This is a genomic window from Micromonospora sp. WMMA1949, from assembly GCF_027460145.1.
Lineage (GTDB): Bacteria > Actinomycetota > Actinomycetes > Mycobacteriales > Micromonosporaceae > Micromonospora.
In genome coordinates, this window is sequence record NZ_JAPZBG010000001.1 from 516,700 (window position 1) to 574,027 (window position 57,328).

51 protein-coding genes (2 of these 51 running past the window's edge) are annotated in these 57,328 nt (G+C 73.0%); 28 read left to right on the forward strand and 23 right to left on the reverse strand.

Features of this window, described 5'->3' with window-relative positions; all coding sequences use genetic code 11:
• A protein-coding gene (locus O7607_RS02240; RefSeq protein ID WP_269700643.1) for a GDSL-type esterase/lipase family protein crosses the window boundary here: on the forward strand, nt 1-554 show its 3' portion. It extends 301 nt beyond the left edge of the window; the window shows 554 of its 855 coding nt (coding positions 302-855); the start codon falls outside the window, past its left edge; its stop codon occupies nt 552-554.
• Here O7607_RS02240 and O7607_RS02245 read toward each other — a convergent pair.
• The 3 genes from O7607_RS02245 to O7607_RS02255 form a co-directional block, all read right to left on the reverse strand.
• Complete coding sequence (locus O7607_RS02245) at nt 531-1,274, reverse strand: EcsC family protein (protein WP_269700644.1); 744 nt, start codon at nt 1,272-1,274, stop codon at nt 531-533. The two genes, O7607_RS02240 and O7607_RS02245, sit on opposite strands and share 24 nt — an antisense overlap.
• 40 nt (nt 1,275-1,314) lie before the next feature.
• Nucleotides 1,315-1,461, reverse strand: coding sequence for a hypothetical protein (locus O7607_RS02250; RefSeq protein ID WP_166456378.1), 147 nt, complete (start codon nt 1,459-1,461; stop codon nt 1,315-1,317).
• Nucleotides 1,462-1,556: 95 nt separating this feature from the next.
• Complete coding sequence (locus O7607_RS02255) at nt 1,557-2,402, reverse strand: peptidase M23 (RefSeq protein ID WP_269700645.1); 846 nt, start codon at nt 2,400-2,402, stop codon at nt 1,557-1,559.
• 392 nt (nt 2,403-2,794) lie between these two features.
• Here O7607_RS02255 and O7607_RS02260 point away from each other — a divergent pair, with 392 nt between their 5' ends.
• From O7607_RS02260 to O7607_RS02270, 3 genes are read left to right on the forward strand one after another with little or no spacing between them, the layout of a single operon-like run.
• On the forward strand, nt 2,795-3,715 hold the full coding sequence (locus tag O7607_RS02260; protein ID WP_120570641.1) for a proteasome assembly chaperone family protein: 921 nt from the start codon (nt 2,795-2,797) through the stop codon (nt 3,713-3,715).
• Between the two features lie 37 nt (nt 3,716-3,752).
• On the forward strand, nt 3,753-4,550 hold the full coding sequence (locus O7607_RS02265) for an exodeoxyribonuclease III (protein WP_269700646.1): 798 nt from the start codon (nt 3,753-3,755) through the stop codon (nt 4,548-4,550).
• A gap of 25 nt (nt 4,551-4,575) precedes the next feature.
• Nucleotides 4,576-4,890, forward strand: coding sequence for an antibiotic biosynthesis monooxygenase family protein (locus tag O7607_RS02270; RefSeq protein ID WP_269700648.1), 315 nt, complete (start codon nt 4,576-4,578; stop codon nt 4,888-4,890).
• Nucleotides 4,891-5,183: 293 nt separating this feature from the next.
• Here O7607_RS02270 and O7607_RS02275 read toward each other — a convergent pair whose 3' ends face one another.
• The gene (locus tag O7607_RS02275; protein ID WP_442929514.1) at nt 5,184-5,948 is read right to left on the reverse strand and encodes a class F sortase; all 765 of its coding nucleotides are present in this window, start codon (nt 5,946-5,948) and stop codon (nt 5,184-5,186) included.
• Nucleotides 5,949-6,145: 197 nt separating this feature from the next.
• Complete coding sequence (locus O7607_RS02280; protein WP_269700651.1) at nt 6,146-6,727, reverse strand: hypothetical protein; 582 nt, start codon at nt 6,725-6,727, stop codon at nt 6,146-6,148.
• Nucleotides 6,728-6,806: 79 nt separating this feature from the next.
• Here O7607_RS02280 and trmB point away from each other — a divergent pair, with 79 nt between their 5' ends.
• The 4 genes from trmB to O7607_RS02300 all read left to right on the forward strand — a co-directional run bounded on the left by trmB (nt 6,807) and on the right by O7607_RS02300 (nt 12,408).
• Nucleotides 6,807-7,493: a tRNA (guanosine(46)-N7)-methyltransferase TrmB gene (trmB, locus tag O7607_RS02285; protein ID WP_269700652.1), complete on the forward strand. Its 687-nt coding sequence runs from the start codon at nt 6,807-6,809 to the stop codon at nt 7,491-7,493.
• Between the two features lie 117 nt (nt 7,494-7,610).
• Nucleotides 7,611-10,115: a DEAD/DEAH box helicase gene (locus O7607_RS02290; RefSeq protein ID WP_269700654.1), complete on the forward strand. Its 2,505-nt coding sequence runs from the start codon at nt 7,611-7,613 to the stop codon at nt 10,113-10,115.
• 119 nt (nt 10,116-10,234) lie between these two features.
• Nucleotides 10,235-10,882 (forward strand): hypothetical protein, encoded by a 648-nt coding sequence (locus tag O7607_RS02295; RefSeq protein ID WP_262012281.1) that lies wholly within the window; start codon nt 10,235-10,237, stop codon nt 10,880-10,882.
• A gap of 266 nt (nt 10,883-11,148) precedes the next feature.
• On the forward strand, nt 11,149-12,408 hold the full coding sequence (locus tag O7607_RS02300; RefSeq protein WP_269700656.1) for an Nramp family divalent metal transporter: 1,260 nt from the start codon (nt 11,149-11,151) through the stop codon (nt 12,406-12,408).
• Nucleotides 12,409-12,463: 55 nt separating this feature from the next.
• On the opposite strand, the gene O7607_RS02305 is transcribed toward O7607_RS02300, so the two are convergent.
• From O7607_RS02305 to O7607_RS02320, 4 genes are all read right to left on the reverse strand, one after another.
• Entirely contained in the window at nt 12,464-13,408 is a 945-nt protein-coding gene (locus tag O7607_RS02305; RefSeq protein ID WP_043325074.1) for an ABC transporter substrate-binding protein, read from the reverse strand.
• A gap of 32 nt (nt 13,409-13,440) precedes the next feature.
• Nucleotides 13,441-14,328 (reverse strand): ABC transporter ATP-binding protein, encoded by an 888-nt coding sequence (locus O7607_RS02310; protein WP_269700658.1) that lies wholly within the window; start codon nt 14,326-14,328, stop codon nt 13,441-13,443.
• Nucleotides 14,325-15,335, reverse strand: a complete 1,011-nt coding sequence (locus O7607_RS02315; RefSeq protein WP_269700660.1) for a FecCD family ABC transporter permease — start codon at nt 15,333-15,335, stop codon at nt 14,325-14,327. Before O7607_RS02315 ends, O7607_RS02310 begins: the two co-directional genes overlap by 4 nt.
• A gap of 125 nt (nt 15,336-15,460) precedes the next feature.
• Nucleotides 15,461-16,507: a FecCD family ABC transporter permease gene (locus tag O7607_RS02320; protein WP_269700662.1), complete on the reverse strand. Its 1,047-nt coding sequence runs from the start codon at nt 16,505-16,507 to the stop codon at nt 15,461-15,463.
• Between the two features lie 105 nt (nt 16,508-16,612).
• Here O7607_RS02320 and O7607_RS02325 point away from each other — a divergent pair, with 105 nt between their 5' ends.
• Together O7607_RS02325 and O7607_RS02330 are read left to right on the forward strand one after the other, a co-directional pair.
• Entirely contained in the window at nt 16,613-17,545 is a 933-nt protein-coding gene (locus O7607_RS02325; RefSeq protein WP_269700663.1) for a helix-turn-helix domain-containing protein, read from the forward strand.
• A gap of 4 nt (nt 17,546-17,549) precedes the next feature.
• Nucleotides 17,550-17,909 (forward strand): YciI family protein, encoded by a 360-nt coding sequence (locus O7607_RS02330; protein ID WP_269700664.1) that lies wholly within the window; start codon nt 17,550-17,552, stop codon nt 17,907-17,909.
• A gap of 26 nt (nt 17,910-17,935) precedes the next feature.
• On the opposite strand, the gene O7607_RS02335 is transcribed toward O7607_RS02330, so the two are convergent.
• Nucleotides 17,936-18,409: a cytidine deaminase family protein gene (locus tag O7607_RS02335; protein WP_269700665.1), complete on the reverse strand. Its 474-nt coding sequence runs from the start codon at nt 18,407-18,409 to the stop codon at nt 17,936-17,938.
• Nucleotides 18,410-18,550: 141 nt separating this feature from the next.
• Between O7607_RS02335 and hrpA the strand changes: the two genes are divergently transcribed.
• On the forward strand, nt 18,551-22,540 hold the full coding sequence (gene hrpA, locus O7607_RS02340) for an ATP-dependent RNA helicase HrpA (RefSeq protein WP_269700666.1): 3,990 nt from the start codon (nt 18,551-18,553) through the stop codon (nt 22,538-22,540).
• 142 nt (nt 22,541-22,682) lie between these two features.
• Here the strand turns inward: hrpA and O7607_RS02345 are convergent, their stop codons facing one another.
• On the reverse strand, nt 22,683-23,612 hold the full coding sequence (locus O7607_RS02345) for a LysR family transcriptional regulator (protein WP_269700667.1): 930 nt from the start codon (nt 23,610-23,612) through the stop codon (nt 22,683-22,685).
• Nucleotides 23,613-23,647: 35 nt separating this feature from the next.
• Here O7607_RS02345 and O7607_RS02350 point away from each other — a divergent pair, with 35 nt between their 5' ends.
• From O7607_RS02350 to O7607_RS02365, 4 genes are all read left to right on the forward strand, one after another.
• The gene (locus O7607_RS02350) at nt 23,648-24,379 is read left to right on the forward strand and encodes a succinate dehydrogenase cytochrome b subunit (protein ID WP_269700668.1); all 732 of its coding nucleotides are present in this window, start codon (nt 23,648-23,650) and stop codon (nt 24,377-24,379) included.
• Between the two features lies 1 nt (nt 24,380).
• Nucleotides 24,381-26,318 (forward strand): fumarate reductase/succinate dehydrogenase flavoprotein subunit, encoded by a 1,938-nt coding sequence (locus O7607_RS02355; RefSeq protein WP_269700669.1) that lies wholly within the window; start codon nt 24,381-24,383, stop codon nt 26,316-26,318.
• On the forward strand, nt 26,315-27,067 hold the full coding sequence (locus tag O7607_RS02360; RefSeq protein WP_013285329.1) for a succinate dehydrogenase/fumarate reductase iron-sulfur subunit: 753 nt from the start codon (nt 26,315-26,317) through the stop codon (nt 27,065-27,067). Before O7607_RS02355 ends, O7607_RS02360 begins: the two co-directional genes overlap by 4 nt.
• Nucleotides 27,068-27,201: 134 nt before the next feature.
• Nucleotides 27,202-27,909, forward strand: a complete 708-nt coding sequence (locus O7607_RS02365) for a TetR/AcrR family transcriptional regulator (protein ID WP_269700670.1) — start codon at nt 27,202-27,204, stop codon at nt 27,907-27,909.
• Here the strand turns inward: O7607_RS02365 and O7607_RS02370 are convergent.
• The 4 genes from O7607_RS02370 to O7607_RS02385 are packed head-to-tail and all read right to left on the reverse strand — an operon-like array spanning nt 27,895 to nt 32,011.
• Nucleotides 27,895-29,028, reverse strand: coding sequence for an acyl-CoA dehydrogenase family protein (locus tag O7607_RS02370; RefSeq protein ID WP_269700672.1), 1,134 nt, complete (start codon nt 29,026-29,028; stop codon nt 27,895-27,897). The two genes, O7607_RS02365 and O7607_RS02370, sit on opposite strands and share 15 nt — an antisense overlap.
• Nucleotides 29,029-29,046: 18 nt before the next feature.
• Nucleotides 29,047-30,075, reverse strand: a complete 1,029-nt coding sequence (locus O7607_RS02375; protein WP_269700673.1) for an LLM class F420-dependent oxidoreductase — start codon at nt 30,073-30,075, stop codon at nt 29,047-29,049.
• Entirely contained in the window at nt 30,075-31,235 is a 1,161-nt protein-coding gene (locus O7607_RS02380; RefSeq protein ID WP_269700674.1) for a CaiB/BaiF CoA transferase family protein, read from the reverse strand. The genes O7607_RS02375 and O7607_RS02380 overlap by 1 nt, the downstream gene beginning before the upstream one ends.
• Nucleotides 31,232-32,011: an enoyl-CoA hydratase-related protein gene (locus tag O7607_RS02385; RefSeq protein ID WP_269700675.1), complete on the reverse strand. Its 780-nt coding sequence runs from the start codon at nt 32,009-32,011 to the stop codon at nt 31,232-31,234. The genes O7607_RS02380 and O7607_RS02385 overlap by 4 nt, the downstream gene beginning before the upstream one ends.
• Nucleotides 32,012-32,054: 43 nt before the next feature.
• On the opposite strand from O7607_RS02385, the gene O7607_RS02390 reads away from it, so the two are divergent.
• A complete protein-coding gene (locus O7607_RS02390; protein WP_269700676.1) occupies nt 32,055-32,735 on the forward strand; it encodes a GntR family transcriptional regulator in 681 nt (226 codons plus the stop codon).
• 1 nt (nt 32,736) lies between these two features.
• On the opposite strand, the gene O7607_RS02395 is transcribed toward O7607_RS02390, so the two are convergent.
• Entirely contained in the window at nt 32,737-34,227 is a 1,491-nt protein-coding gene (locus tag O7607_RS02395) for an aldehyde dehydrogenase family protein (RefSeq protein WP_269700677.1), read from the reverse strand.
• A 76-nt stretch (nt 34,228-34,303) separates the two neighbouring features.
• Between O7607_RS02395 and O7607_RS02400 the strand changes: the two genes are divergently transcribed.
• A complete protein-coding gene (locus tag O7607_RS02400) occupies nt 34,304-35,455 on the forward strand; it encodes an acyl-CoA dehydrogenase family protein (RefSeq protein WP_269700678.1) in 1,152 nt (383 codons plus the stop codon).
• A gap of 55 nt (nt 35,456-35,510) precedes the next feature.
• On the opposite strand, the gene O7607_RS02405 is transcribed toward O7607_RS02400, so the two are convergent.
• Nucleotides 35,511-37,658, reverse strand: coding sequence for a 3-hydroxyacyl-CoA dehydrogenase NAD-binding domain-containing protein (locus O7607_RS02405; protein WP_269700679.1), 2,148 nt, complete (start codon nt 37,656-37,658; stop codon nt 35,511-35,513).
• Between the two features lie 9 nt (nt 37,659-37,667).
• Nucleotides 37,668-38,882 carry an acetyl-CoA C-acetyltransferase gene (locus O7607_RS02410; RefSeq protein WP_269700680.1) on the reverse strand — a complete coding sequence of 405 codons (1,215 nt, stop codon included), beginning with the start codon at nt 38,880-38,882 and terminating at the stop codon, nt 37,668-37,670.
• 163 nt (nt 38,883-39,045) lie between these two features.
• Between O7607_RS02410 and O7607_RS02415 the strand changes: the two genes are divergently transcribed.
• Both O7607_RS02415 and O7607_RS02420 read left to right on the forward strand, forming a co-directional pair.
• Complete coding sequence (locus O7607_RS02415) at nt 39,046-40,248, forward strand: TetR/AcrR family transcriptional regulator (protein ID WP_269700681.1); 1,203 nt, start codon at nt 39,046-39,048, stop codon at nt 40,246-40,248.
• 63 nt (nt 40,249-40,311) lie between these two features.
• Nucleotides 40,312-41,505: a TetR/AcrR family transcriptional regulator gene (locus O7607_RS02420; protein ID WP_269700682.1), complete on the forward strand. Its 1,194-nt coding sequence runs from the start codon at nt 40,312-40,314 to the stop codon at nt 41,503-41,505.
• A gap of 9 nt (nt 41,506-41,514) precedes the next feature.
• Here O7607_RS02420 and O7607_RS02425 read toward each other — a convergent pair whose 3' ends face one another.
• Nucleotides 41,515-42,732, reverse strand: coding sequence for an oxygenase MpaB family protein (locus O7607_RS02425; protein WP_269700683.1), 1,218 nt, complete (start codon nt 42,730-42,732; stop codon nt 41,515-41,517).
• A gap of 138 nt (nt 42,733-42,870) precedes the next feature.
• Here O7607_RS02425 and O7607_RS02430 point away from each other — a divergent pair, with 138 nt between their 5' ends.
• Entirely contained in the window at nt 42,871-43,857 is a 987-nt protein-coding gene (locus O7607_RS02430; RefSeq protein ID WP_269700684.1) for an oxygenase MpaB family protein, read from the forward strand.
• Here the strand turns inward: O7607_RS02430 and O7607_RS02435 are convergent.
• Together O7607_RS02435 and O7607_RS02440 are read right to left on the reverse strand one after the other, a co-directional pair.
• The gene (locus O7607_RS02435; RefSeq protein WP_269700685.1) at nt 43,765-45,627 is read right to left on the reverse strand and encodes an AMP-dependent synthetase/ligase; all 1,863 of its coding nucleotides are present in this window, start codon (nt 45,625-45,627) and stop codon (nt 43,765-43,767) included. The genes O7607_RS02430 and O7607_RS02435 overlap by 93 nt on opposite strands.
• Before the next feature lie 204 nt (nt 45,628-45,831).
• Nucleotides 45,832-46,599 carry an SDR family NAD(P)-dependent oxidoreductase gene (locus O7607_RS02440; protein WP_269700686.1) on the reverse strand — a complete coding sequence of 256 codons (768 nt, stop codon included), beginning with the start codon at nt 46,597-46,599 and terminating at the stop codon, nt 45,832-45,834.
• Nucleotides 46,600-46,736: 137 nt separating this feature from the next.
• On the opposite strand from O7607_RS02440, the gene O7607_RS02445 reads away from it, so the two are divergent.
• The 7 genes from O7607_RS02445 (at nt 46,737) to O7607_RS02475 (ending at nt 53,409) form a co-directional block, all read left to right on the forward strand.
• Complete coding sequence (locus O7607_RS02445) at nt 46,737-47,960, forward strand: oxygenase MpaB family protein (protein ID WP_269700687.1); 1,224 nt, start codon at nt 46,737-46,739, stop codon at nt 47,958-47,960.
• A 22-nt stretch (nt 47,961-47,982) separates the two neighbouring features.
• Complete coding sequence (locus O7607_RS02450) at nt 47,983-48,564, forward strand: isoquinoline 1-oxidoreductase (RefSeq protein ID WP_269700688.1); 582 nt, start codon at nt 47,983-47,985, stop codon at nt 48,562-48,564.
• Between the two features lie 74 nt (nt 48,565-48,638).
• The gene (locus O7607_RS02455; protein WP_269700689.1) at nt 48,639-49,823 is read left to right on the forward strand and encodes a zinc-dependent alcohol dehydrogenase; all 1,185 of its coding nucleotides are present in this window, start codon (nt 48,639-48,641) and stop codon (nt 49,821-49,823) included.
• The gene (locus O7607_RS02460) at nt 49,820-50,764 is read left to right on the forward strand and encodes an SDR family NAD(P)-dependent oxidoreductase (protein ID WP_269700690.1); all 945 of its coding nucleotides are present in this window, start codon (nt 49,820-49,822) and stop codon (nt 50,762-50,764) included. The genes O7607_RS02455 and O7607_RS02460 overlap by 4 nt, the downstream gene beginning before the upstream one ends.
• 68 nt (nt 50,765-50,832) lie before the next feature.
• Nucleotides 50,833-51,981 (forward strand): MBL fold metallo-hydrolase, encoded by a 1,149-nt coding sequence (locus tag O7607_RS02465; protein ID WP_269700691.1) that lies wholly within the window; start codon nt 50,833-50,835, stop codon nt 51,979-51,981.
• A 109-nt stretch (nt 51,982-52,090) separates the two neighbouring features.
• Entirely contained in the window at nt 52,091-52,768 is a 678-nt protein-coding gene (locus O7607_RS02470) for a sugar transferase (protein WP_269700692.1), read from the forward strand.
• A complete protein-coding gene (locus O7607_RS02475) occupies nt 52,765-53,409 on the forward strand; it encodes a NeuD/PglB/VioB family sugar acetyltransferase (RefSeq protein ID WP_269700693.1) in 645 nt (214 codons plus the stop codon). Before O7607_RS02470 ends, O7607_RS02475 begins: the two co-directional genes overlap by 4 nt.
• 7 nt (nt 53,410-53,416) lie before the next feature.
• Here the strand turns inward: O7607_RS02475 and O7607_RS02480 are convergent, their stop codons facing one another.
• Complete coding sequence (locus O7607_RS02480; protein ID WP_269700694.1) at nt 53,417-54,928, reverse strand: deoxyguanosinetriphosphate triphosphohydrolase family protein; 1,512 nt, start codon at nt 54,926-54,928, stop codon at nt 53,417-53,419.
• 49 nt (nt 54,929-54,977) lie between these two features.
• The gene (locus O7607_RS02485) at nt 54,978-56,438 is read right to left on the reverse strand and encodes a D-glucuronyl C5-epimerase family protein (protein WP_269700695.1); all 1,461 of its coding nucleotides are present in this window, start codon (nt 56,436-56,438) and stop codon (nt 54,978-54,980) included.
• A gap of 208 nt (nt 56,439-56,646) precedes the next feature.
• Here O7607_RS02485 and O7607_RS02490 point away from each other — a divergent pair, with 208 nt between their 5' ends.
• Nucleotides 56,647-57,328, forward strand: partial view of a Tex family protein gene (locus O7607_RS02490; protein ID WP_269700696.1) — the 5' end (the start) only. It continues 1,751 nt past the right edge of the window; the window shows 682 of its 2,433 coding nt (coding positions 1-682); the start codon lies at nt 56,647-56,649; its stop codon lies beyond the right edge, outside the window.

Sequence of the window (57,328 nt, forward strand, 5' to 3'; positions counted from 1 at the left end):
CCGCGCTGACCGGCCAGGCCCGGTCGGCGGTACGCGACAAGGCCGACCTGGTCACCGTGCTGATCGGAGCGAACGACGCCTGCCGGGGCGACGTCGACGACATGACACCCGTCGCCACCTTCCGCGACCAGGTCGACGCGGCGCTGGGCGTGCTGCGCGAGGGCCGCCCCAAGGCCCGGGTGCTGGTGGTCAGCATCCCGGACCTGTACCGGCTCTGGCAGATCGGGCACACCGAGCCCCGCGCCGTGCGGGCCTGGTCGCGGGGCGTCTGCCCGTCGCTGCTCGCAGGCGCCACGTCGAGAGCGCCCGCCGCGGAGGCCCGCCGGGCCCGTTTGAAGGACCGGATCGAGGCGTACGACGGGCAACTGCGCGCCGCCTGCCGGGCCTACGGGTCACGCTGCCGGTGGGACGGCGGCGCGGTGCACCGCCACCGCTTCACGCTGGACCAGGTCAACGCGCTGGACTGGTTCCACCCGAACGCGGCCGGGCAGAGCCGGCTGGCGGAGGTGGCCTGGAACGCCTCCGGCTGGTCAGGGCTGACGCGGGCCCGGTAGCTGCTGCGGGCCGGCGGCGCGGTAGAGGGCGCGCGTACGGTCGGCCAGTTCCTTCGTGGCCGACGAGTTGGCCCAGGTGCCGAGCACGATCGCGGCACCCGGTACGACCTTGGCGAACATCCGCTTGGCGGCGCGCACCCCGGCCATCCTCGCCAGCCGGACGCCGAGCTGGAGCATCACCCGGCCCAGCGCGCGGTCACCGGCGGCGCCGAACAACGCCCCGGCCCGCTCCCGGCCGGCGGCGACCCCCAGCGCGAGGCGGGCGGTCGTGGCGGCCTTGTGCACCCGCTGGAGCACCAGCAGGTCGGTGGCCCGGTCGGGGTGCGCCGGGTCGGCGCCGTAGGCGGCCGCGACGTGCAGCACCAGCCGGGCCTGGGTCCAGGCCAGCACGCCCACGTCGATCACCGCGCCGGGCAGCCCGGCCGCGCCGGACACCGCACCGGAGAGCCGGGCGTGGTTGACGAACTTGCGGACCGCCTGGTCGGCGAGCTGCTCCGGTGGCACGCCCGGCCGCAGCGCGCGCTCCCGGGCGGCCCACTGGGCGGCTTCCGGGCCGAGCCGGCGTACCGCCTCCAGGGCCAGGTGCTCCGGCGCGTACTGCGGGTCCTCCCGCATCCGGTCCCACAGCTTGGCCGGTGGCGCCTCGGGCACCTCCACCGGCGGGACGGGGGCGGTGGGGACGGCGTTGGGCTCCCCGTCGACGGGGGCGGGGTCGGTCACGAAGGGCTCCGGAGGGCTCGTGCGGCGGGGGTGACGCGGGTCAGCGCCGGCGCGACTGCAGCCGGGTCGCGATCTGCCGCAGCCGGGCCTGGTTCTCCGGCTTCGACATCTCACGCCGGCCGCGATCGACCAGCTGCTGGCCCCGCGGCGATCGCAGGAAGGCGGTGATCCGTTGCATCAGCGACATGAGGGTCCTCCCGTCCCGCGGTCCCCTTCATGTGTACCTGGGACCGGCAAGCCCTCTGATACCCGAATCGGTCCTTCGGCAACCACCCGTCCGGGTCAGCCCAGGATCTCGGCCACCACTTCGCCGGCCCGCCACTCGTGCTGGGCGTACGCGTCCGGGAACGCCGAGATCTGCACCGCCTGGGCGGCCACCGAGAGCGGCAGGTCCTGCCAGCCGGGGATCTCGGCCAGCGCGGACAGGAACGCCTTCGTCGCGTACTCGGGGTCCATGAGCTGCTCGACGGTGCCCCAGCCGCTGCTCGGACGCTGCTGGAACAACCCGACCGAGTCGTGGTCCCAGCCGATGGCCTGGTGCGGGTAGCTCTGCGACTCGGGCAGCACGCCGCTGGCGTAGTTGAGCAGGGTGCTCTCCTGCATGGCGGTCGCCACCGCGATGACCAGGGCGCGGCGCGGCATGCCCATCTCCTTGCCGGCCTGCACGATCTTCTTGGCGTTGTTCATCTGGGTACGGTCCAGGCCGGCGACCGGGACGATCTGCCGGACGGTCTTCTTCGGCTTGGGCTTCGTGGTCGCCTTCGGGCTCGCCGTCGCGGACGGGGTGGCGCTGGGGGTGGCGGGGGCGGTGCTCGGCCGGGCCATGGCCCGGGAGGCCGGGTCGACCGCCGCGCGCTCGGCGACCTCCGCCGAGGGCGCCGGGTCGGCGGCGCGGTCCGGGGCGCCGAAGCCGGCCTGGCTGACGCCGACCAGGCCCAGGCAGCAGGCGGCGCCGGTGGCGACCGCCAGCTTCGTCCGGCCGGGCCGGGGGTTCGTGGGTGCCCAGAAACGGGTACGCCGGACCAGTCCCCGGAGTGTGGTCAACCGGTTGGTGGAGGGGGTATCGTCCGAACGGTCAGCCGGGCGGCCGGAGCCGAACGGGTCGTCGAGGTTGCCGTCGTTACGCATCCGACGAGGCTAGGCAGGGCAAACCGGGATCACCCAGGCCCAAAGGGTGGCCCTCGCCACACTCTGGCTGTCGCAATCCGGGCATCGCACCACAGCCCGTCGCAGTGCGCGGCAGACCTCGGGAACCGGGCCAATCACCCGTGCGCCCGGGTCGACCACGAGGCGGGCACGAACCTCGCAGAGCTCCCGGTCCCGCCCGATGATCGACTAACTCGTCCGTTCGGACGATCCGGATATGGGTCGCCGGACCGGGGCGTAGCCGAATCGTGATCATCATCCGGGCATCGGATGTGCCGTAACGGAATGGACCACCCGCCCCGGTACGTTGGCCGAATCGGGGAGGCCGCACGCTCGGCGCTCCCCCGTACGCGTCGACAGGGAGGACCCCACCGGTGCTCGATCCACACGAGCTCTACGAACTCACCGACGAGCTGCCCGAGCTCGGCCAGCCGGTGCTGATCCAGGCGCTCACCGGCTTCGTCGACGCCGGAAACGCCACCCGGCTGGCCCGGGAACAGCTGCTCACCTCGCTCGACGCCCGGGTGATCGCCCGCTTCGACGTGGACCAGGTCTTCGACTACCGCTCCCGCCGCCCGGTGATGACGTTCGTCGAGGACCACTGGGAGTCCTACGACGCCCCGGCGCTGGAGCTGCACCTGCTGCGCGACGACGACGAGACCCCGTTCCTGCTGCTCACCGGCCCCGAGCCGGACCTGCAGTGGGAGCGTTTCGTGGCCGCCGTCGCCGGGCTCTGCGCCCGACTCGACGTCCGGCTCACCGTCGGGCTCAACTCGATCCCGATGGCGGTGCCGCACACCCGGCCCAGCGGCGTCACCGCGCACGCCACCCGCAAGGAACTGATCGCCGGACACGAGCCGTGGTTGCAGAAGGTGCAGGTGCCGGCCGGCGTCGGCCACCTGCTGGAGTACCGCCTCGGCGAGCAGGGGCGCGACGCCCTCGGCTTCGCCGCGCACGTGCCGCACTACGTGGCCCAGGCCGAGTACCCGGCCGCCGCCGAGGCGCTGCTGTCCGCCGTGTCCCGCAGCACCGGCCTGCTGCTGCCCGTCGAGACGCTGCGCACCGCCGCCGAGGCGGTCCGGGTGGAGATCGACCGCCAGGTCACCCAGACCGAGGAGGCGGCGACGCTGGTCCAGGCGCTGGAGGAGCAGTACGACGCGTTCGCCCGTGGCCGGGGCGAGAAGAACCTGCTCGCCGGCGAGACCGGGCCGCTGCCCACCGCCGACGAACTCGGCGCCGAGCTGGAACGCTTCCTCGCCGAGCAGACGCGCCCCGGCGACACCCCGGAGCGCTGACCGGGCGGGGCGGGCGGGGATGCGGCAGGCTGGGGGCATGCGCCTGGCGACCTGGAACGTCAACTCGGTGAAGGCCCGCCTGCCCCGGCTGCTCGACTGGCTGGCCACCACGAAGCCCGACGTCGTGTGCCTGCAGGAGACCAAGTGCCCCGACGGGGCGTTCCCGGTCGCCGAGGTGGGCGAGCTGGGCTACGAGGTGGCCAGCCACAGCGACGGGCGGTGGAACGGCGTGGCAGTGCTGTCCCGGGTCGGGCTGGCCGACGTGGCGGTCGGCTTCCCGGGCGAGCCCGGGTTCCCCGAGCCCGAGGCCCGCGCCATCTCGGCCACCTGCGACGGGCTGCGGGTCTGGTCGGTGTACGTGCCGAACGGCCGCGCGCCGGACGACCCGCACTACGCGTACAAGCTGGCCTGGTTCGCGGCGCTGCGCGACGCCCTGGAAGCCGAGGTGGCCGGTCCCCTGCCGGTGGCCGTCTGCGGTGACTTCAACGTCGCGCCCACCGACGCCGACGTCTGGGATCCCGCGCTGTTCGTCACCTCCACGCACGTCACCCCGGCCGAACGGGCCGCCCTGGCCGCGCTGCGCGACCTGGGACTGGAGGACGTGGTGCCGACGCCGATGAAGGGACCGCACCCGTTCACGTACTGGGACTACCGGGCCGGGATGTTCCACCAGAACAAGGGCATGCGGATCGACCTGGTGTACGCGAGCGCGACGTTCGCCCGTGCGGTCCGCTCCGCGTACGTGGACCGGGAGGCCCGCAAGGGCAAGGGCCCCTCCGACCACGCCCCGATCGTGGTGGACGCGGACCTGGTACCGGCCGTCGAGACGTTCTGAGTCCGGGGCTCGTTAGGGTGGACCCATGGCTGTCGTGAAGATCAACGCGATCGACGTCCCGGCCGGTGCCGGCGAGGAACTGGAGAAGCGGTTCGCGGCCCGGGCCGGCGCGGTGGAGAACTCCCCCGGCTTCCTCGGCTTCGAGCTGCTGCGCCCGGTCGCCGGGGACACCCGCTACTTCGTGTACACGCGCTGGGAGAGCGAGGAGGCGTACCAGGCGTGGGCGCAGGGTCCGTCCCGGGCCGCGCACGCCGAGGGCGGCGAACCCCGCAAGCCCGTCGCCACCGGCGCCACCCTGCTGGAGTTCGAGGTGGTCCAGCAGGTCCCCGCCACCCCCTGACAGTGCTCCCCCACCCCGCCGCCCCGCCGGGTCGATCATGAAGTTGGCGGTACAGATTGCCCGCTTCGTCCCCGCCAACCTCATGATCGACGTGGTCAGGGCCGGGGCGCGCGCAGATCTTGGAAGATTTGGGCCCCCATAGGGGCCGTTTCCTACCAAGATCTCCCGCGGTCCCGGCGCTCCGCGTCTCCGCTCGGCGATCATGAAGTTGGCGGGGACGAAGCGGGCAACCTGCGCCGCTAACCTCATGATCGACGTGGTCAGGGCGGGTCGGGCGGGCCGGGTGGGAGCGGTCAGCGAGCGAGGGACGCGAAGACGATCACGTTGTCCTGGTAGCCGGTCCGGCCGCCTACCCACTCGCCGCCGCAGGTGATCAGGCGCAGCTCGGCCGGGCCCGAGTCGCCGTAGACCCGCGCGGCCGGCAGGTTCGCCTTGTCGAAGTACTCGACGCTGTCCACCGTGAACGTCACGACGCTGCGGTCCGCGCGGGTCACCTGGATCTTGGCGCCGGGCTTGAGCGAGCGCAGCCGGTAGAAGACGGCCGGGCCGCTCTTGGTGTCGACGTGGCCCACGATGATCGCCCGGCCCGGGTCGCCGGGCACCGCTCCCCTGTCGTACCAGCCGGTCTGGTCGTGCTCGGTCAACGGCGGTACGTCCACCGAGCCGTCCTTGGCCTGCCCGACCGGGGTGACGGGCGCGTTGACCTTGATGGCCGGCACCGACAGGCGTACCGGCCGGCTCGCGGGCTTCCGGACCGGCGCGGCCGCACTCGCCGGTGCCGCCCCGGCGCCCGACCCGCTCGACCGGCTCGACTCGGTCGACGCGTCGGCGAAGTCGAACGGCCCGGCCGTGCGGCCGAGCCCGGCGCCGGTGGCGAACACACCGACCAGCACCAGCACCACTGCCAGCGGCTTCGACCAGGAGCCCCGGCCCCGATCCCCCCTGCCCGGCGACGCCGGTGGCGGCTCGACCGGCGGCGGCCCGGCAGGCCGTGGGCGCAGGGCCGGCGGATCAGCCGACGGCGGGTACCACGGCCGCGACGCGGCGGGCGGCGGCATCCACGGCCGCGCCCCGGAGACCGGCACGGCCGGCGAGCCGGCGGTCGGCCCGCTCCGGCCGGCGGCGGCCGGGTCAGCCCTGGAGGGCCGGGCGGCGTCGGTGGGGGGCGCGGCGGGTGGCGGCAGGGCCAGGAACGACCGGCCGGAGCGCCGGGATCCGGCGGGCGGCGGAACGATGTGCTCGGCCATGGCGGGCCTCAGCGTCCGGCGGCGCCGCGGGCCTGCCGGCGGGACGCGGCCACGCCGAGCCCGGCGCCGACCACTGTGACCGCCAGCCCCACCGGCACCAGCAGGCCACCGAGGTCGGGACCGGCGGTGCCGCCGAAGCCGGTCGCCGGGCCGCGGCTGGGCAGATGACTGGGCCCGTGGCTCGGCTGCCGGGTGGGCTGTCCCTGCTTCACCACCTGGAGCATGGTGGAGGCGGTCTCCCCGCCCGGGCACTCCAGCTTGACCCGGTAGTTGCCCGGCCGGGTGCGCTCGTGGACCATCGGCGAGGCGGTGAGCAGGCCGCGCTGCGGCTGCACCTGGATCTTGCCGAACGCGTCCGAGGTGACGATCGCCGGCACTGTGTTGTTCCGGCAGCTCGCCCGGATGCCGACGAGGTAGCCGGGCGAGACGGTGCCCGGGGTAACCTCCACGAAGATCACGTCGGCCGGGGGCTGTTCCGGCACCGGTTCGGCGGCGCGCGGCGCGGCCTGGACGGACAGCGCGCCGACCAGCGGGGCGGCGCACGCGGCGACCGCGACCAGCAGCGCCTCACGTACCCTGAACGACCCCATGACCCCTCCCGGCGTACGGGATGAATCCTCTCACCCCCGGCCGCACATCACATCCGATCCGGGCTAGGCTCGGCTCGTTGTGACCCTCACCGACCTTCCCGCCACCCGCATCCGCACCTTCCATCCGCGTCGCGGACGGATGAGCGAGCGGCAGCGCGACGCGCTGGACCGGCTCTGGCCCGCGTACGGCCTGGAGATCGCCGCCCTCGACGGGCCGTGCGATCCGACGGCGCTGTTCGGACGACGGGCGCCGCTGGTGCTGGAGATCGGCTCCGGCATGGGCGACGCCACCGCCGCCATGGCGGCGGCCGACCGGGACCGACACTATCTGGCGGTCGAGGTCCATACGCCGGGAATCGCCAACCTGCTCGAGCTGGTCGAACGCCACGGTCTGGACAACGTGCGGGTGGCCGAGGGGGACGCGCTGGACCTGGTCCGGGCCATGCCCGAGGGCTGCCTGGACGCGGTGCACGTCTTCTTCCCCGACCCGTGGCCGAAGACCCGGCACCACAAGCGGCGGATCATCGCGCCGGCGCACGTGGCGCTGCTGCGGTCCCGGCTGGCGCCGGGCGGCACGCTGCACTGCGCGACGGACTGGGCGCAGTACGCCGAGTCGATGCGCGAGACGCTCACCGCCGACCCGGAGCTGGTCGACGTGTACGGCGGCTACGCGCCGCGTCCGGCGCACCGGCCGGTGACGAAGTTCGAACGCCGGGCGCTGACCGCCGGCCGGGAGGTCTTCGACCTGATCCACCGGCGGCGCTGAACCCGGTGCGCTGAGCCCGGCGCGCTGAGCCCGATGCGCTGAAGCCGATGCAGCGAACCCGATGCGTCGAACCCGGTTGGCGCGGCGCGGTCTGATCCAGGCACGATGGGAGCCGCCATGACTCTCACCGCCGCGCTGCCGAAGACCGCCGACCCCGACACCCTCTACGACGCGTTCGCCTCCTGGGCGTCCGAGCGCGGCCTGGACCTCTATCCCCACCAGGAGGAGGCGGTCATCGAGATCGTCTCCGGCGCGAACGTGATCATGAATACGCCGACCGGCTCGGGCAAGAGCCTGGTGGCGATCGCGGCGCACTTCGCCGCGCTGGCCGACGACCGGACGACCTTCTACACCGCGCCGATCAAGGCGTTGGTCTCGGAGAAGTTCTTCGCGCTCTGCGAGGTCTTCGGCGCGGAGAACGTCGGCATGCTCACCGGCGACGCCAGCGTCAACGCGGACGCGCCGATCATCTGCTGCACCGCGGAGATCCTGGCCAACCTGGCGCTGCGCGAGGGCCGCCGCGCCGATGTCGGCCAGGTGATCATGGACGAGTTCCACTTCTACGCCGAGCCGGACCGGGGCTGGGCGTGGCAGGTGCCGCTGATCGAGCTGCCGCAGGCCCAGTTCGTGCTGATGTCGGCCACGCTCGGCGACACCACCCGCTTCGTCGACGACCTGACCCGGCGTACCGGGCGGCCGACCGCCGTCGTCCGCTCGGCCGAGCGGCCGGTCCCGCTCCTCTTCTCGTACGCGACCACGCCGTTGCACGAGACCCTGGAGGAGCTGCTGGAGACCAAGCAGGCCCCGGTGTACGTCGTGCACTTCACCCAGGCCGCCGCGCTGGAACGCGCCCAGGCGCTGATGAGCGTGAACGTCTGCACGCGCGCCGAGAAGGACATGATCGCGCAGGCGATCGGCAACTTCCGGTTCACCTCGGGCTTCGGCAAGACGCTGTCCCGGCTGGTCCGGCACGGCATCGGTGTGCACCACGCGGGCATGCTGCCCAAGTACCGCCGCCTGGTCGAGACGCTCGCCCAGGCCGGCCTGCTCAAGGTCATCTGCGGTACGGACACGCTCGGCGTCGGCATCAACGTGCCGATCCGTACCGTGCTGTTCACCGGCCTGAGCAAGTACGACGGCACCCGCACCCGGCTGCTCAAGGCCCGCGAGTTCCACCAGATCGCCGGCCGCGCCGGACGGGCCGGGTTCGACACGCTGGGCCGGGTCGTGGTGCAGGCCCCCGAGCACGTGATCGAGAACGAGAAGGCGCTCGCGAAGGCCGGCGACGATCCGAAGAAGCGCCGCAAGGTGGTGAAGAAGAAGCCGCCGGAGGGGTCGATCGGCTGGGGCGAGCCGACGTTCCAGCGCCTGGTCGAGGCCGAGCCGGAGCCGCTCACCTCCAGCTTCCAGGTCAGCCACTCGATGCTGCTCAACGTGATCGGCCGCCCCGGCGACGCGTTCGCCTCGATGCGGCACCTGCTCACCGACAACCACGAGGACCCGGCCGCGCAGCGCCGGCACATCCGCCGGGCCATCGCCATCTACCGGGCGCTGCGCGCCGGCGGCGTGGTCGAGGAGCTGCCCGAGCCGGACGAGACGGGCCGCCGGGTACGCCTCACCGTCGACCTCCAGCTCGACTTCGCGCTCAACCAGCCGCTGTCGCCGCTGGCGCTGGCCACCGTCGAGCTGCTCGACCGGGAGTCCCCGTCGTACGCGCTCGACGTGCTCAGCGTGATCGAGTCGATCCTGGACGACCCGCGCCAGGTGCTGTCCGCGCAACAGTTCAAGGCCCGCGGCGAGGCGGTCGCCGCGATGAAGGCCGAGGGCATCGAGTACGAGGCACGCCTCGAACTGCTCGACGACGTGACCTGGCCCAAGCCGCTCGCCGAGCTGCTGGAGTCCGCGTACGAGATGTACCGGCAGGGGCACCCGTGGGTCGCCGACCACCAGCTCTCCCCCAAGTCCGTGGTGCGGGACATGTACGAGCGGGCCATGACGTTCCCGGAGTACGTCCAGTTCTACGGGCTGTCCCGGTCCGAGGGGCTGGTGCTGCGCTACCTCGCCGACGCGTACAAGACGCTGCGCCAGACCGTGCCGGAGGACGCGAAGACCGAGGAGCTGGTCGACCTCATCGAGTGGCTGGGCGAGCTGGTCCGCCAGGTCGACTCCAGCCTGATCGACGAGTGGGAGCGGCTGCGCAACCCGTCGGACGTGGCCGAGGTCGCGGCCTCGCTGGACGACCGGCCGCCGGCGGTCACGCGCAACGCGCGGGCGTTCCGGGTGCTGGTGCGCAACGCGATGTTCCGCCGGGTCGAGCTGGCCGCGCTGCGCCGCTGGGACCTGCTCGGTGAGCTGGACGCCGGTGACGGCTGGAACGCCGACGCCTGGGCCGACGCGCTGGAGCCGTACTTCGAGGCGTACGACTCCATCGGGGTGGGACCGGACGCGCGCGGGCCCGCGCTGCTGATGATCGAGCAGGGCCGCGAGAGGTGGACCGTCCGGCAGATCCTGGACGACCCGGACGGCGACCACGACTGGGGCATCAGCGCCGAGATCGACCTCGCGGCCTCGGACGAGATCGGCGCGGCGGCGGTCCGGATCACCGACGTCGGCCAGCTCTAGGACTACGCGAAAAAGGGCCGCCCGGGATGTCCGGGCGGCCCTTTTCGTACCCTGGGCGATGTCAGGCCTGTCGATTAGAATGTATGTACTAATCGAGCTGCTGACCTGGGAGGATGCTCGTGACTGCGCCCACCTCCGCGACCCCTGTCACCCCCTACGCCACCCTCCTCGGATTCACCCGGTACGTCGACCGCACCGGCCCCACCAAGGCCACCTTCGTCGGCGGTCTGCGCCGGCAACGGGCCAGCCGGCACGGCTTCAACCCGCACGGCCAGTTCGTCAAGGCGCTCAAGGCCGACGTCGCCTTCCACACCGGTGGCACGCACCTGGCGCAGGTCGCCGACCTGGTCAAGCCGCGCTGGCGCCCGCTCTACGAGACGCTCGTGCCGGGCGCGACCCGCTGGCTGCACTCGCTCGGCGAGCCGGCCGGCGTCGACCTGGCGCAGACCCGCGACGCGCTGGCGATGCTGGGTGACCTGCCCGTGAAGATCAACCCGCAATTCGGTGTGCGGTACGCCGACGGCCGGGCCGAGGCGATCCGGCTGCACTTCGACGAGGCGCCGCCGAGCGAGGAGGCGACCCTGGCCACGCTGCACCTGATGGCCCGGCACATGGACGCGGTGCTGCCGCACGCCGAGCCGGTCCTGGTCGACGTGCGGCGAGGCGAGGCGCACCGGATGCCCGCCGACGTCAAGCCCGAGCAGATCGAGCAGTGGCTGGCCGGTGAGGCAGCCGCGTTCCGCGCCATCTGGTCCACCGCCGCCTGACCGACCGATCCGATCCGGCTCACCGCCGCCCCACCGAACGGCCGTCCCGCACCCGGGACGGCCGTTCGGCGTGCTGCGCCCGGGGCGATCGACCGGGCCGGAGCAGCCGCCGCGGCGGGGCGACACCGTCCCTCGTGTGCGCTTTCCCCTCTGGGCTCAGGTTAGTGGCATATGTGAGTAATAGTCGGGAACAACCCGCCTGACTCCGCCTCGCCCCCGCCGGTCGTCGTCTCGTCCCGCCGCCCGTCGTCCGTCGAGGAGCACCAGTGGTAACAAACGACTCGCCTGTCGTACCCCCACTGCGGACCGCCCCCACCCCGCGCCCGGTCCGCGGCCGCCTCATCCTGCTCGGACCGGCGTTCGTGGCGGCGGTCGCCTACGTCGACCCCGGCAACTTCGCCACCAACTCCACCGCCGGGGCGCAGTACGGGTACCTGCTGGTCTGGGTGGTGGTGGCGGCGAACCTGGCCGCCATGCTGGTGCAGACGCTCACCGCCAAGCTCGGCCTGGCCACCGGGCGCAGCCTGCCCGAACTGTGCCGGGAGCACCTGCCCCGGCCGCTCAACCGGGTCATGTGGGCGCAGGCCGAACTGGTCGCCATGGCCACCGACCTGGCCGAGGTGATCGGCGGGGCGGTCGCGCTGTACCTGCTGTTCGGCGTCCCGTTGCTGCCCGGCGGCCTGATCATCGGCGCCGCCTCGTTCGCCGTCCTGGCGCTGCGCGCCAGGGGTTTCCGGTCGTTCGAGATCGCCATCGCCGTGCTGCTCAGCGTGATCGTGCTGGCGTTCGCGGTCAACCTGGTCAGCGCGCAACCGGACGTGTCCGACGCCGCGGCCGGCCTGCTGCCCCGGATGCAGGGCACCGACAGCATGCTGCTCGCCGCCGGCATCCTCGGCGCGACGGTGATGCCGCACGTCATCTACGTGCACTCGGCGCTGACCCCGAACCGCCTGCCCGCCGAGGGCGAGACGCAGCGGCGGGTGATCGCCAAGGGCCTGCGGATCGACGTGCTGATCGCGCTGGGCGTCGCCGGCGCGGTCAACCTGGCCATGCTGCTGGTCGCCGCGAGCAGCTTCCACGGCACCTCGATCCCCGGCACCGACACCCTGGAAGGTGTGCACGCCGGGCTCGCCACCACGCTCGGCACGGCCGCGGCGGTCGGCTTCGCCATCGCCCTGCTTCTGTCCGGTCTCGCCTCCACGAGCGTCGGCACGTACGCCGGCGAGATCATCATGCAGGGCTTCCTGCGCCGCCGGATCCCGCTGCTGATCCGCCGGATGATCACGCTGCTGCCCGCGCTGGTGGTGCTCGCGATCGGCGTGGACCCGACCCGCGCGCTGGTGCTGTCCCAGGTGGTGCTGAGCTTCGGCATCCCGTTCGCGCTGATCCCGGTGGTGCTGTTCACGCGCCGCCGGGACCTGATGGGCAGCCTGGTCAACCGCCGGGCCACCACCGCCGCCGCGGTGGCGATCACCGCGTTCGTGGTGGCGCTCAACGCGTTCCTGCTCTGGCAACTGGCGGGCTGAGACACACCCGCGCCCGTCCGGCCTGTGCGGCGGGACGGGCGCGGGTGATCGGGGCTCAGGCGGCCAGGTACTTCTCCAGGTCGTCCAGGATCTTGTTGGCGGCGCCCACGCCGATGCCGGTCATCCAGATCTCGTCGGAGACCACGTGCGCCTTGCCGGCCTTGACCGCGGACAGGCCCTTCCACAGCGTGCCCCCGGTGACCTTGGCCTGCTCGGCGGCGGCCTTCTCGCCGTACGCGGTCACGAACACCACGTCGCCGTCGGCCTCGGCGATGCGCTCCGGGCTGACCCGGTCCATCCGCTTGTCCTCCTTGCCGGCGAGCATCTGCCGCTCGGGGCGGCCCAGGCCGGTGTCGCCGACGACGATGCCGGAGAACGAGTCCGGCCCGTACAGGCGGATCTCGGTCGGCATGAAGCGCACGATGGAGACCTTGCGGGACGCGGCGTCGCCGAGCTTCGCGCCGAAGTCCTTCGCCCGCTTCTCGTACTCGGCCAGCAGGTCCTTGGCCTGCTGCTCCTTGCCCAGCGCCGCGCCGTCGAGGAGGAAGTTCTCCTTCCAGGTGATGCCGACCTTCTCGGTGAAGACGGTCGGGGCGATCTTGGACAGCTCGTCGTAGAACTTCTCCTGGCGGAACTTGCTGCCCAGGATGAGATCCGGGTTGAGCGCGTTGATCGCCTCCAGGTCCGGCTCGGTGAGCACGCCGACCTCGGTGATGCCGGCGAGCTTGTCCGCGCCGAAGTAGGTGGGCCAGCTCTTCGCCTCACCGGCGGTGGCCGCGCCGACCGGGGTGACGCCGAGCGACAGCGCGGTGTCGATCTTGTCGGTGTCGAGCACGACCACGCGCTTCGGCTCGGCCGGCACCTTCGTGGTGCCCATGGCGTGGGTGATCTCCCGGGTCTCCCCGGTGCCGGCGCCGCCGACGGGATCGCTCTCCCCGCAGGCGGTGAGACCGACGCCGAGGGCGAGCGCGGCGGTGAGTGCGACGGCGAGACGACGCATGGTGTTCCTTTCGGTGGTGCGGGTCGGCGCGCTCAGGCGTCGCCGACAGGGGCGCCGGCCGTGGCCGGCGTGACGGCCGGAGCGGCCGAGGTCTGAGTGGGGCCGGCCTGGGCGGGCGCGGTCCGGGTGGACCCGGTCTGGGTGAGGGCCGGCACCACGAGCGGGGCGCCGCTGACCGGGCAGGGCACGACCACGCAGTCCAGCCCGAACACGTCGCGGACCAGGTCCGCGGTGAGGATCTCGCGCGGCTTGCCGGCGGCCACCACCGCGCCGTCGCGCATGGCGATCAGGTGGTCGGCGTACCGGGCCGCCTGGTTGAGGTCGTGCAGCACGGCCACCACGGTGCGGCCGCGTTCGGCGCGCAGCCGGTGCAGCAGGTCCAGCACCTCCACCTGGTGGGCCAGGTCGAGGAACGTGGTCGGCTCGTCCAGCAGCAGCGCGTCGGTGTCCTGGGCCAGCGTCATCGCGATCCACACCCGCTGGCGCTGCCCGCCGGAGAGCGTGTCCACGGGACGGTCGGCGAGCGCGCTGACGTCGGCCAGCCGCATGGCCTCCTCGACCGCCCGCCCGTCCTCGGCCGACCACTGCCGCCACCACCGCTGGTAGGGCTGGCGTCCGCGCCCGACCAGGTCGGCCACGGTGATCCCCTCGGGCACCAGCGGGCTCTGCGGCAGCACGCCGAGCCGCCGGGCCACGTCCCGGGTCGGCAGGTCGCGGATCGCCGCGCCGTCGAGCAGCACCGCGCCGCGCCGGGGCGTGAGCAACCGGGCCATCGTGCGCAGTAGCGTCGACTTGCCGCAGGCGTTCGGTCCGACGATCACGGTGAACGTGTCGGCCGGCAGGTCGAGGTCGAGTCCGTCCAGCACGGTGCGGCCCTCGTAGCCGACGACCAGGTCGCGGGTGGACAGCAGCGCGGTCACGACCGCCTCCCTCGGGTGCGGAGCAGCACGAAGATCAGGTACGGCCCGCCGATCGCCGCGGTGAGCACGCCGGCCGGCAGTTGGGTCGGCGCCAGCAGCCGGCGGGCGCCCAGGTCCGCGAGGACGAGCAGCAACGCGCCCAGCAGCGCGGCGCAGAGCAGCGGCGGACGCTCGGCGCGGACCAGCCGGCGGGCCACCTGCGGGGCCACCAGCGCGACGAAGTCGACGGCGCCGACCTGGGCGGTGACCATCGCGGCGGCCAGCACACCGGTGCCGGCCAGGCCGATCCGCCGGGCCACCGGCCGCAGGCCGATCCCCCGCGCGGTGTCGTCGTCGAGTGCGCTGCTGCGCAGCGCCCACCCGGCCCAGAGCAGCACCGGCAGCAGCACGGCGAGCGTGCCGGCGATCCAGGCCGCCTCGCTCCACCCCTTGCCGGCGAGCGTGCCGATCAGCCAGATCTGGGCGCGCAGCCCGTCGATCGGGTCGGCGGTGAGCATGACCACCTCGATCAGCGCCCGGAACGCGAACGCCACCGCCACACCGGCGAGCACGAACCGCTGGGCCGCCAGGCCGTGCCGGGCGCCGAGCGCGAACACCGCGACCGCCGCGGCCAGGCCGCCGAGCAGCGCCGCCGGCGCCACCAGAACCGCCGCGGCGCCGCTGGTCAGCGCGATCGTCGCGGCCAGCCCGGCGCCCTGGGTGACGCCGATGACGTCGGGGCTGGCCAGCGGGTTGCGGGCCACGCTCTGGATCAGCGTGCCGGCCACGCCGAAGGCCGCCCCGGCCACCGCCGCGAGGACCGCGCGAGGCAGTCGCAGGTCGCGCACCACGAGGTCGTACGGGGTACCCGCGCCGGAGAGCGACCGCACCACGTCGACGGGGGCGACGTACGGCGTACCCAGCGACAGGCTGACCACCACGGCAAGGGAGAGCAGCACGAACAGCACCACCGCCACCACGACCGGCCGCCACCGGAACGGCACCACGACGGCTCCGACACGCAGCACCCCGCGCCCGCGCGGCCTGCCTCCCCCACCTCGTTGATCTTGCGCTTCGGGCCCTTGAGGTGCCCGAAATGTCCCGTCCGCCGGGGCAGCGAGTGCAAGATCGCGGGGGTGGGGGGCGGGGCGGGTCATGTCGTTACCGTCTTGGCTCGGTGGACCAGGAAGGCCAGGAGGGGCGCGCCGAGCAGGGCCGTGATGATGCCGGCGGGGATCTCGCCGGGCGGGGCGACGAGGCGGCCGGCCACGTCGGCCGTGAGCAGCAGCGCGGGGCCGAGCAGGGCGGCGACCAGGAGCGTCCACCGCTGGTCCGCGCCGACGAGCGCCCGGGCCAGGTGCGGCACGGCCAGCCCGACGAAGGCGATCGGCCCGGCGGCGGCCACCGCGGCGCCGGTGAGCAGCACCCCACCGGCCCCGGCGGCGATCCGGACCAGGGCGACCCGGTGCCCGAGTCCCCGGGCCACGTCGTCGCCGAGCGCGAGGGCGTCCAGGCCACGGGCGGCGAGCGCGGCCAGCAGCACCCCGGCCACCACGAACGGCAGCACCTGCCCGGCCACGCCGACATCCCGGCCGGTCAGCCCGCCGACCACCCAGAAGCGGTACTCCTCGAACGTGCGGGCGTCGATGCTGAGCAGCGCGTACACCAGGGCGCCGAGACCGGCGTCGAGGGCCGCGCCGACGAGCGCGAGGGTGACCGGGCTGGCGCCCTCGCGGGCGCGGTTGGCGACGGCGAACACGAGCAGCCCGGTGAGCAGCGCGCCGGCGATGCCGAACCAGACGTACCCGGCGAGCGTGCCCACCCCGAACACGGCGATGGCCAGGACCACGCCGAACGAGGCTCCGGCGCTGATGCCGAGGATGCGCGGCTCGGCCAGCGGGTTGCGGGTGACCGCCTGGAACAGCACCCCGGCCAGCGCCAGCGCGAGGCCGACGACGAGCCCGAGGACGGTACGCGGCAGCCGCAGTTCCCGGACCACAGTGGTGGCGTCGCCGCCGTCCGGGGACACGAGCGCTTGCCAGACCTGGTCGACGGGAAGGTGCCGGCTGCCGAGCGCCAGGCTGGCGAGCAGCGCCAGCAGGAGCAGGAGTGCCGCCGCCACGGTGACCGCGACGCGGCGGACGGTGCCGCGGCGGCCGGGAGCCCCGGCCCGCGCGGGCCGGACGGCGACGGTGGTCACGAGGGGTTTCGCCTTCCGGTTAGGTGCGCCTTACCTTAGCTGACCTGCTAAGGCGTACCTGAGCGGGTTGCGCCTCCACCAGGGGGAGGCGCAAAGGTGGATGCCATGGACGGTGCGGAGCGCTACTCGATCGGTGACCTTGCCCGGCGGACCGGGCTGCCGGTGAAGACCATCCGGTTCTGGTCCGACCGCGGCATCGTGCCGCCCACCGACCGGGGACCGGCCGGTCAGCGCCGCTACGACGCGGCCGCGGTGGCCCGGCTCGACCTGGTACGGACATTACGCGAGTTGGGTGTGGACCTGCCCACCGTGCGCCGGGTGGTGACCCGGGAGATCACCCTGGCCGAGGTCGCCTCGGCGCACGCGGACGCGCTGACCGCGCAGATCCGGCTGCTGCGGACGCGCCGCGCGGTGCTCACGGTGATCGCCCGGCGCGGGGCCACCCCGTCCGAGGCCGACCTGCTGCACCGGCTGGCCGGCCTGGTCGCGCGGGAGCGACGGCGGCTGGCCGACGAGTTCCTCGACGCGGCGTTCGGCGGCCTGACCGATCCGGGGTTCGCGGGCATCCGCCGGTCGCTGACGCCGGAGCTGCCGGACGATCCGGACGACGCCCAGATCGAGGCGTGGGTGGAGCTGGCCGAGCTGGCTCTCGACCCGGGATTCCGGGCCGGGCTGCGCCGGCTGGCCGAGCAGCACGCGACGGACCGGGCCGGCGTCGAAGGCGTACGCAGGGACGTGGTCGCCGTGGTCCGGGAGGAGGTGGCCCCGGCGCTGGCCGCCGGTGTCGAGCCGGCCTCGCCCGGCGCCGATGCCGTCCTGGCCCGGGTCGCGGACCGGTACGCGCGACTCTGCGGCCGGCCGGACGACGCCGACCTGCGCCGGCGGATGCTGGACCGGTTGCGGACCGCGCGCGACCCTCGCCGCGAGCGGTACCTGGACCTGCTCTCGCTGGTCAACGGCTGGCCACCGGCCGAGAGCCTGGCGCCGGTGCTGGACTGGTCGATCCGGGCACTACAGGCCCGGCAGCACCTAGCCTGAGGTCATGCTATCCGACAGGCACACGGTGGTGCTCCTGGTCCGCCCGGACGACGCGCCGGAGCTGCCGCAGGACGCCCTCGACCGGATCCAGGACGCCCACCTGGCACACCAGGCCGGGCTGGTGGAGCAGGGCGCGGTGCTCGCGGCGGGGCCGTTCCTGGACGGCGACGACGGGCGCGTCCGCGGTTTCGTGGTGCTGTCGGTGGACCCGCAGATGGCCCGTGAGCTGTACGCCAACGACCCGGCGGTCCGCGCGGGCCGGCTCGTCGCGCAGGTCAGCAGCTGGATGGTGCCGGAGGGCCAGGTCCGCTTCGAGCAGGTGCCGGTGCCCCGCTCGATGCTGGAGGCCGCAGCCGGCGACTGAGCGTCGCGGCTCGGCCGCGGCGCGGGTCAGTCCTCGGCGGCCTGCCGGACTCCCGGCACCACAGGGGTGGGCCACAGCGGGGCACGCGGTCCGGCCGGCACCTCGACCTGCTGGTCCGACCAGACGTACGTCTCGGGCAGCAGGTCGGCGATCGGGACCGCGCGCAGCCCGTCGGGCGGGCCGACGATCACCCTGATCGACGGGAAGTAGTCGAGCAGCACCTGACGGCAGCGCCCGCACGGCGGCAGGACGCCCCGGCCCCGGTCCCCCACCGCGACGATGGCCTCCAGCTCACCCGCGCCCTGAGTCGCGGCGGCCCCGAGGGCCACCACCTCGGCGCACGGGCCGCCGGTGAAGTGGTAGACGTTGACGCCACTGAACACCCGGCCGTCGGTGCTGCGTACGGCGGCGGCGACGGTGTGGTTGTCGCTGCGGCAGCGCAGCTTCGCGACGGCGGTGGCGGCCTGCACGAGCGCCCGGTCGGTGTCCCGCATGATCATCCCCGCCCCTCGTCGGCCTCGTCCGTCGGCCTCGTCGGCGGCAACTTTATCCGGCGGGGACGCCCTGAACCGGGAGGGCACGCCCAGCGCCCGGTAACCCGGGGGCGGTCCGCCGCGCGGCTGCCTATCCTTGGCGACGACATGCAGAATCCAGCCGTACCCGCCGCCCCTGAGACCGCCCGCGACCTGCACCGCCGCCTCGCCCCCCTGATGTTCCGCGACCAGCGGCGGCTCCAGCGGCGGCTCGACGGCGTGCGCAAGCTGCGCGACCCGCAGCGGCGGGGGGCGGCGCTGGCCGAGATCGCGACCGAGGTGACCCGGGCCGAGGCGCGGCTGGAGTCCCGCCGCGCGGCCGTCCCGGCGATCACCTATCCGCCGCAGTTGCCGGTCAGCGAGCGCAAGGACGACATCGCCGCCGCGATCCGCGACCACCAGGTGGTGATCGTGGCCGGTGAGACCGGCTCCGGGAAGACGACCCAGCTTCCCAAGATCTGCCTGGAGCTGGGGCGCGGCATCACCGGCCTGATCGGGCACACCCAGCCCCGCCGGCTGGCGGCCCGCACGGTCGCCGACCGGATCGCCGACGAACTCGGTACGGAGCTGGGCGACGTGGTCGGCTACAAGGTGCGCTTCACCGACCAGGTGGGCGACAACAGCCTGGTCAAGCTGATGACCGACGGCATCCTGCTGGCCGAGTTGCAGAACGACCGGATGCTGCGGCAGTACGACACGCTGATCATCGACGAGGCGCACGAGCGCAGCCTCAACATCGACTTCATCCTCGGGTACCTCAGGCAGCTCCTGCCCCGCCGGCCCGACCTCAAGGTCGTCATCACGTCGGCAACCATCGAGACCGACCGGTTCGCGAAGCACTTCGCCGACGCCGACGGCAACCCGGCGCCGGTGGTCGAGGTGTCCGGGCGCACCTACCCGGTGGAGGTCCGCTACCGGCCGCTGGTCGAGGTCACCGAGGCCGAGGAGGAGGACGAGGCCGACGAGGAGAACGTCCGGGACCAGATCCAGGCCATCGGCGACGCGGTCGAGGAACTGGCCGCCGAGGGGCCCGGCGACATCCTGGTGTTCCTCAGCGGCGAGCGGGAGATCCGGGACACCGCCGACGCGCTGGGCAAGCTGGTGCAGAAGAAGCGGTCGCTGCTCGGCACCGAGATCCTGCCGCTGTACGCCCGGCTCTCCACCGCCGAGCAGCACCGGGTCTTCGCCGCGCACAGCAACCGCCGGGTGGTGCTGGCCACGAACGTCGCGGAGACCTCGCTGACGGTGCCCGGCATCAAGTACGTGGTGGACCCGGGTACGGCCCGGATCTCCCGCTACTCCAGCCGGCTCAAGGTGCAGCGGCTGCCGATCGAGCCGGTCTCGCAGGCCAGCGCCAACCAACGCAAGGGCCGCTGCGGGCGTACCTCCGACGGCATCTGCATCCGCCTCTACGACGAGCAGGACTTCGACTCCCGCCCCGAGTTCACCGACCCGGAGATCCTGCGGACCAACCTGGCCTCGGTCATCCTCCAGATGACGTCGATCGGGCTCGGCGACGTCGCGGCGTTCCCGTTCATCGACCCGCCGGACCGGCGCAACGTCACCGACGGCGTGAACCTGCTGCACGAGCTGGGCGCGCTCGACCCGGCCGAGACCGACCCGGCGAAGCGGCTCACCGCGCTGGGCCGGCGGCTGGCCCAGCTCCCTGTCGACCCCCGGCTGGCCCGGATGGTCCTCGAGGGCGAGCGCAACGGCTGCGCCACCGAGGTCGTGGTGATCGCCGCCGCGCTGTCCATCCAGGACCCGCGCGAACGCCCGGCCGACAAGCAGGCCCAGGCCGACCAGGCGCACGCCCGGTTCGCCGACAAGGAGTCCGACTTCGTCGCGTACCTGAACCTGTGGCGCTACCTGCGGGAGAAGCAGCGGGAGCTGTCGTCCAGCGCGTTCCGCCGGATGTGCAAGGCCGAATACCTCAACTACCTTCGCGTACGCGAGTGGCAGGACATCGTCAGCCAGTTGCGCCAGGTGCTGCGTACCTCGGACAAGGGTGAGGGCCGGCGCGGCGCCGACCTGCCGGAGGAGATCGACACCCCGAAGGTGCACCAGTCGCTGCTGCCCGGCCTGCTGTCGCACCTCGGCCTCAAGGACGCGCAGAAACACGAGTACCTGGGCGCGCGCGGCGCGAAGTTCGCGGTCTTCCCCGGGTCGGCGTTGTTCAAGAAGCCGCCGCGCTGGGTGATGGCGGCGGAGCTGGTGGAGACGTCCCGGCTGTGGGGCCGGGTGGCCGGTCGGGTCGAGCCGGAATGGGTCGAGCCGCTGGCCCAGCACCTGGTGAAGCGCAGCTACAGCGAGCCGCACTGGGAGAAGAAGCAGGCCGCGGTGATGGCCTACGAGAAGGTCACGCTGTACGGCATCCCGATCGTCACCTCCCGCAAGGTGAACTTCGGGCGGATCGACCCGGTGCTGAGCCGGGAGCTGTTCATCAGGCACGCCCTGGTGGAGGGCGACTGGCAGACCCACCACCAGTTCTGGCGGGACAACCAGAAGCTGCTGACCGAGATCGAGGAACTGGAGAACCGGGCCCGGCGCCGCGACATCCTGGTCGACGACGAGACCATCTTCGCCTTCTACGACCAGCGTGTCCCCGCCGACGTGGTCTCCGGCCGGCACTTCGACTCGTGGTGGAAGAAGACCCGCCGGGAACGGCCCGACCTGCTCACGTTCACCCGCGAACTGCTCGTCAACGCCGGCCGGGGCGGGGTGGACGAGGAGGACTTCCCGGACGAGTGGCGGGCCGACGGCGTGACGCTGCCGCTGACGTACACGTTCGACCCGACCGCGCCCACCGACGGCGTCACTGTGGACATCCCGTTGCCGCTGCTCAACCAGGTGCCGGCGGAGAGCTTCGACTGGCAGGTGCCGGGGCTGCGCGAGGAGCTGGTGATCGCACTGATCCGGTCGCTGCCCAAGCCGGTACGGCGCAACTTCGTGCCGGTGCCCGACTACGCCCGCGCCGCGCTGGCCGCGATCACCCCGGGTGAGGAGCCGCTGCTCACGGCGCTGACCCGGCAGCTGCGCCGGATGACCGGGGTGACCGTCCCGGCGGACGCGTGGGACCTGAGCCGGCTGCCGCCGCACCTGCGGGTCACGTTCCGGGTGCTCGGCGACGACGACAAGCCGGTCGCCGAGGGCAAGGACCTGCCGGCCTTGCAACGCGAGCTGCGCCAGGAGGTACGCCAGGTCGTGGCGGCCGCCGCACCCGACGTGGCCCGGACCGGGCTGACCGAGTGGTCCGTCGGCGCGCTGCCGCGCACCATCGAGCAGGTACGCGCCGGCTTCGCGGTGACCGCGTACCCGGCACTGGTGGACGAGGGCACGACGGTCGGGGTGAAGGTGTTCGACTCCGCCGCCGAGCAGGAGGCGGCGCACTGGGCGGGCACCCGGCGGCTGCTGCGGCTGACGCTGCCGTCACCGGCGAAGTTCCTGCAGGGGCGGCTGAGCAACGAGGCAAAGCTGGCGCTGTCCCGCAACCCGCACGGCAGCGTGCCGGAGCTGATCGAGGACGCGGCCGGCGCGGCGATCGACAAGCTGATCGGTGACGCCGGCGGCCCGGCCTGGGACGCCGAGGGCTTCGCCGCGCTGCGCGACACGGTCCGCGCGGACCTGGTGGACACCGTGGTCGAGGTGATGGAGCGGGTCCGGCGCGTGCTGGCCGCCGGGTACGCGGTGGAGCAGCGGCTCGGCGCCACCCGGAACCTCGCGGTGGTGGCCGCCCTGGCCGACATCCGCAACCAGCTCACCGGCCTGGTGCACAAGGGCTTCGTGACCGAGACGGGATACGCGCGCCTGCCCGACCTGCTGCGCTACCTGACCGCGATCGAGCGGCGGCTGGACCGGTTGCCGGGCAACCCGCAGCGGGACAAACAGCAGCAGGACCGGGTCGCCGTGGTGCAGAAGGAGTACCAGGACATGCTCGCCGCGCTGCCCCCGGCCCGGCGCCAGGAGGCGGCGGTCCGCCAGATCCGCTGGATGATCGAGGAGCTGCGGGTGAACGTCTTCGCCCAGGCCCTCGGCACCCCCTACCCCGTGTCGGAGCAGCGCATCTACCGAGCCATGGACGACGCCGAGTCCCGCTGACCCGGAGCCCCCGTCGATCTTGCACTTTGCGCCCCCGCGCCGAGGCTTTCGCACCTTTCGCCGGGGCCGAATGTGCAAGATCGGCGCGGCGAGGCGGTGGGGCGGCGGAGGCGGGGCGGGGAGGCGGGGCGGGAGGGCGGGGCTACAAGGGCTCTACGCCCGGGGGGAGTTCGGCGGTGGCGGTGGCGTCGTGGACGTACTCCAGGAGGATGCGGCGCAGCTCGCGCCCGGCGTGGGTGGGCACCACGTCGCGGCGGCGGGCCACCGCGATGGTCCGGCGGACGCCGGGCGGGACGAGCCGGGTGACCCGGATTCCGGGGCGGCGGGCCACCACGATGCCGGGCACCAGCGCGACGCCGAGCCCGGCCTCGACGAAGCTGAGCACCGCGTCCATCTCCCCGCCGTCGACGGACAGGGCCGGCTCGAATCCGGCCGCCCGGCACGCCTGGAGCGTGGCGTCGCGCAGGTCGTAGCCTTCGCGGAACATGACGAGCGGCTGGTCGCGCAGGTCGGCGATGCGCAGCTCCCCGGCTTCCGAGACGCCCGGCAGCGGGTCGACCGAGGCGACCACCAGGCTCTCCCGCAGGATCGGGTCGGCCCGCAACCCGGGGTCGGTGCCGGCCGACGGCATGATGATCAACGCGAGGTCGAGGTCGCCGCGGAGCAGGTCCCGGACGAGGTCCTGCGAGCCGCCCTCCTCCACGCGCAGGTCGATCGTGGGGTGCGCGTCGCGGAACCGGCGCAGCACCGGCGGGGCGAGCGAGGTGGCCAGGCTGGGTGTGGCGCCGAGCCGGACCCGGCCCCGGCGCAGCCCCACCAGCTCCTGCACCTCGCGGGTGGCGGTCTCCACGTCGGCGAGGATCCGCTTGGCCAGCGGCAGCAGCACCTCACCGGCAGCGGTCAGTGTGATGTTGCCCCTTACCCGTTCGAACAACGGGGCCCCCAGGTCGGTCTCCAGCGCGTGAATTTGCTTACTCAACGAGGGCTGGGTTATGCCGACAAGATCGGCTGCCTGGGTGAAATGTCGTACTTCGGCGACCGCTACGAAGTACCGAAGCTGATGGAGCTGCATCTACATAGCTTACGGCTATCAACACTGCGATTTCGATGCATTGGACGCCTGATCGAAGTGCTCCTAGCGTCGACCGCGTGGTAATCACGAAAACTCGGTCGCCCATCCGCTCGAACGTCGGCCTCAAGGCCGTCATGGCGGTGACGGGCATCATCCTCGTGCTGTTCCTGATCGCGCACATGCTCGGCAACCTGAAGATCTTCACGGGCGAGACGGCGTTCGACCACTACGCGCACTGGCTGCGCGACATCGGCACGCCACTGCTGCCGACGACGTGGTTCCTGTGGATCCAGCGCGCGGTGCTCACCCTGGCCGTCCTCGGGCACATCGGCGCGGCCACCGTGCTCGCGATGCGGTCCCGGGCCGCGCGCCCGGTGCGGTACGCGCACCGCCGCAAGATCCACGTGAACTACGCGGCCCGCACGATGCGCTGGGGTGGTGTGATCATCCTGCTCTTCGTGATCTACCACATCCTCGACCTGACCACGGGTCACCTGAACCCGCAGGGCGACCCGGCCAACCCGTACGGCAACGTGGTCGCCGGCTTCGCGCCGGAACGCTGGTACGTCACGCTCTTCTACACCCTCGCGCTGGTGACCCTCGGCTTCCACCTGCGCCACGGCGCGTTCAGCGCGTTCCGCAGCCTCGGCCAGCAGACCCCGAAGGGCGAGCAGCGGGCCAAGATCGCCGCGCTCGTCTTCGCCGTCGCGCTCGTCGGCGGCTACCTGCTGGTCCCGTTCGCCGTGATCACCGGATTGGTGTCCTGACATGGATCTGTACCGCGAAGGCGACCCGATCGCCGACACCCGGGCCCCGGACGGCCCGATCGAGACGCGGTGGGAGCGCCACCGCTTCGAGATGAAGCTGGTCAACCCGGCCAACCGCCGCAAGATGACGGTGATCGTGGTCGGCACCGGCCTGGCCGGCGGCTCCGCCGCCGCCACCCTGGCCGAGCAGGGCTACCGGGTGCGGTCCTACTGCTATCAGGACAGCCCGCGCCGGGCCCACTCGATCGCCGCGCAGGGTGGCATCAACGCCGCCAAGAACTACCGCAACGACGGCGACTCGGTGCACCGCCTGTTCTACGACACGGTCAAGGGCGGCGACTTCCGCTCCCGCGAGTCGAACGTGCACCGGCTGGCCGAGGTGTCGGTGAACATCATCGACCAGTGCGTGGCCCAGGGCGTGCCGTTCGCCCGCGAGTACGGCGGCCTGCTCGACACCCGCTCCTTCGGCGGCGCGCAGGTGCAGCGCACCTTCTACGCCCGGGGCCAGACGGGCCAGCAGCTGCTGCTCGGCGCGTACCAGGCGCTGGAGCGGCAGATCGGCCTGGGCAACGTGGAGATGAACGCCCGCCACGAGATGCTCGAGCTGGTGATCGTCGACGGCCGGGCGCGCGGCATCGTGGTCCGCGACATGGTCACCGGCGAGATCAGCACCGAGATGGCCGACGCGGTAGTGCTCGCCACCGGCGGGTACGGCAACGTCTTCTACCTCTCCACGAACGCCAAGGGCTGCAACGTCACCGCCTCGTGGCGGGCGCACCGCAAGGGCGCGTACTTCGCCAACCCCTGCTACACGCAGATCCACCCGACCTGCATCCCGGTCTCCGGCGACCACCAGTCGAAGCTGACCCTGATGAGCGAGTCGCTGCGCAACGACGGCCGGGTGTGGGTGCCCAAGGCCAAGGGCGACCAGCGCAGCCCCCGGGAGATCCCCGAGGACGAGCGGGACTACTACCTGGAGCGGATCTACCCGTCCTTCGGCAACCTGGTCCCCCGCGACATCGCCTCCCGCGCCGCAAAGAACGTCTGTGACGAGGGGCGCGGCGTCGGCCCGACCGGGCTCGGCGTCTACCTGGACTTCGCCGACGCGATCAACCGGCTCGGCCGCAAGGCCATCGAGGCCAAGTACGGCAACCTCTTCGAGATGTACGAGCGGATCACCGGCGAGGACCCGTACGAGGTCCCGATGCGGATCTACCCCGCCGTGCACTACACGATGGGTGGCCTCTGGGTCGACTACGACCTGCAGTCGAGCATCCCCGGCCTGTTCGTGATCGGTGAGGCCAACTTCTCCGACCACGGCGCGAACCGGCTCGGCGCCTCGGCGCTGATGCAGGGCCTGGCGGACGGCTACTTCGTGCTGCCGAACACGCTCGCCAACTACCTGGCCTCCTCCGGCCCGCTGGACAAGGTCGACGCGAGCCACCCCGAGGCGGTCGCGGCGCGGACCGACGTCGAGGACCGGATCAAGCGGCTGCTGGCGATCAACGGCGACCGCACCGTGGACTCGTTCCACCGCGAGCTGGGCCAGATCATGTGGGAGCACTGCGGCATGGAGCGCTCCGAGGCCGGGCTGCGCAAGGCGATCGACGAGATCCGCGCGCTGCGCGAGCAGTTCTGGCAGCGGGTGCGCGTCCCGGGCGACGGCGAGGGTCTCAACCAGTCGCTGGAGAAGGCCGGCCGGGTGGCCGACTTCTTCGAGCTGGCCGAGCTGATGTGCATCGACGCCCTGCACCGCGAGGAGTCCTGCGGCGGCCACTTCCGGGCCGAGCACCAGACGCCCGACGGCGAGGCGCAGCGCGACGACGACCGGTTCGCCTACGTGGCGGCCTGGGAGTACACCGGCACCGGTGAGCCCGTGCTGCACAAGGAAGACCTGACCTTCGAATACGTCCACCCCACGCAGCGGAGCTACAAGTGAACCTGACCCTGCGCATCTGGCGCCAGACCGGCCCCGAGGACAAGGGTCGGATGGTGACCTACCCGGTGCAGGACGTGTCGCCGGACATGTCCTTCCTGGAGATGCTCGACGTACTGAACGAGCGGCTGATCCTCGACGGCGAGGAGCCCGTGGCGTTCGACCACGACTGCCGCGAGGGCATCTGCGGCATGTGCAGCCTCATGATCAACGGTGAGGCGCACGGCCCGCAGCGCGGCACCACCGCCTGCCAGCTGCACATGCGGCAGTTCTCCGACGGCGACACGATCGACATCGAGCCGTGGCGGGCCCGCGCCTTCCCGGTCGTCAAGGACCTGGTGGTCAACCGCAACGCGTTCGACCAGATCATCGCCGCCGGCGGCTACGTCACCGCGCCGACCGGCAGCGCCCCGGAGGCGCACTCGGTGCCGGTGCCGAAGGCCGACGCGGACGCCGCGTTCGAGTCGGCTGCCTGCATCGGCTGCGGCGCCTGCGTGGCGGCCTGCCCGAACGGCTCCGGCATGCTGTTCACCGCCGCGAAGATCACCCAGCTCTCGCTGCTGCCGCAGGGCCAGCCGGAGCGCTACACCCGGGTGATCGGCATGGTGGACGCGCACGACGAGGCCGGCTTCGGCGGCTGCACCAACATCGGCGAGTGCGCGGCGGCCTGCCCGAAGGGCATCCCGCTGAACACCATCGGCCGGCTCAACCGGGACTACCTGAAGGCCACGGCCAAACGCTCCGGCTCCTGACCGGACACCGCACGACAGACGCGACCGCCGCGCCCCGCATCCGGGCGCGGCGGTCGCGCTCGCATCGGGGTACGCCCCGGCGATTGGTACGGTGAAGCGCCAGCCGCGTCACCGTCTCCCCCGGGAGGGCACCCATGGCCCGGACCGCTCCCCCGCAGGCGTCCTCCCCCGAGGTGGGTCACGCCGGACCGGCCGGCCCGCCGGAGTCGCTGCTGGAACGCGCCTTCACCGAGGCGCTGCACAGCCCCGGCGACAGCGACGAGGTCGCGACCCGGATCCTCGACGCCGCCTACGAGCAGTTCTGCCGGATGGGCATCCGCCGCTCCACCATGGAGGACGTGGCCCGCCGGGCGGGCGTCTCCCGGATCACCGCGTACCGCCGGTTCGCCACCAAGGACCGGCTGGTCGAGCAGGTGGTCCGCCGCGAGTTCCGGCGCTACTTCGACCGGTTCCTGGTCGACATCCAGCAGGCGGAGACGGTCGGTGACCGGGTGGTGCTGGGCTTCGTCAGCGCGCTGGACGCGATCCGCCGCAACCCGCTGATCGGCGGGCTGATGAGCGTCGAACCGGACGTGCTCATCCCCTCGATGATCAGCGACGGTGGGCGGACGCTGGCCACCGTGCAGCGGTTCGTCGCCGGGCAGCTGCGCCGCGAGCAGCGCGCCGGCACCATCGCCGCCACAGTCGACGTGGAGGTGGTGGCCGAGCTGATGACCCGGCTGTCCTGCTCCTTCCTGCTCACCCCGAGCCACGTCATCGACCTGGACGACGCCGACGAGCTGCGGCAGATGGCCCGCCGCTTCCTCGTACCGATGCTGGAGCCCGGCTCACAGGCCGAGTGACCGGCCGATCACCTCCTTCATGATCTCGGTGGTGCCGCCGTAGATGGTCTGCACGCGGGCGTCCAGGTAGGCACGGGCCACCGGGTACTCGCGCATGTAGCCGTAGCCGCCGTGCAGCTGCAGGCACCGGTCCACGACGCGCTGCTGCAACTCGGTGCACCACCACTTCGCCATGGCCGCCGTCTCCGCGCCCAGATCCGGCGCGACCAGGCACTGGTCCACGAAGACCCGGCCCAGACGCAGCTCGGTGGCGAGTTCGGCGAGCACGAACCGGTTGTGCTGGAAGCTGCCGATGGGACGGCCGAACGCCTGGCGCTGCCTGCAGTAGTCGAGCGTCTGCGCGAACACCGTCTCCGCGCCGGCGAGCGCCGCGACGGCTATGGACAGCCGTTCCAGCGGCAGGTTGCGCATCAGGTAGGCGAAGCCCTCGCCCTCCGTGCCGAGCAGGTTGGCCGCAGGTACGCGGACGTCGGCGAAGAACAGCTCGGCGGTGTCCTGCGCCTTCTGCCCGAGCTTGTCGAGGTTGCGGCCGCGCTCGAATCCGGGCATGCCGCGTTCGACCACGAGCAGGCTGATCCCCCGCCGCCCGGCGCCGGGGTCGGTACGGGCCACCACGATCACCAGGTCGGCCAGGATGCCGTTGCTGATGAACGTCTTCTGCCCGTTGAGGACCCAGTCGTCGCCGTCGCGTACCGCTGTGGTGGTGATGCCCTGAAGGTCGCTGCCGGCGCCCGGCTCGGACATGGCGATGGCGGTGACGATCTCGCCGGAGCAGAAGCCCGGCAGCCAGCGCTGCTTCTGCTCCTCGGTGGTCAGGTCGGTCAGGTACGGACCGATGATGTCGTTGTGCAGCCCGAACGCGGGACCGCTCGCGCCGGCCCGGGCGAGTTCCTCGGTCAGGACGGCGTGGAACCGCCGGTCGGTCACCCCGGCGCCGCCGTACCGTTCGTCGACGAAGAAGCCGAGCAGCCCGGCGGCGCCGGCGGCCCGCCACACGCCGCGGTCGACGATGCCGTCGGCCTCCCAGCGCTCGTGATGCGGGGTGATCTCCTTGTCGATGAACGCGCGCACCAGTTCGGCGAACGCGAGATGGTCGGCGGTGAAGATCGCGCGGTCCATGTCAGCTCCCTCCCCGCGCTACCGGGCCATGTCCGCGACGGCGGCGACGAGACGCCGCGGGTCCTCGCCCAGCGGCGCGACGTTGAGGATCGTCACGCCCGCGTCGCGGTACTCCTGGACCCGGTCGCGCACGTAGCTCTCCGGCCCGATCAGGCTGGTGCGTTCCAGCAGTTCCGCCGGCACCGCGGCGGCGGCCTCGGCCTTGCGGCCGGCCAGGTAGAGCTCCTGGATGCGGTCCGCCTCGGTGGCGTAGCCGTAGCGGCACAGCAGGTCGTGGTAGAAGTTGCGGCCCTTGGCGCCCATCCCGCCCACGTAGAGGGCGACCAGCGGCCGGGCGAGGTCGCGCAGTCCGGTCACGTCCGGGCCGATCGCCAGCGGCCCACCGGCCACCACGTCCAGCGGCCCGAGATCAGCCGACCGCTTCGCGCGGCCGGCCGCCAGCGCGGCGCCCCAGACGTCGCCCGCGCGGGCCGGGTCGTAGAGGAACGGCAGCCACCCGTCGGCGATCTCGGCGGTCATCCGGACGTTCCGGTCGCCCAGGCTCGCCACGTGGATCGGGATGCGGTCGCGGACCGGGTGGGTGAGGATCTTCAGCGGCTTGCCCAGCCCGGTGCCCTCGCCGGGCGGCAGCGGCAGGCGGTAGAGGCCGTCGTTCGTCAGCGTCTCGCGCCGCCACACCCGCCGGCAGATGTCGATCACCTCGCGGGTGCGGGCCAGCGGCCGGTCGTAGGCGACGCCGTGCCATCCCTCGATCACCTGCGGTCCGGACGCGCCCAGGCCGAGGATGGCCCGGCCACCGGACATGGCGTCCAGGCCCGCCGCGGTCTGCGCCAGCAGAGCCGGGGTACGCGAGAAGATCGGCAGGATCGCGGAGCCGATGTGCGCCCGGCTCGTCCGGGCGGCCAGGTAACCCATCACCGTGGGCGCGTCGAAGCCGTACGCCTCGGACACCCAGATCACGTCCAGGCCGTCCTGTTCCCAGGCGGCGACCTCGTCGGCGCCGCTCCGGGGGTCGGCGGCGTACGCCAGTGTCGTCCCGATACGCATCAGTGCGTTGCTCCCTGCTTCCGGCCGACGGCGCCGCCGTCCAGCCACCCCGGTAGGTGTTCGCCCAGCCCCCAGTCGGTGAGCACGGGCTCGGTGTCCGCGCCGGGTGCGGGCGGCGGGCCGCCGACCCGGCCGGGTGTCCCGGACAGGCGGGGCGCCACGGCGGGTTGCCGGACGCCGAAGTGCTCCTCGTACGTGCCGCGCGCGACCAGGTGCGGGTGGCCCGGCGCCTCGGCCAGGGACAGCACCGGCGCGACGCAGGCGTCGGTGCCGTCGAACACGGCCGTCCACTCGTCGCGGGTGCGGCCGGCGAACACCTCGGCGAAGCGGGCGCGCAGCACCGGCCATCCGGTGACGTCGTGCCGGTCCGGCAGGTCCGCGTCGGCCAGCCCGAGCAGCCGCAGCAGTTCGGCGTAGAACTGGGGTTCCAGCGCGCCCACCGCCATGTGCCCGCCGTCGGCGGTGGCGTACACGTCGTAGAAGGGCGCGCCGCCGTCGAGCAGGTTGCGGCCCCGCTCGGCGCGCCAGAGGCCTTCGGCGAGCAGCCCGGCGAACGGGGTGGTGAGGTGGGCCGCGCCGTCCACGATGGCGGCGTCGACGACCTGTCCTCGCCCGGTGGCGCCGGCGACGTGCAGCGCCGCCAGGATGCCGACGACCAGGTAGAGCGCGCCGCCGCCGAAGTCGCCGACCAGGTTGAGCGGGATCTGCGGCGGCCCGCCGGCCCGGCCGATCGGGTGCAGCGCCCCGGCGACGGCGATGTAGCCGATGTCGTGGCCCGCGGCGCGGGCCAGCGGCCCGTCCTGTCCCCACCCGGTCATCCGCCCGTAGACCAGCCCCGGGTTGCGGGCCAGCACGGCCTCCGGTCCGACGCCGAGGCGCTCGGCCACGCCGGGACGCCAGCCCTCGATCAGGATCGCGGCCCGGTCGGCCAGCGCGAGGACCACCTCGGCACCCTCGGGGTGCTTCAGGTCCACCACGACCGAGCGCTTGCCCCGGTTGAGCAGGTTCCGCCCGGGGTCGCCGGCGGCGAACGCGCCGGGCTCCGGCCGGTCGACGCGCACCACGTCGGCGCCGAGGTCGGCGAGCAGCATGGCGGCGAACGGGCCGGGGCCGATCCCGGCCAGTTCCAGGACCCGGACGCCGTCCAGGGGCCCGCTCACGCGCCGGCCCGGGGAGCGAAGCGGGGCGGTCGGCCCTGGGCCCGGCTGAGCAGGGCCTCGCCGAAGTCGGCGCCGGCCAGGGACTCGACCATGAGCCGGATCGCGTCGATGGCGGCCTCGGCGGCGCCGGTCTCCGCACCCGACCACACCTGCCGCCGGATCACCGCCATAGAGGCCGGTGAGCAGTGTTCGGCCAGGGCCGCGGCATACGCTTGGGCCTCGGCCAGCACCTCGTCGCGCGGGAGCACGCGTTGCACAAGCCCGATCCGCAACGCCTCCACGGCGTCGACCTTGCGGCCGGACACCAGCAGGTCCAGCGCGGCGCCGACGCCGATCAGCCGGGGCAGCAGCCAGGCGCTGCCGTACTCGGCGACGAGGCCGAGCCGGCTGAACGAGGTGGACAGGCGCGCCTCCGCCGCCATGAACCGCACGTCGGCGTAGAGCGCGTGGACCAGGCCGAGGCCGGCCGCGCCGCCGTTCATCGCGGCGACGATCGGCGTGCCGAGCGTCAGCGGCAGGTGCGGCGGGAACCCGAACTCGCCGGCGAGCAGGTCACGGTTGCGCTCGTCGAGCAGCGCGGCCAGCGCCTCCGGGTCGGCGCCGGCACAGAACCAGTCGCCGGCGCCGGTCACCACGACCCCCCGGACCTCCGGATCCGCGTCCGCCGCGACCAGGGCCGCGTAGTAGTCGCGGAACATCTCCAGCGTCATCGCGTTGCGCCGGTCGGGCCGGTCGAACCAGATGGTGCGGACACCGCCGCTGGTGGCGGCCCGCAAGCCGACGCCTATTCTGACATTTGACATTTGATACCCTCGGGTGGTGGCGGACCGCGGCAGGATCCAGAACGTCTCTCAGCCCCAGCTCTCCGAGACCGTGGCGAGCCTGCTGCGCGACCGGATCATGTCCGGCCAGCTGCGACCCGGCGAACGCATCCGGCTCGAGGAGGTCGCCCAGGAGACCGGACTGAGCATCACGCCCGTACGCGAGGCGCTGCTGATGCTGCGCGCGGAGGACATGGTCGAGCTGCAACCGCGACGCGGGCACGTGGTGGCGCCGCTGTCCCGGCAGGACATCATCGACGTGTTCAGCCTCCAGGGCCACATCGCCGGTGAGCTGGCCGCCCGGGTGGCCGTCGGCATCACCCCGGAGCAGCTCGACGACCTGCGGCAGCAGCACGAGCGGCTGCGCCGAGCCGCCCAGGCCCGGCAGGTCAGCCGGGTCGAGCAGCTCGAATACGAGTTCCACCGCCGGATCAACCGCCTCGCCGACGCGCGCAAGCTGTCCTGGCTGCTGCGCACCGTGACCCGCTACACGCCGTCGCGGTTCTACGCCGCCGACCCGGAGTGGCGGGCCGGCATGATCGCCGATCACGAGGCGCTGCTCGACGCGCTCGCGGCGGGCGACCCGGAGCGCGTCCGGCCGGTCATGGCCCGGCACTTCACCGACGGCGCGGAACGGCTGGTCAAGCACCTCGACGGGCTGGGCGTGTGGGCGCAGTGAGTCACCGGCGGCCATGACGCCACGCGAACATCGCCAGCGACCGCTTCATCGCCGACGCGGACGGCTGGAGCGTCATCACCTCGATCAGCGGCCGGAACCGCTGCCACGTCACCGATCGCGGCCGGGCGAACTCGCGCAGGCCGTCCGCGCCGTGGACCCGCCCGAACCCCGAGTCGCCCACTCCGCCGAAGGGCAGTGACGGCACGCCCGCGTATCCCAGCACCGAGTTGACAGACACCGCGCCGGCCCGCAGCCGCCCGGCGAGCGCCAGCCCACGGCGGCGGTCGCGGGTGAAGATCGAGCCGGAGAGCCCGTAGCTCGTCGCGTTCGTCCGGCGTACCGCCTCGTCGGCGTCGGCCACCGGGTTGACCACGAGCACCGGCCCGAACGTCTCCTCGGTGACGGCGGTGCTGTCCTCGGGCACGTCGGTCAGCACGACCGGCTCCACGAACGGAGGCCGCACGGAGGCTGCGTCACCCACCACCGCCCGGGCGCCCCGGTCGAGGGCGTCGGTGACGTGCCGGAGCACGACGTCCGGCTGGGTGGGCGTGGTCATCGGTCCGTACGGCGCGTCCGGCTCGGCACCGGGCCGGACCTGCCGCGCCAGCTCGGTGAGCGTGGCCAGGAACGGCTCGTAGACGGACCGTTCGACGTAGACGCGCTCGACGCCGGCGCAGGTCTGCCCGGCGTTGCCCAGGCCACCGAAGACCGCCGCCCGCGCGGCGGCGTCGAGGTCGGCGTCGGCGGCGACGATCAGCGCGTCCTTGCCGCCACCCTCGATCACCACCGGGGTCAGGGTCTCGGCGCAGGCGGCCATGACGGCGCGCCCGGTCGCTGCCGAGCCGGTGAACGCGATCTTGTCGGCCGAGGCGCGGCACAGTGCGGCCCCGGTCGTGCCGTCACCGGTGACCACCTGGAGGACCGGGTGGTCGGGAAGCAGCTCGTGCCACCGCTCGGCCAGCCACACCCCGACGCCGGGGGTGAACTCGCTGGGCTTGAACACCACCGCGTTGCCGGCGGCGAGCGCGTGCGACACCGCGCCCATCGGGGTGTAGACGGGGTAGTTCCAGGGGCCGATCACGCCGACCACGCCGTACGGCACGTACTCGACGGAGGCGGCCTGGTTGAACGCGAGCAGGCCGGAGGGGACCGACCGTCGCCGGAGCACCCGCGCGGCGTGCCGGGCCGCCCAGTCCAGGTGCTCGACGGCGAGCATCACCTCGAGCTGCGCCCCGGCGAGGCTCTTGCCGGTCTCGCTCCGGACGATCCCGGCCAGTTCCTCGATGCCGCCGGCGACCGCCGCCTTGTACGCCAGCAGATGCCGGCGGCGCTGCCTGGCGTCCAGCCCGGCCCACCAGCCGGCCGCCTCGCGGGCCCGCGACACGGCGGCGCGTACGGCGGCGTCGTCGGCGAGGTCGTAGTCGGCGCGGTGCTCGCCTGTCACCGGGTCGACGACGCGCAGCCGGCGAGGGTGCTCCACGAGGGACGTCATCGGCAGCCTCCTGACATTTGATATTCGATAGTCTAGCCTTGCTGTCAATCCCTGCTGACGCGCTGGAGGTACCGCGGTGGAGTGGAGCGACGAGCAACGATCCCTGGTCGAGGCGGTGCGGGACTTCTGCCGCCGCGAGGTGGGCACCCGCGAGCAGCGGCAGAACCTCACCAACGGCGGCCGGGAACCGCACAGCCCGGAGCTGTACCGCAGGATGGCCGACCTCGGCTGGCTGGGCCTGTCGCTGCCGGAGGAGTTCGACGGCGGCGGCGCCGGCATGACGGAGCTGTGCCTGTTCCTGGAGGAGACAGCCCGCGCGATGGCCCCGATCGGCGGCTTCACCACCTCGATCATCGTGGCCGCCACCTACCAGCGGTTCGGCACGCCGGCGCAGAAGAAGCTGATCCTGTCCGGGGTGGCCCGCGGCGTCATCGAGGCGGTCGCGATGTCCGAGCCCGAGGCCGGCTCGGACGTGGCGAACCTGAGCTGCCGCGCCGAGCGCACCGACGACGGATACGTCGTCAACGGCCAGAAGACGTGGTGTTCGAACGCCCACCTGGCCGAGCACATCCTGCTGGTCGCACGCACCTCCGGCCGGGCCGGCGACCACCACGGCCTGACCATGTTCCTGGTCCCCGCCTCGGCGCCCGGCCTGACCGTCTCCGGCATCGACACCATGGGCGGCCGCGAGGTGAACGACCTCTACTTCACCGACTGCCTGCTGCCCGCCGACGCGGTGGTCGGCGAGGTCGACAACGGCTGGCGGCAGCTGATGGCCGGGCTCAACATGGAGCGGCTCATCCTCGCCAGCGTCATGCTCGGCACCGCGCAGCGGGCGTTCGACGACGTCGTGGAGTACGTGAAGAACCGGCGGCAGTTCCGCCGGCCGATCGGCTCGTTCCAGGTGCTCCGGCACCGGCTGGCCGACCTGGCCACCGAGATCGAGTGCGCCCGGCTGCTCGTCTACGACACCGCCGCGAAGGTCGACAAGGCGCCGGACACGGTGCTGCCCCGGGGAAGTTCGATGGCGAAGCTCAAGGCCACCGAGACCGCCCGCCGGGTCGCCCTGGACGCGATGCAGATGATGGGCGGCTACGGCTACACCACCGAGTTCGACATGGAGCGCCTGGTCCGCTCGTCGATCGTGTCCACCGTCTACGGCGGCGCCAGCGAGATCCAGCGCGAGATCATCGCCAAGACGTACGGCCTGTCCGAGCAGATGTCCTGACACGAAGTGGCCCGGCCGGTGAGGGGCATACCCACCGGCCGGACCGCGTCGTCGTCTACTCGAACCGCTCCCCCCGCTCGGCCATGGCCACCAGCGTCGGCGGCGGGTCGAACCGCTCGCCGTAGCGCTCGGCCAGCACCCGGGCGCGGGCCACGAAGCCGGGCAGCCCGCCGTCGTACTGGTTGACGTACTGCAGGACGCCGCCGGTCCAGCTCGGATAACCGATGCCCAGGATCGAGCCGACGTTGGCGTCGGCCACCGAGGTCAGCACGCCCTCATCCAGGCACCGCACCGACTCGATCGCCTCGATGAAGAGCATCCGCTCCTTGAGGTCCTCGAACGGCGTGTCCAGGTTCGTGCCGCCGAACTGCTCCCGCAGCCCCGGCCAGAGCCCGGCCCGCTTCCCGTCGCGGTAGTCGTAGAAGCCGGCGCCGCCCGAGCGTCCGGTCCGGCCGCACTCGTCGATCATCCGGTCGATGACCGCGTCGGCAGCGTGCGGTTGCCAGGTGCCCCCGGCGGCCACAGTCGCCGCGGCCGTCTCCAGGCGGATCCTGCGGGGCAGGGTGAGGGTGAGCTCGTCCATCAGCGCGAGGACCGGCGCGGGATACCCGGCCTGGCTGCTGGCCTGCTCGATCGTCGCCGCCGGGATGCCCTCGGCCAGCATCGCCACGCCCTCGTTGGTGAACGTGCCGATGACCCGGCTGGTGAAGAATCCCCGGCTGTCGTTGACGACGATCGGCGTCTTGCGCAGCTGACCGACGACACCCAGCGCCCGGCCCACCGTGGCCTCGTCGGTCCGCTCCCCGCGGATCACCTCGACCAGCGGCATCTTGTCCACCGGGGAGAAGAAGTGCAGCCCGATGAACTCCTCCGGCCTGCTGACGCCCTCGGCGAGCAGCGTGATGGGCAGCGTGGAGGTGTTGGAGGCGATCAGCGCGCCCGGCGCCACCTGCTCGATCTCGGCGTACACCTTGTGCTTGAGCGCCGGGTCCTCGAAGACCGCCTCGATCGCGAGGTCGACGCCGGTCAGGTCGGCGAGGTCGCCGGTGGCGTGGATGCGGCCCAGGATCTCGTCGCGCTTCTCCGGCGTGGACCGGCCCCGGGCGACCGCCTTGTCGAGCAGGCCCGCCGAGTACGCCTTGCCCCGCGCCGCCCCCTCGGCGGTGACGTCCTTGAGCACCACCCGCATCCCGGCGCGGGCGCAGACGTACGCGATGGCGGCGCCCATCATGCCCGCGCCGACGACGGCGACGCTGCGCACCGGCTCGTGGTCGCCACCGGCGGTCCGGGACCGGGCGGCATGGAGGTCGAAGAAGAGCGCCTTGATCATGTTCTTGGCGACCTGGCCGGTGGCCAGCTCGGTGAAGTACCGCCCCTCGATCGTGAACGCGGTGTCCAGGTCGACCTGGGCGCCTTCGACGGCGGCGGCGAGGATGTTGCGCGGCGCCGGGTAGGGCGCGCCCTTGAGCTGCTTGCGCAGCAGCGCCGGCATGGCCGGCAACTGCGTCGCGAGCCCCGGGCTTGAGGGGGTGCCGCCGGGCATCCGGTAGCCCTTGCGGTCGTACGGCTGGGTCGCGTCCGGGTTCGCGGCGATCCAGGCGCGGGCGGCGGCCATGAGGGCGTCCCGGTCGGCGGCCAGCTCGTCGACCAGTCCGTGCGCGAGCGCGTCCTGCGGGCGGCGGCGCTGGCCACGCAGCAGCCAGTTCGTCAGCGCGGCGGTGACGCCGAGCAGCCGGACGGTGCGCACCACGCCGCCGCAGCCGGGCAGCAGACCGAGCGTGACCTCGGGAAAGCCGATCTCGATGCCCGGGTCGTCGAGCACGATGCGGTGGTGGCAGCCCAGGGCCAGTTCGAGTCCGCCGCCGAGAGCCGATCCGTTGATCGCGGCGACCACCGGACGGCCGAGCGTCTCCAGCCGGCGTACGGCGTGCTTGAGCGCGGCCGCGCCGGCCGCCGACGTCTCGGCGTCGGCGGGCGTCAGCCGTACCAGGGTCTCCAGGTCGCCGCCGGCGAAGAACGTCTTCTTGGCCGAGGTGACGACCACGCCGGTGATCCGGTCACGCTCGGCCTCGAGCCGGTCCACAGTGGCGGTCAGGCTCTCGCCGAACTCCGCGTTCATCACGTTCGCCGAGCGGCCGGGGTGGTCGAGGGTGAGCAGCACGATGCCGTCGTCGCCGTGCTCCCACCGGATGGTGTTTGCCATTCGTGCTCCTCAGATTCGTTCGATCACGGTCGCGATGCCCATGCCGCCGCCCGCGCACAGCGTGGCCAGGCCGTAGCGGCCGCCGCGTCGTTCCAGCTCGTCGACGAGCGTGCCGAGGATCATGGCGCCGGTCGCGCCCAGCGGGTGGCCCATCGCGATCGCCCCGCCGTTGACGTTGACGATCTCCGGGTCGATCCCGAGGTCGGCGACGAACCGCAGGACCACCGCGGCGAACGCCTCGTTGATCTCGACCAGGTCGAGGTCGTCGACGCCGAGGCCGGCCTTCGCCAGCGCCTTGCGGGCGGCCGGGGCCGGGCCGGTGAGCATGATGGTGGGGTCGGCGCCGCTGAGCGCCGTCGCCACGACGCGGGCGCGCGGGGTGAGACCGGCGGCGGCGCCGGCCGCCTCGCTGCCGACCGCGACGAGCGCGGCGCCGTCGACGATGCCGGAGGAGTTGCCCGCCGTGTGGACGTGCTCGATGCGCTCGACCCAGTGGTACTTCTGCAGGGCGACCGCGTCGAAGCCCGCCTTCTCGCCGATCTCGGCGAACGAGGGGCGCAGCGCGCCGAGGCTCTCCGCCGTCGAGTCGGCCCGGATGTGCTCGTCCCGGTCCAGCACGGTCAGCCCGTTGCGGTCGCGGACCGGCACCACGGAACGGGCGAAGTAGCCGTTGGCCCAGGCCTTCGCGGCCCGTGCCTGCGACTGGAGCGCGAACGCGTCGACCGTCTCCCGGTCGAAACCGGCGATGGTGGCGATGAGGTCGGCGCTGATGCCCTGCGGCACGAAACCGGTGGTGAAGTTGACCTCCGGGTCCAGCGCCCACGCCCCGCCGTCGGAGCCCATCGGCACCCGGGACATGGACTCGACGCCACCGGCCAGGACGAGATCCTCCCAGCCGGAGCGCACCTTCTGCGCGGCGATGTTCACCGCCTCCAGGCCGGAGGCGCAGAAGCGGTTGAGCTGCACGCCGGCCACCGTGTCGGGCAGGCCGGCCGCGACGGCAGCGGTCCGGGCGATGTCGGCGCCCTGGTCGCCGAGGGGGGACACCACCCCGAGCACGATGTCGTCGATCAGCGCCGGGTCGAGGCCGGGCATCCGCCGCAGGGTCTCCTCGATCAGGCCGGTGATCAGCGAAACCGGCTTCACCCCGTACAGCGATCCGGTCGGCTTGCCCCGCCCGCGCGGCGTGCGCAACGCGTCGTAGATGAACGCATCGGTCGTCATGCCAAGCTCCTCATTGCTCACCCGCATGCGAATTTCGCCTAACTTTTCTTGAGCCTGCTGCTGCTTGTCAAGAAGCGTCAGGCACTGCCCGGCTTCAACCTCGGCGCAGGAATCCGCCGAGGGGCGCCGCGGGATCCGCGCGAGGGGGCGCTAACGTGGAGCTGTGCGACGAGCAGCAGGCGACACCGCCCCGGCACCGGTCAAGCGGCCCAAGGACCGCAAGGCCCGCATCGCGCTCGCCGGGGCCGAGCTGTTCTGCGAGCGGGGCTACCACGGCGTCTCGGTGGACGAGATCGCCGCCGCCGTCGGCATCAGCGGGCCGGCCGTCTACCGGCACTTCCCGAACAAGTACGCGATCCTCGTGCACGCCACCCGGGAGGTCGTCGGCGCCCTGCTCGCCGCCACCGGACAGCCGACGGCGAGCAGTGCCGACGGGCTGCTCGACGAACTGCTGCGCGCGCTCGCCGAGGTCGCGGTGAGCAGGCGGCGGGTGGCCGGGCTGTACCAGTGGGAGGGCCGCTACCTGACGCCCGAGCACCGGCAGGAGTTCGCCGCGTCGATGGCCACTCTCGTCGGCCGCGTCGCCGGGCCGCTGCGCGAGCTGCGTCCCGAGCTGACCGTCGAGCAGGCGGACCTGCTGGTGAACGCGGCGCTGAGCGCGTTCGGCAGCGTGACCACGTACCGGGCCGCCGGCGCCGACACCGAGCACCTGCTCACCCGGGTCGCCTGGACGCTGCTGCGGACCGACGCGCCGGCGGTGCCGCCCCGGCGGCGTCCCGCGCCGGACGACGCGCCCGCCACCGGGCCGGTGCGTCCGGCGTCGCGCCGCGAGCTGCTGCTGATCGAGGCGATGCGCCTGTTCCACAGGCACGGCTACCACGCCGTCGCGGTGGAGGACATCGGCCGCGCCGCGGGCATGCAGGCGTCCAGCGTGTACCGCTACTTCCCGGGCAAGGCCGACCTGCTCGCGGCCGCCTACTACCGGGCCACCGACCGGCTGACCGGGGCCACCACCGCGGCGATCGCCGAGGCGAGCGACCCGGCCGACGCGCTGCACCGGGTCGTGCGGGCGTACGTCGACTTCGCGTTCGGCCAGAGCGATCTGATCGCGGTGTACCTGGCGGAGAACAACAACCTGCCGGACCGGGACCGCCACCAGTTGCGCGGCGCGCAGCGGCTGCACGTCGAGGAGTGGGTGGGGCTGGTCCGGGCGGTCCGGCCGGACCTGCCGGCCGCCGAGGCCCGGGTGCTCGTGCACGCCGCGCTGAACGTCGTCACCGACGTCGGGCGGCTCGGCCGCTTCGACCGCACCGAGGGCTACGACACCCAGACCGCCCGGCTCGCGCTCGCCGTCCTGCACGCCTGACGGGCGTCACCGCGAGCGCGCGGGCGGCGTGAGGCGCTGTGGTTGACTGACACCCATGGTTCCGTGCCCGTCCGCGTCCTCCCGGACGACCCGGTGACCACCGGGCCGGCCGCGGCCACCCGGCCCCGCAACCGCAGGCAGGTCATCGTCGAGTCGGCCGGGCAGGTGTTCAGCGAGCGCGGCTACCACGGCGCCTCCATGGAGGAGATCGCCGCGGCGGTCGGGATCAGCGCGCCCGCGCTGTACCGGCACTTCCCGAACAAGTACGCGTTGTTCGCCGAGTGCGCGAACGTCATGGTGGACAACCTGGTCGAGGCCGTCGACGCGTGGCCGTCGGACGCGGCGCTGGCCGACGTGCTGCTGGCCCTCACCCGGGTCACCGTCGCGCACCGCGCCTCCGGCGGCATCTACCGGTGGGAGGCCCGCTATCTCGGGCGCCCGGACCGCCACCTGCTCCGCGCGAAGTTCGGCCACGTCGTGGGCCGGGTGACCGAGATGGTACGGCGGGAGTACCCGCTGCCCGACGAGCGCCTGCGGGCGGTGGCTGCGCTCGGGGTGATCGGTTCGGTGACCATGCACCGCACCTCGATCGCCCAGCGCCGGATCGAGGATCTGGTGCTGCGCTCCGCGATGCGGGTGGTGGCCACCGACCCGGCGACCGCCGCCGGGACGGCGGGGCTGGTGGAGCTGCCCGCCCAGCCGGTGCCCCGGACCCGGCGCGCGGAGATCCTGGCCGCGGCCGTACCGCTGTTCGCCCGGGACGGGTTCGCCACGGTCACCAACGCGCAGATCGCCCAGGCGGTGGGGCTGGCCCCGTCGGCGATCTACCGCCACTACCCCGGCAAGGTGGACATCCTCGTGGCCGCCTGCCTCCAGGCGGCGGAACTGCTCGCCCAGGCGGTGGACCGCAGCCTCCAGCGGGCTGCCGACCCGCGTCAGGCGGTGGTCGCGCTGGCGGCGGCGTACGTGGCCTACTGCTTCGAGCACAACACCCTCAACAGCGTCGCCGAGGCCGAGGTGGCCGGGCTTCCGGAGGACGTCCGGCGTCCGCTCGTCCTCGCCCAGCGGGAGCACATCGCGGTCTGGGAGCAGCAGTTGCGGGCGGTCCGGCCGGACCTGGACCGGCGGCAGGCCCGGCTGCTGGTGCACGCCGGGTTCGGCGTGGCGGTGGAGGCCGGGCGCGCCCTGCGCTGGCAGGACTCGCCCGGCCACCGGGACGCGGTCACCGCGCTGGTCACCGGCGCCCTGACGCTGTGACGCACCTGATCAGGTGCCCGGCCGGTTCATGACCGGGATCGTGATCGGGGTGTGCGACGCGGACGAGCCGTTGTTGAGGAACAGCATCGCCAGGCCGCGGATGAACCTGTCGAACAGGCCGAACGTCTCCGGCATCAGCGGCGAGAGCCCTTCGCGGAACATCACGTACGTGGGCCAGCCGGCCTCGATCACGCCCCGGGAGATGTAGTCGCGGGGCAGCCGCAGCCAGTCGCCGATCCGGTCGGTGAGCACGTAGCGCGCGAACTCCCGCTGGAATCCGCGAGTGACGCCCAGGTCCACCGAGGACGTCAAGTTCAGCAGGATGTCGGCCAGGTCGATGCCCTCGGGCGTCGGCGCGAGGAGCGGGTTCAGCGCGTACCGGGACTGCTCCTCGGCGGCGGCCCAGCTGTTCGGGATGAACTCGTCGCGCACGCCGAGCAGGTGCAGCGCGACCTGCCACATGTGCAGGTAGGCCTCCTCCTCCGCGGCCGACATCCGCAGTCCCCAGCGACGCCAGTCGAGCAGCTTGCGGTGCACGTACGTGCCGAGGCTGTGGAAGGTGATGAGGATGTCGCCGTTGCTGATCGGGATCGGGTGGTCGGTGACGCCGCGCCACGGCGCGGACTGCGGCAGCAGGTGCCGTACGGCCGCGTGGGTCAGCCGGGTCTTGTGCGAGGTGACCACGAAGCTGCCGGTGGCCTTGAACGCGTCGGGGGCGCTCAGGTCGTACCCGTAGGTGAAGGTCTTCGCGGCGCGCGCCTTCATGTCCGCGCCGCCCTCGGACCAGTAGACGTTGCGGGCCTCGCGCGGGATCACCGTGCTCATGATCCCGCTGCCCAGGCCGTAGAGCAGGAACAGGTACATGCTCATGCGCTTGTTGAACTGGGCGGCCCGGTCCAGCTTGGCCTGGTCGGCCCAGGACGGCAGCGTGTTGACGCGCCGCAGGTAGGTGGTGAGCGCCGGGGGCAGGCCGGCGGGCAGCGCGTCGCCGTTGCGGATCCAGGACGCGAACGCGGTGTTCACCGCCGGGATCTGCCCGGCGTCCAGCAGCGAGGCGACGAGCGGGTCGGTGTCGTCGTCCCAGACGTCCCACGGGTCGGTGACCGTGTCGGTCCCGGCGATCGAGCCGGACGACGACCACGCCCACGCCTTCGGAGTGTCCGCCACCGCTACCAGTCCCAGCGCGGCACCGAGCGTCAGGACGCTTCGTCTACTGAGATTCTCCATTAGCACCACTTCCCGGTTTCGACCGGACATCGCCCTGAACACCGGCCCGTGAGGTGCGCACAAGCAGGTTTCGAGTTATCCGGGGATGTGATTTTCTATTAACATAGAGGAGCTTGACTGCATCGGCAAGGGTGGACGGTGGGGGTGGTCGCGATGGCCGAGGGCGGGCGGTACCGCTGGTTGCGCCGGATCGAGACGCTCGATCCGGTCCGCGACCATCACGAGATCTACCGGCTCTCCGCCGGGTACGAGTTCCCCTTCGACTACCAGCGGGCGCTGGAGCTGGCGCTGCTGCGCACGTTCTGCGTGCCGAGCATCTCCGCGCTGCTCGACGCGACAGGCGAGTTCCGGCTGCGGGCGCAGCAGCGCTACGACGACACCGCGCTGCTGATGGCCGAGTTGCTGGAGCACGGGTACGACTCGCCGCGCGGCCGGGAGGCGCTGCGGGTGGTCAACCGGGCGCACGGCCGGTACGCGATCTCGAACGACGACATGCGCTACGTGCTGTCCACGTTCGTCTACGAGCCGATCGACTGGCTGGACCGGTACGGCTGGCGCCCGCTGCACGAGCACGAGCGGCTGGCCGCGTTCCACTACTACCGCGCGGTCGGCGCGCGCATGGGCATCCGGGACGTGCCGGCGGACTTCGACGCGTTCCGGGACTTCAAGGACGCGTACGAGCGGGACACGTTCCGCCGCACGCCGAGCAACGAGCGGGTCGCGGCGTACACGCTGGATCTTTTCGCGTCCTGGTACCCGGCGCCGCTGCGCCCGGCCGCGCGCCTCGGCGTGCGCGCGCTGCTGCCGCCCGAGATGCGCGCCGCCTTCGGGTTGCCGGCCGCGCCGCGACCGCTGCCCGCGCTGGTCGGCGGCGCGCTGCGCGCCCGGGCCGCAGTGGTGCGGCTGCTGCCCGCGCGGACCGTGAGCCGGCTGACCCGCGCGCCGCGCAACCGCACCTATCCCGGCTACCCGCGGGGGTACCGGCCCGCCGATCTCGGCGCGCCGCCACCCCCGCCCGGCATCGACCCGGCGCTACTGGGTGACGGGCTCCGCCGCCGCGTCACCCGGCCGGTAGAGGGCGTCGATCCGGTCGCCGTACCGGTCGACGATGACCCGGCGCCGTAGCTTCAGCGTCGGGGTCAGCTCGCCCGACTCCGGCGTCCACGCCGACGGCAGCACCTGGAACGTCTTGACCTGCTCGGGCCGGGCCAGCCGTGCGTTCGCCGCGTCCACAGCGGCCTGGATCTCGGCCCGCAGCACCGGATCCGAGGCCAGGGCGGGCAGCTGCGGGTCGCTGATGCCGTGCGTACGCGCCCACTGGGGTGCCACCTCCTCGTCCAGCACGATCAGCGCCGTGACGTACGGCCGCCGGTCGCCGATCGCGACTGCCTGACCGATGAGCGGGTGGGCCCGCAGCAGGTTCTCGATCTGCGCCGGCGAGATGTTCTTCCCGCTGGACGTGATGATGAGTTCCTTCTTGCGGTCGGTGATGGTGAGGAACCCGTCCTCGTCGAGCGTCCCGACGTCGCCGGTCGCCAGCCATCCGTCCGCGTCGACCACCGGCTCGACGCCGCCGTCCTCGCGCAGGTAGCCGGAGCAGACCAGCGGACCCCGGACGAGGATCTCGCCGTCGTCGGCGAGGCGTACCTCCATGCCCACGTTCGGGCGACCGACCGTCCCGGTGCGGAAGCAGTAGGGGGTGTTGAGGGTGGCGGTGCCGGTGGTCTCGGTCAGACCCCACACCTCCAGCACGTCGATGCCGAGTCCGGCGAGGAACCGCAGCACGTCCACCGGGATCGGGGCGGCGCCGCTGCCGGGCCAGGTCATGTTCTGCAGCCCGAGGCTCGCCTGCAACGGTCGCAACACGGTGTCCCGGGCCTGCGCCACCCGGGCGGCCAGCTCGTCCGGCACCGGCTTTCCGGCGGCGCGCAACTCGTACGCCTCTAGTGTCACAGCGCTCGCGGCGGCGACGGCGGCGCGGACCGCGGGCTCGGCGGTCGCCAGGTGGGCCTGGACGCCGGCGGCCATCTTCTCCCAGACCCGCGGCACCCCGAAGAACGAGGCGGGACCGACGGTGCGCAGCGCCGCGACGAGCTGCGTGGCGTCGGGGCAGATGGTCACGTGCCCGGCGCGGTAGATCGGGTTGTAGATGCCGAGGAACCGTTCGGCGATGTGCGCGAGCGGCAGGTAGGCCACGGTCGGCGCGTGGTCGGGGACGGACACCATCGCGTCCAGCGCCACCGCCTGGTAGATCACGTTGTGGTGGCTGAGCACGACGCCCTTCGGGTTGCCGGTCGTCCCGGACGTGTAGAGCAGCGTCACCGGCTGCCCGGGCCGGATCGTGCGCCAGCGCCGCTCGAAGGCGTCCGGGTCCGCCGCGTGGGCGGCCCGGCCGAGGGTACGCACGCGCGACAGCGGCACGGTGTCCGTGGCCGCTTCGGCGGGCTCGTCCACCAGCACCACCCGGAGCAGGTCCGGCAGCTCGGCCAGGATCGGCCGCCAGCGCTCCAGCTCGGCCGGCCCTTCCAGCACGAGCACCTGGGCGGCGCTGTGCCGGGCCAGGTAGCGCATCTGCTCGGCGCTGAGCGTCGGGTAGATCGTGGACGGCACCGCGCCCAGGTGGACCGCGGCGAGGTCGACCAGCCAGTGCTCGGTCCGGCCGGACATCATGATCAGCATGTGTCGCCCGGTCTCCAGGCCGATCTCGGCCAGGCCGGCGGACAGCTCGGCGACCTCGTCGCGCAGCTGCGACCAGGTGCGGGTGTCGTCCCGGCCGAGCGTGGTCAGGGCGGGCCGGTCGGCGTACTCGGTGGCGTTGCGGTGCAGCAGCGCCGGGACGGTCAGGTCGGCGGCTTTCTTGGCGCAGTCCTCGGCGAGGACGTCGGCGGGGTCCATGGGCTACTCCTTCACACGCAACCGGGCCTGGTGGTGGCAGAGCTGGCCGCACCCCTCGCCGTGGTGCCCGCGCGGGTTCCGCAGCCGATGGCAGCACTGTAAACGAGGGTTAACTTTCTGGGAAGAAGTGCCGGTAGATCGCGCCTGAACCGAGCCGCAGCGATGATCCGGCGACGAACCTGGACTAACCAAACGGATCGCCGGTCACTGCGCGGTCCAGCCACCGTCCACGTGCAACACGCTGCCCGTGACGTAGCTCGCGGCGTCCGAGGCCAGGAACAGCACCGCGCCGACCACCTCCTCGGGACGGCCGAAGCGGCCCATCGGGATGCGGTCGCGCAACCGCTTCGACCACTGCTCGTGGCCGCGCAGCCCCTCCGTCATCGGGGTCTCCAGGTAGCCGGGCGCGACCGCGTTGACGCGTACGCCGGCCGCCGCCCACTCCAGCGCCAGCGTGCGGGTGAGCTGCTCGACGCCGCCCTTGCTGGCGCTGTACGCGGCCAGTCGTGGGAACCCCACCTGACCGTGCACGGAGGACATGTTGACGATGCTGCCCGCACCCTGCTCGACCATGAGCGCGCCGGCCGCGCGGGCGCAGACGAACACGCCGGACAGGTTGGTGTCGATCACCTGCTGCCAGTCACCGAGACTCAGCCGCTCGCTGCGGTGCAGCGCCGGGCTGATGCCGGCGTTGTTGACGAGGACGTCCAGCCGGCCCCAGCGCTGCCGCGCGAGGCCGACGACGGCGTCGGCGGCGGACTCGTCGGCGACGTCCCCGGCGACCACGGCCGCCGTGCCGCCGCCGGCCGCGATCCGGTCCCGCACCTCGTCGAGCGCGTCCGGCCGACGGGACTGGAGGATCACCGACGCGCCGGCCCGCGCCAGTCCCTCGGCGATCGCCGCGCCGACGCCCTGACTCGCGCCGGTCACCCACGCCACCTTGCCCGACAGCATCCCCTCGACCTGCGCCACCGTGGACTCCCCTCGTCGCAAACCATCGACAGATGTCGTCATGGGTCTTGTGGACACCGTTACCACGTGCTCTCATGTGATACACGGGCGCAATATTTGTTTCACCGTATCAGCGGCCTCGACCCCGAGGAGTGAACGTGGAACCGGTAAGCAGGCGCAAGATGTTGAAGGCCGGCGGGGCACTGGGAGCGCTCGGCGCGCTGAGCGTCGCCGCCCCCGCGCAGGCCCGATCGGCGTGGACCTGGTCCCCCACGGGATCAGTGGCCGGCGCCGGGGCGGGCGTGGACCCGCGCTGGGTGTGGGACGAGGAGGCCGACCCGCTCGTCGCCTCCCTCCTGGACCGGGGCGACGCACCACTGGTCAACCAGCTGCTGCGGACGTGGACGAAGAACGGCCAGCCGCTGCCGTCCGGCCTCCCGGCGGACGTCCGCGCGTTCATCGAACGCGCACGCGTGCTGCCGTCCTGGGTGGACCAGGGCAAGCTGGCCACCGCCGTGCGCTTCAACGAGAAGCGCGGCCTCTACCTCGGCGTGCTCTACGGCCTGGCCAGCGGCATGATGAGCACCGTCATCCCGAAGGAGGCGCGCGCCGTCTACTACTCCAAGGGCGGCGCGGACATGAAGGACCGCATCTCCAAGACCGCCAAGCTCGGGTACGACATCGGCACCGCCAACGCCTACCAGCCCGACGGCTCGATGATCGTGACCGCCGTCAAGACCCGGCTCGCGCACGCCGGCGTGCGTCACCTGCTGCCGCAGTCACCCGAGTGGGCCGACGTCGCGCCCGAGGACATCCCGATCAGCCAGCGGGACATGATGGTCACCTGGCACAGCCTGCCGACCACTGTGATGCGGAAACTGACCGACTGGCGGGTGCCGATCCCCGCCGCCGAGTCGACCGCCTTCCTGCACCTGTGGCAGGTGGCCGCGCACATGCTCGGCATCCGGGACGAGTACATCCCGGCCACGTGGAGCGAGGCGAACTCCCAGGCCGGCGAGGTCCTCGACCCGATCCTCGCGCCCACCCGCGAGGGCAACGCGCTCGCCGACATCCTGCTCGGCCTCGGCAGGGAGATCGACGCCGGGCTGCTCAGCAAGCCCATCCTCGGCTCGTTCACCCGGTTCATGCTCGGCAACCAGATCGCCAACTGGCTGGAGATCCCGCGTGACCTGCTCTGGGACACGCTGCTGCGGACGAGCTGGGGCCCGTTCGTCGCGGTCCGGGAGGCGCTGCTGCCGTTCCCGCTCGCGCCGGAGTGCTACTGGCTGTTCGACGAGTTCCTCCGCAAGCTCGCCCTGCTGTTCCTGTCCGAGGGGCAGTCGATAAACATCGAGATCCCGCTCGGCAACCGCGAGTTCTGACCACCGGGTCGCGGTGAGCACCATGACCGCGCCCCTCCCCCCGTTCCTGGGGTACGTGCTCGCCGCGCCGGTCCTCGTGGCCGCCGCCGAACTCACTGTGGCGTACCCGGCCGCCGCCCGGACGCCGTCGCCGGACGTGGCCGGACTGCTCGGCCTCGGCGAGATCATGACGGCCACGGCCCTGCCCGGGGCGGCCCTGATCTCCGTCGAGGTCGGCCCGGACGGGACCGTGTCGTTCACGCCGCCGCCGGGCCGCTGCGGGTACGACTGCGACACCTCGGCCGCTGAACTGATCGCCGACGGGCTGTCGGTACCGCGCCGGCGCGTCCGCGTGCCACCACCACGGCCGGCAGCGGGCCGGACCCGTCGCGCACCCCATCCGGCCGCCGGCACCCGTACCCCGCTCCGGGTCGCCGTGGCGGTGGCCCGGCGACGGCTGCTGGAGGCCGCGTCGGCGGCGCTCGGCACGCCCGTCGCCGACCTGCGGCTCGCGGCCGGCGCCGTCACCGACGGCGCGGGCCGCCGCGTCGACATCGGCGCCCTCGCCGGCTCCGCCGCCAGCACCAGCACGATCGCCGTGCCGGTCGACCTCGAGCCACGATGACCGGCGCCGCCGATTCAACGGGCCTGTGCCGGGTAGCAGTCCGATGGACGGCACCGGAGAGGGGACATACAGGCATGAAGGCACTGACCTGGCACGGCAAGCGGGACGTCCGCGTCGAGGACGTCCCGGACCCCCGGATCGAGGAGCCGACCGACGCGATCATCCGGATCACCTCGACCGCCATCTGCGGTTCCGACCTGCACCTGTACGAGGTGCTCGGGCCGTACCTGAAGCCCGGCGACATCCTCGGGCACGAGCCGATGGGCATCGTCGAGGAGGTCGGGTCCGGCGTGACCCGGCTCAAGAAGGGCGACCGGGTGGTCGTCCCGTTCAACATCTCCTGCGGCTCGTGCTGGATGTGCGAGCGGCAGCTCTACGCGCAGTGCGAGACCACGCAGGTGACCAGCCAGGGCAAGGGCGCGTCCCTGTTCGGCTACACCTCGCTGTACGGCTCGATACCCGGGGGCCAGGCCGAGTACCTGCGCGTCCCGCAGGCCCAGTTCGGCCCGATCACCATCCCGGACAGCGGCCCGGACGAGCGCTGGCTATACCTCTCCGACATCCTGCCCACCGCCTGGCAGGCGGTGAAGTACGCCGACGTCCCGCCCGGCGGCACGCTCGCCGTGTTCGGGCTCGGCCCGGTCGGCCAGTTCAGCGCCCGGATCGGCCGTCATCTGGGCGCCGGCCGGGTGATCGGCCTGGACCTGGTGCCGGAGCGGCTGGAGATGGCCCGCCGCCACGGCATCGAGGTGCTCGACGTCAGCCAGCTCGACGACGTGCCCGGCGCGCTCATCGACCTGGTCGACGGGCGCGGCCCGGACGCGGTGATCGACGCGGTCGGCATGGAGGCGCACGGCGCGCCGCTGGGGAAGATGGCCCAGACCGCCGCCGGGCTGCTGCCCGACAAGCTGGCCCAGGCCATGACCGACAAGGCCGGTGTGGACCGGCTCGTGGTGCTGCACGCCGCGCTCAAGGCGGTCCGGCGCGGCGGCACCGTGTCGATCTCCGGCGTGTACGGCGGCGAGCAGGACCCGATGCCGCTGATGGAGATGTTCGACAGGGGCATCCAGCTGCGCATGGGGCAGTGCCACGTGCGGCGCTGGGTCGACGAGATCATCCCGCTGCTGGAGCGTGACGACGACCCGCTGGGCGTGGAGGACCTGCGGACCCACCGGCTGCCGCTGACCGACGCGCCGCGGGCGTACGAGATGTTCCAGAAGAAGGAGGACGGCTGCGTCAAGGTCGTGCTCGCGCCGTGACCCGGACGGTGGTCGTCACCGGCGCGACCAGCGGGATCGGCCGGGCGACCGCCAGGGAGCTGGCGGGCCGCGGGGACCGGCTGGTCCTCGCGGCCCGCTCCCCCGCCACCCTCGACGAGGTACGCGACGAGTGCCGGGCGGCGGGCGCGCGGGCGATCGCCGTACCGATGGACGTGACAGCGCCCGGCGCGGTGGCCTCGCTGGCCGACGCGGCGCGGGCCGAGTACGGCGGCGTCGACGCCTGGGTGCACACCGCCGCGGTGATGTCCTACGGCCGCTTCGACGAGACCCCGGCCGAGGTGTTCGAGCAGGTGGTCCGCACCGACCTGCTGGCCGCCGCCGCGGTGGCCCGGGAGGCGCTGAGCCGGTTCCGGGACGCCGGCGGCGGCACGCTCGTGCTCACCGGCTCGGTGCTCGGGCACATCACCGCCCCCTACATGAGCGGCTACGTGGCCGCCAAGTGGGGCCTGCAGGGGCTGGCCCGCACCCTGCAGCAGGAGGCGCGGGAGACGCCCGGCATCGCGATCTGCCTGGTCAACCCGGGCAGCGTCGACACGCCCGTCTACCGGCAGGCGGCCAACTACCTGGGCCGGATCGGCCGGCCGCCGCCCCCGGTCGCCTCGCCCGAGCGGGTGGCGCGGGCCATCGCGCACTGCCTCGACCGGCCGCGCCGCGAGGTCTCGGTGGGACGGCTCAACGTGATCATGCGCTTCGGCTTCACCGCCCTGCCCGGCGTGTACGACGTGCTGGTCGGGCCGCTGATGCGCCTGGCCGGACTGACCCGGACGCCGGTCGCCGCGCACCAGGGCATCGTGTTCACGCCCAACCCGGCCGGCGAGGCGGTCCGGGGCGGGTGGCTGCCCGACGTGTCCCAGGTGGTCCGGGCCGTGGGCGGACGCGCGGCCACTGTGGCGTCCGCGGTGCGGCGCCGGCTGCCCTGACCGTGGCGTGGGCGGGCCGGGACGACTGTGGTTACCGTGTACGGCGGGACACGGCGGAGGGGACGAGCATGCGGGAAGCAACGGGGCGGGAACCCGGCCGGACGCGCGGCGGGCGGGTGTGGAAGCTCGCCGGGCTGGCCGCCGTCGCCGGGCTGGCCTGGGCGGCGCGGGACGTACCGGCGCAACTCGGCGGCCGGCTCACCGGCACCCGGGCGGAACGGGCGGCCCGGTCACCGCGCTTTCGCGACGGCACGTTCCACAATCCGGCCGGCGCCAGCGCCACCATGGTCGCCGACCCGGGCCGCAACCTGCTCCGTGAGCTGATCTTCGGCAAGCAGAAGCGGCGACCGGGCAGCCCGGTGCCGCTGCTGCGTCCGGGTGCCGCGCCCGCCGCCGCCGACCCGGCCCGCGAACTGAACGTCATCTGGTACGGCCACGCCTCCACGCTCGTCGAGATCGAGGGACACCGGGTGCTGCTCGACCCGGTGTGGAGCGACAGGTGCTCCCCGTCCGGGCTGGTCGGCCCGCGGCGCATCCACGAGCCGCCGGTCCGCCTGACCGACCTGCCCCCGCTGGACGCCGTGCTGATCTCGCACGACCACTACGACCACCTGGACATGGAGACCGTCCGCCGGCTGGCCGATCTCCAGTCCGCGCCGTTCGTGGTGCCGCTGGGCGTCGGCGCCCACCTGGCCCGCTGGGGCGTACCCGAGCACCGCATCGTCGAGCTGGACTGGTCGGAGAGCCACCGGGTCGGCGGCCTGACGCTCACCGCCACCGCCGCGCAGCACTTCTCCGGGCGCGGCCTGCGCCGCGACGGCACGCTCTGGAGCTCCTGGACGATCACCGGCGCGCACCGGAAGGTCTTCTACACCGGCGACTCCGGCTACTTCGATGGGTACGCCGCGATCGGCGCCGAGCACGGCCCGTTCGACCTGACGCTCATGCAGATCGGCGCGTACGACAGGGCCTGGCCGCACATCCACATGTTCCCGGAGGAGGCGGTCGCCGCCCACCTCGACGTGCGCGGCGGGCTGCTGGTGCCGGTGCACTGGGGCACGTTCAACCTGGCCCTGCACGACTGGTCCGAGCCGGTGGACCGGCTCTGGGCGGAGGCGAAGGCGCGCGACGTCCGGCTGGCAGTGCCGCGTCCGGGTGAGCGGGTGGTGGTGGACGAGCCGCCGGCGGTGGACGGGTGGTGGCAGGCGGTCGCCTGAGACGCGCCGAAAAAACCGGACAAGGCATTCTTCTGCGCATATTTGCGTACTCTGTTCGCTGACGAGTCAGCGGCCGGAGGACAGCATGCAGGTTCGCCTCTCCCCAGGCGTGGAAGATCTCCGTACACCCACCCCGCCGGCGAGCGGCGCCGCGGCCGTCAAGCGGGGTGTCGACGTCGTCGTGTCGGCCACGGCCCTGCTGGTGGCGGCGCCGGTCCTCGCCGTGGTCGCGGTCGCGGTGCTGCTCGGGATGGGCCGTCCGATCATCTTCCGGCAGCGGCGAATCGGCCGGCACGGCCGGGAGTTCACCATCCTGAAGTTCCGGTCCATGGCGGGCGGGGGCGACAGCTTCTCCCCCGGCGACGACCAGGCGCGGCTGACGCCCCTGGGGCGGTGGCTGCGCGCCACGAGCCTGGACGAGCTGCCCAGCCTCTGGAACATCCTGCGCGGTGACATGAGCCTCGTGGGCCCGCGCCCGTTCCCGACCAGCTACCGCGACCTCTACACACCGCGGGAGTTCCGCCGGCACGACGTCCGGCCCGGCCTCACCGGGCTCGCGCAGGTGAACGGCCGCAACGCGCTGGGCTGGGCGGAGCGTTTCGCCTACGACCTGCACTACGTGGAGCACTGGGGCCTGCGGCTGGACGCCCGCATCCTGGCGCGGACCGCGGTCGCCGTGCTCCGCCGGCAGGGCATCAGCGCGCCCGGCGCCGCCACCGCACACGAGTTCCGTGGCACCGCCTCGGAGCAGGCCGTGGCGGCGACAGCGGGAAGCGGATCCCGGTGAGCCTCGACCTCGTCGTCGTCGGGTGCGGCGGCCACGGCCGGGAGATCGCCCAGATCGTGGCGGCGGTGAACGAGTCCTCGGCCCGGCCACCCTGGCGGCTGGCCGGCTTCGTCGACGACGACCCGTCCGAGTCGAACCGTAAACGCGCCGAGGCGTGCGGCGCGCCGTTCCTCGGGACCCTGGCGGCGATCGGTCAGCTACCGCCGGAGACCCACGTCGTCATCGGGGTGGGCGACCCACGGGTCCGGCAGAAGGTGGCCGCGCGGATCGACACGTACCGGAGGCCGGCGGCGAGCCTCGTCCACCCGGACGCCACCGTCGGCCCGGACCTGGTGTCGGCCGAGGGTCTCGTGGTGTTCGCCGGTGGCCGGATCACCACGAACGTCACCGCCGGACGGCACCTGCACGTCAACCAGAACGCCACGCTCGCGCACGACTGCGTGGTCGGCGACTACGTCTCCCTGCATCCGCTCGCGGCCGTGTCGGGCGACTGCCGCCTCGGCACCGCCGCGCTGATCGGCGCGGGCGCCGTGGTGCTCCAGGGCCTGCGCGTCGGCGCCGGCGCGACGGTCGGCGCCGGCGCGTGCGTGGTGCGCGACGTGCCGCCGCGGACAGTGGTCAAGGGCGTGCCGGCGCGCTGAGCCGTCCTCAGAGCACGAAGGCGTCCGTCCACAGCGCGCCCGAGCGGCCCGACAACGCGTCCAGCATCGCCACCGCCTGACCGTCGGTGAGCTGCGCGACGAAGTCGATGATGGCCCGGCCCCGGGCCCGGCCGATCCGGTCCGGGGTACGCGGGTGCAGCTCCGCCTCGGCCAGCTCCACCAGGTCGTGCAGCCGGCGCGGCAGCCGGGACTCCTCGTCCGGGTCCAGCAGCCACTCCCAGAGCGCCTCCACCAGCGTGCCCAGCAGCCGGGCCTGGCCGCGCTGGTGCAGGGCCAGGTCCGGGCGGGCCAGCACGAACCGGTGGTGCACGAACTTGAGCACCTGCACCTCGTGCCACTGCGCCTTCGCCAGCAGCACGTAGCCGGAGCGGACGTCCGGGTCCGGTGTCACGGTGATGGCGTCCACGAAGCGGGTGGACCAGCGGGCGGAGAACCGGGCGACGTACTGCTCCGCCTCGATCGAGCCGTCGAACGGCAGCGCCAGCAGCCCTTCCACCAGTTCCTCGCGCACATGCTCGACCGCGTCGGCGAACGCCTCGTCGTCGGCGATCCAGCCGTCCTTGCGGTGCAGTTGCCGGCGCAGCCGCTCGATCGCCGCGCCCGGCCGCCGGCCCGCCGCCTCCAGCGCCGAGGCGGTGATCGACCGCAGGTGCCCGCACTCGCGCTGCCAGGCCATCAGCTCGGCCGCCACGGTGCCCTGCTGCAGCACCCCGACGCGGTAGAAGTCCTCCACGTCGTGGATCGCGTACGCGATGTCGTCGGCGGTGTCCATCACCGACGCCTCGGGGGTCTGCTGCCAGTCCGGGATCCGCCCGGCGAACGGCTCCCGCGCCTGGCGCAGGTCGTCCAGCTCGGTGCGGTACGCGCCGAACTTCACCGAGCCGCTCTCCGGGTCCTCCGGCGGGGCCGCCGCGCCCCGGGGCGCCGGTTCGAGGTGGCGCGGGTGCGGGTCGGGATGGTCCAGCCGGGTCCACGGGTACTTCAGCATCGCGGCCCGGACCGCGGCGGTCAGATCCAGTCCGGTGGTCGCCGCGCCACGGATCTCGGTGCTGGTGACGATCCGGTACGACTGGGCGTTGCCCTCGAATCCGTCGGCCAGCCCGAGCCGCTGCCGGGCCAGCCGGTCGAGCACCCGCTCCCCCAGGTGCCCGAACGGCGGGTGCCCGAGGTCGTGCGCGAGCGCGGCGGCCTCCACCACCTCCGGGTCGCAGCCGCCGAGCTTGTCCAGCAGGGCCCGGTGCGCCGGATCGGCGGTCAGCCGCTCGGCGATCGCGCGGGCCACCTGGGCCACCTTCAGGCTGTGGGTCAGCCGGTTGTGCACGAGCAGCCCCGATCCGCCCGGGCTGATCACCTGGGTCACGCCGCCCAGCCGGGCGAAGAACGGCGACCCGACGATCCGGTCCCGGTCGGCCCGGAACGGGCCGGCGGCCAGGTCGCCGAGCGCCCGGGCGCTGCCTCCGAAGAGCCGCCGGGCCCGCGGATCCGCAGGTACCTCCATGATCGCCACGCTAGCGCAGCCGTACCGGACGGCGGGCCGCGACCTGTGCCTAGGCCAGCGGGGGCGCGTCCCCCAGCACCAGACCGGGTGCCGCCGGCAGCCAGTAGCCGAGGTAGGTGCCGGCGGTGACCTGGTAGCTCAGGCGCCCGTTCACCCAGGCGCTGGCGCTGAGGAACGCGCCCGAGGCGCGCGGGAAGGTGACGGTCTTGGACCCGACGACCTGCCACCTGCTGTCGTACGCGTAGCCGGTGTAGGTGCCGGGCTCGACGGTCAGCAGCCGGGTGGGCGCGTACGTGTGCTCGACGAACTTCCCGGCGAGCCACCGGTTCTGCGCGTCCTCCGCCACGAACATGCCGGCGAACACCCCGTTCGCCATGCGGTAGTGCACGCCCCGGCCGGTCACCCGGACGCGCTGGTCGGCGGTGGCGGTGGAGAACCGGATCAGGTTGATCGACTTCTGCGCGACGACCCGGCCGGCGGCGTCGAACTGGTAGGCGACGTGGGAGCCGGGACCGAACCACACGATGCCGTCGACAGGCGGGTACGGGTAGTCGGCGCGCAGCACGTCGGCGTACGCGGCGAACACGCCGGCGTGGGTGAGCTGGTGCAGCGCGAGCATCTGCTGGGTGTGCACCTGGTGGTAGCTCGGGTAGGACCGGGCGCAGCCGACCGAATAGCGGCTGGCCCACTGCGGGACGCGCAGCGTGGCCGGCACGTAGCGCCGCACCGTCGTGGCCGTCCCGTCCATCAGGCTCACCGCCCGGCTGTCCCGGGTGATCCGCCAGTAGTCGTACACGCCGTAGAACGCGTAGATCATGCCGTTGAGGACCCGTTCCCCGCGCACACCCGGGCTGTCCGGATACTCCTCCAGCCACAGGTAGCCGTCCGTGTCGGTCCAACTCACCCAGGGCACCCCGAGCTGTGGTCCGAGGGTGAGGCTGAGGAACGTACGGTCCGCCGCCGTACGCCAGGTGGCGTCGCCGGTCACCTCGTACAGCCGGACGAACAGGCTGAGCAGTTCCCCCTGTGCCATCGCGCTGTACCAGGGCGCCTGGAGCACCAGCCCGGTGCACCGGGGCAGGTCGAAGGGGTACGAGTACCACCACGCGCCGCGGGACTCCACCTTGCGGTCCAGGTTCCGCCGCGCCTGCGCGATCGCCCGGTCGAGGAAGAACCGGTCGCCCGTGACCTGGTAGGCGTTGAGGTTGTCCAGTCCCCAGTCGGCCTGGACCACCGGGTGGTCGTACAGCGCACCCTGCCAAGTGAAGAGCCGTACCCCGGAGGCGTCGTGCGCCAGCGGGTCGGTCCGCGGGACTGTCATCTGTCGCGAGGTCGGTGAGACCGAGCCGGGCAGCAGGCGCGGCAGGTAGCCGTCCCGGGCGTACGCGGTGAGCGTCGCGCTCCGCCCGGAGAGTGCGGTGGCGGCCGCCGCGCCGGTCACCGGCGTCCCCGTCAGGCCGACGGCGAGCACCGCCGCCACCCACGCGCGCCAGGCCAGCCGGATCCTCATGGGACCTCCAAGGTCGGGAGTGTCCTCCCATCCCAGCAACCGCATGTCGCTTTTGCCAGCCTCCTTTCATCATGCGTGGAATAGACGCACATAACATGAGTATTCGTGACTGTTACCGACCCTCCGGCGAGGCGGGCGGGCGCGCACGCCGGTCGCGGGCCGGGACGGCAGAATGCACGGGAACCCACCCGAGAAGGCGGATCAGATCGTGACCCAGTCAGTGCACCAGCGCATCGCCGAGGAACTCGGCGTCGCCGAACGGCAGGTGCGGGCGGCAGTCGAGCTGCTCGACGGCGGCGCCACAGTGCCGTTCATCGCCCGCTACCGCAAGGAGGCCACCGGCCTGCTCGACGACGCGCAGCTGCGCACGCTGGAGGAGCGGCTGCGCTACCTGCGCGAGCTGGACGAGCGGCGCGCGGCGGTGCTGGAGTCGATCCGGAGCCAGGGCAAGCTCGACGAGGCGCTGGAGGCGCAGATCCTCGCCGCCGACTCCAAGTCCCGCCTGGAAGACATCTACCTGCCCTACAAGCCGAAGCGGCGCACCCGCGCGCAGATCGCCCGCGAGGCCGGGCTGGAGCCGCTCGCGGACACGCTCCTGGCCGACCCGGCGCAGGACCCGAAGACGGTCGCCGCCGGGTTCGCCGACCCGGACAGGGGCGTCGCGGACGTCGCGGCCGCCCTGGACGGGGCGCGGGCCATCCTGATCGAGCGCTTCGCCGAGGACGCCGACCTGATCGGCACGCTGCGCGAGCAGATGTGGTCGCGGGGCCGGCTGGTCTCCCGGGTACGCGACGGCCAGGAGACCGCGGGCGCGAAGTTCGCCGACTACTTCGACTTCGCCGAGCCGTACCCGAAGCTGCCCTCGCACCGCATCCTCGCCATGTTCCGGG

Coding starts and splice junctions, on each gene's coding strand:
- O7607_RS02250 (WP_166456378.1), bottom strand. CDS start 1,461: ATGTCGCTGATGCAACGGATCACCGCCTTCCTGCGATCGCCGCGGGGC.
- O7607_RS02255 (WP_269700645.1), bottom strand. CDS start 2,402: ATGCGTAACGACGGCAACCTCGACGACCCGTTCGGCTCCGGCCGCCCG.
- O7607_RS02265 (WP_269700646.1), top strand. CDS start 3,753: ATGCGCCTGGCGACCTGGAACGTCAACTCGGTGAAGGCCCGCCTGCCC.
- O7607_RS02270 (WP_269700648.1), top strand. CDS start 4,576: ATGGCTGTCGTGAAGATCAACGCGATCGACGTCCCGGCCGGTGCCGGC.
- O7607_RS02275 (WP_442929514.1), bottom strand. CDS start 5,948: ATGCCGCCGCCCGCCGCGTCGCGGCCGTGGTACCCGCCGTCGGCTGAT.
- O7607_RS02280 (WP_269700651.1), bottom strand. CDS start 6,727: ATGGGGTCGTTCAGGGTACGTGAGGCGCTGCTGGTCGCGGTCGCCGCG.
- O7607_RS02290 (WP_269700654.1), top strand. CDS start 7,611: ATGACTCTCACCGCCGCGCTGCCGAAGACCGCCGACCCCGACACCCTC.
- O7607_RS02305 (WP_043325074.1), bottom strand. CDS start 13,408: ATGCGTCGTCTCGCCGTCGCACTCACCGCCGCGCTCGCCCTCGGCGTC.
- O7607_RS02325 (WP_269700663.1), top strand. CDS start 16,613: ATGGACGGTGCGGAGCGCTACTCGATCGGTGACCTTGCCCGGCGGACC.
- O7607_RS02330 (WP_269700664.1), top strand. CDS start 17,550: ATGCTATCCGACAGGCACACGGTGGTGCTCCTGGTCCGCCCGGACGAC.
- O7607_RS02335 (WP_269700665.1), bottom strand. CDS start 18,409: ATGATCATGCGGGACACCGACCGGGCGCTCGTGCAGGCCGCCACCGCC.
- hrpA (WP_269700666.1), top strand. CDS start 18,551: ATGCAGAATCCAGCCGTACCCGCCGCCCCTGAGACCGCCCGCGACCTG.
- O7607_RS02345 (WP_269700667.1), bottom strand. CDS start 23,612: ATGCAGCTCCATCAGCTTCGGTACTTCGTAGCGGTCGCCGAAGTACGA.
- O7607_RS02350 (WP_269700668.1), top strand. CDS start 23,648: ATGCATTGGACGCCTGATCGAAGTGCTCCTAGCGTCGACCGCGTGGTA.
- O7607_RS02355 (WP_269700669.1), top strand. CDS start 24,381: ATGGATCTGTACCGCGAAGGCGACCCGATCGCCGACACCCGGGCCCCG.
- O7607_RS02365 (WP_269700670.1), top strand. CDS start 27,202: ATGGCCCGGACCGCTCCCCCGCAGGCGTCCTCCCCCGAGGTGGGTCAC.
- O7607_RS02370 (WP_269700672.1), bottom strand. CDS start 29,028: ATGGACCGCGCGATCTTCACCGCCGACCATCTCGCGTTCGCCGAACTG.
- O7607_RS02375 (WP_269700673.1), bottom strand. CDS start 30,075: ATGCGTATCGGGACGACACTGGCGTACGCCGCCGACCCCCGGAGCGGC.
- O7607_RS02395 (WP_269700677.1), bottom strand. CDS start 34,227: ATGACGTCCCTCGTGGAGCACCCTCGCCGGCTGCGCGTCGTCGACCCG.
- O7607_RS02405 (WP_269700679.1), bottom strand. CDS start 37,658: ATGGCAAACACCATCCGGTGGGAGCACGGCGACGACGGCATCGTGCTG.
- O7607_RS02410 (WP_269700680.1), bottom strand. CDS start 38,882: ATGACGACCGATGCGTTCATCTACGACGCGTTGCGCACGCCGCGCGGG.
- O7607_RS02425 (WP_269700683.1), bottom strand. CDS start 42,732: ATGGAGAATCTCAGTAGACGAAGCGTCCTGACGCTCGGTGCCGCGCTG.
- O7607_RS02435 (WP_269700685.1), bottom strand. CDS start 45,627: ATGGACCCCGCCGACGTCCTCGCCGAGGACTGCGCCAAGAAAGCCGCC.
- O7607_RS02450 (WP_269700688.1), top strand. CDS start 47,983: ATGACCGCGCCCCTCCCCCCGTTCCTGGGGTACGTGCTCGCCGCGCCG.
- O7607_RS02455 (WP_269700689.1), top strand. CDS start 48,639: ATGAAGGCACTGACCTGGCACGGCAAGCGGGACGTCCGCGTCGAGGAC.
- O7607_RS02465 (WP_269700691.1), top strand. CDS start 50,833: ATGCGGGAAGCAACGGGGCGGGAACCCGGCCGGACGCGCGGCGGGCGG.
- O7607_RS02480 (WP_269700694.1), bottom strand. CDS start 54,928: ATGGAGGTACCTGCGGATCCGCGGGCCCGGCGGCTCTTCGGAGGCAGC.
- O7607_RS02485 (WP_269700695.1), bottom strand. CDS start 56,438: ATGAGGATCCGGCTGGCCTGGCGCGCGTGGGTGGCGGCGGTGCTCGCC.